Here is a 57671-nt window from a genome sequence, read left to right as displayed (position 1 = left end):
CGATCGATTTGAACGGTGCAGCGATTTACCACTGTGGACCGGTTATGGCGAAGGATGATGCTGGTGAATGGCACGTGAAAGCGGCTGGACCGACAACAAGTATCCGTGAGGAGCCTTACCAAGGTGAGATTATTAAGAAGTTCGGTATTCGCGCAGTTATCGGTAAAGGCGGGATGGGACCGAAGACGCTGGCAGCGTTGAAAGATCACGGCGGCGTGTACTTGAATGCTATTGGTGGTGCTGCACAGTACTACGCACAATGTTTCAAAAAAGTGGAAGGCGTTGACTATCTGGAATTCGGTATTCCAGAAGCGATGTGGCATTTGGAGACAGAAGGCTTTGCAGCTATTGTAACGATGGATTCTCATGGCAACAGCTTGCATGCCGACGTGGAGAAGAACTCTCTAGAGAAATTAGCAGCGTTGAAAGAGCCTGTTTTTAAATAAATTCTAATCCGCGACGCGTTCTCGACATATTTACAAAAAAAATACTGGATTAGCATGAGAAATTAGGGTTACTATTTAGAGTAGCCCTTTTTCTTTTTGTTTGGAATAAATCGGCACATCACCCTGTTGGAGGTTTACGCGTCCATGACCAAATTTCGTGCAAAGCTAACCCTGATTTTAATCTTACTCATTGGATGCTCGATGTTGGTTGCCGGCATATTCATGGCGAAGGTTCTCGAGAGTTCACATGTGAAGTCTTTACAAGAAAATATGGAGCGAGAGCTTCATGTAATTGCCTCTAGTGGTGTTTGGGATTATCAAGGGACCGACGCCGAGCTGTACTCGTATTATTCTGCGCAAGCGCATCGACTCAAAGACGCGACAACGGAACGCTTGACGTATGTACGTGCTGACGGCAAAGTGCTGGGGGACTCCGATCAACTCCCAGAGCAGATGGATAACCATTTAACAAGACCAGAAATCGCGGCGGCCGCGAAAGATGGCGTCGGTTATGTGACACGTTATAGTGATACACTGAAAGAAAACATGCTGTACGCAGCGATTCCGGTTAAAAATGAAGCCAAAGTGACAATCGGGTATCTGCGAATATCGTTAAGCTTAGCGCAAGTCGATAAATCTATCCGCAGTCTATGGTATTTCCTTATCTCAGGATTATTGATCCTCTTTGTTATTGCAGGTATTGTCAGCTATCGGATTGCCAAAGGGATTACACGCCCCATTGAGCGGATGACAAAGGTTGCGCAGCAAATTACGAATTTGAATTATGAATCTCGTGTTCCAGCGTATCGCAATGATGAGGTGGGGCAGCTCGGACAAGCGATTAATCGGATGTCTGAGAGCTTGCAGGGTCAAATGGCACGTATTCAAGAAAATGAACGCAGGCTGCAAGGTGTCATGGAAAATATGATGAGCGGTATCATGATGATTGACCGTGAAGAGCGGATTATGCTGCTCAATCCTTCTGCTGAAGCGATTCTGGGATTCACCTCGCAGGAGCTGCTAGGGAAAAAATATAATGAAGCGAAGCAGCAATATGACTTCACTAAGTTGATTCAGGAATGTATCGAGCTGCAGGAACCGATTTCGGATGAGATGATGTTCTATTATCCGGCAGAGCGTATTTTGGATATTCATTTAAGTCCAATTGCGCATGAGGACGAGGAATGGTCTGGCGTGCTTATCGTGCTCCACGATATCACGGCGGTTCGCAGATTAGAGCGTATGCGCAGTGAGTTCGTAGCGAATGTCTCCCATGAGCTGAAGACACCGATTGCGGCAGTGAAGGGCTTTGCTGAGACGCTGCTGGCAGGCGCGTTGAATGATAAGGAAACGGCGGTATCGTTTCTACAAATCATTTTCGATGAGAGCGAGCGGTTAAATCGTTTGATTGGTGATATTCTAGAGCTGTCTAAGATAGAGTCGAAACGTATTCCGATGAATTTCTCTCCTGTCTATTTGCCTGAATTTCTGGAGAGATCACTAAGTGTACTGCGCAAAGAAGCCGAGAAGAAGAATATTGAGCTCACCATGACGGTAGAGGACGATATGTATATTGAAGCGGACGAGGATCGGTTGCGCCAAATCATCATTAATTTACTGTCTAATGGCATTGCTTATACGCAAGATGGCGGAAAAGTCAGGCTTCGTGTAGAACCTTTGGAAACCAATGCAGATGGGGATTATGAACGACTGCGAATTATTGTATCGGATACAGGGATGGGGATACCGAAGAAGGATTTACCGCGTATCTTCGAACGATTCTATCGGGTAGATAAAGCGAGATCCCGAAGCTCAGGTGGGACTGGATTAGGGCTATCGATCGTTAAGCATCTGGTGGAAATGCATAAAGGAACCATTCGCGTTGAGAGTGAAGTTGGCGTTGGGACGAAATTTATCATTGAGTTGCCTGTTATTCATTAAATAGGTAGTTGTGGATTTACACCCCGATGATGAAGGGTTTACAATGTCTTTACAATTGTGTGTTACACTCAAGGTGTGCAATGTTAATAAACTGTAAATGCGGGGGATCCCATGGCACAAAAAATACTAGTAATTGAAGATGAGCCGACGTTGGCTCGGTTATTATCCTATAACCTCTCGCAGGAAGGCTATGATACGAAAGTGATTGATCATGGTGGTGACGGTCTGCAGGAGGCACTTCAGCAGTCGTATGATTTAATCATTTTGGATATTATGCTACCGGGTCTTAGTGGTTTTGAGGTATTGGCTAAGCTTAGGCAAAAAGGTAATCGCACGCCTGTCATTATTCTAACCGCGCGCAATGCCGAGGATGAGGTAGTACAGGGCTTGAAGCACGGAGCAGATGATTATATCACCAAGCCTTTCGGGGTAGCTGAATTGCTTGCGCGAGTGGCAGCTGTTCTGCGACGTACACAATCGGATGAGGCCGCATCGGATATGGCGAAATCGAATGAGAAAGTCATACAAGCGGGTGAGCTTCGTATTTATCCGGAGAAATATGAAGTTGTGCTTAACGGGGAGTCCATTCCCTTACGGCCTAAGGAATTTGAAGTACTACTTTATCTAGTTCAGCGACCAGGAGTGGTCGTTACGCGAGATGATCTCATGAATATCGTTTGGGGCTTCGACTATATCGGTGGTCAGCGAACGGTTGATGTGCATGTGAGCTCTTTGCGTAAAAAGCTGGAAATGAATCAACAATCCGTTCAGATTGATTCGATACGCGGAGTCGGGTACAAACTAATCGCCACGACGATTAAAAAGTAAAGTAGCATGGATGCTGGGGAAGCGGCAACCATGCTTTTTTCTCTTTTGGTGGACACGATTGCCGATCCGGACTAAAAGTGGAGATTTAGCTGCATAATATCCAGGTGAATCGATAATCTGCGTACCTATTGGATAACACAATTGCATACATTATTCGCAAAATCGGGAATTTTTTTCACCGAGGTATGGGGTATAATTAGGATATACATACGAGTATTGTCATTATTAAAATGTGTAGGATCATTATAGAGGAGGAACATCATGTCAACGACGTATCGGATCGCGATTATTGGGTGTGGAGGGATTGCCAATGGCAAGCACATGCCTAGCTTAAGCAAATTGGACAATGTAGAAATGGTAGCGTTCTGTGATATCATTTTAGAGAAAGCGCAAGAAGCTGCTGATAAGTATGGTAAGGGAGAAGCGCGTGTCTACGAGGACTATCGTGAGGTATTGAAGGATAGTTCCATCGACATCGTTCATGTGTGTACGCCGAATGATTCCCATGCGGAAATCACGATTGCTGCTTTGGAAGCTGGCAAACATGTTATGTCGGAGAAGCCTATGGCGAAAACAGCGGTTGACGCAAGACGTATGGTTGAAGCAGCTAAACGTACTGGCAAGAAGCTAACGGTTGGTTATAACAATCGCTTCCGCGGCGATAGCCAACATTTACATAAGCTTTGCTCCGAGGGCGAGCTTGGCGAGATTTATTTCGCAAAGGCACATGCGATTCGTCGCCGTGCAGTACCAACTTGGGGCGTGTTCCTTGATGAAGAGAAACAAGGCGGAGGCCCGTTAATCGATATCGGTACGCATGCACTGGATTTGACGTTGTGGATGATGAATAACTATGAGCCAGCGGTTGTTTTGGGTACTTCTTATCACAAGCTTTCTCAGCGTGAAAACGCGGCGAACGCTTGGGGGCCTTGGGATCCAGCTAAGTTCACGGTGGAAGATTCAGCATTTGGTATGATTACGATGAAAAACGGCGCAACGATTATTCTTGAATCGAGCTGGGCGCTGAATACGCTTGAAGTGGATGAAGCGAAATGTACACTCTCAGGAACTGAAGGCGGCGCGGATATGAAAGGCGGCCTACGCATTAACGGAGAGAAACATAGTCGTTTGTTCACGACCGAAGTGGAATTGAAAGCAGGCGGCGTTGCCTTCTACGATGGTAAAGCTGAGCAGGCTTCCGATTTAGAAATGAAGCTATGGATTCAAGCGATAGAGAATGATACAGATCCCGTTGTTACACCTGAGCAAGCGTGTGTGGTGTCTGAGATTCTAGAAGCTATTTATGAGTCAGCGAAGACAGGTAAAGCTGTATACTTTGAATAGGTAATGACAAAATCCCTTCTTCCGATAGTGTTATCGGTTGGAGGGATTTTTCGTTGTTTTGCGATGCTCGCCGGGCGTCGTGTCTGTGCGTTGTTTGAATATTTTAGAAAAATGATGCAAATCGGCAAAGCCACAGTAATCCGCAATGGATTCGTGACTGAGCTCGGTATTCGTAAGTAATTCTTTGGCGTGGTGTATGCGCATCTGCAATAAGTACTGGTGCGGGGAAGTCCCGTAACGTTGCTTGAAGAGGTAGCCGAACCGAGAGACGGATAAATTGGCACGACTAGCCATATCTTGAACGGATAGAGGATCACTTAAATGATTGGAAAAATAAGAAGTGATCCAGTTCAGGCTTGGAGCTATGGTAGGAACGTCTTGCTGATAGGGTTCTAGCATAGCGAGAATGATATCGATCATGAGCTGCTGTATTCTGAGCTGGGTAAGCGGATTAGCCACATGGACAAGCTCAATCGTTTGCAACAGCTTCTCTTTGAGAAGAACGGGATTCTGTGGCTGAATCTGTACGGGAACTCGTAGCTTGAACAGGTTTTGCAAGGTTGGCTGCAGCAGATGGTTGTAGGCGGTGAGATCAATTTGTCCTGGTCGTGTAGGAAAGCTGTCTTCTCGTACAGGATTATAGGCGACATCAAAATGAAGAAAAGGCGTGACCGTGTTCGTGAGTCCCTCTAGCGAAAGCAGGCTGCCTGGCTGCACGAGGCAGAATTGCCCAGAGTGAAACATATAAGTAACATGATCAACCGAGAAACGACAGGTACCTTCTTGAATGTATACCAATAAATAATCCAAGAGTCTGCGCTCGGGGTAGTTCCATGGTTTGCGTACGGCAAAGTCGCATTCTCGGATATAAGGGACGATCGGCGGGGAATCCAGTACATTATGCAGCATAATAGAGCCTCGTTTCATTTAAATTTCCAATGGCGTTGCCAGACAGCAGAAGCGTGTACCTTCTTCTTATTTTAGTGTAGGAGGATGGTTGAAATCCAGTTGTTTTTGACAAATCAATAACCAGGTTTGACAAAGATACTTCCCCCAGGTGGTCCTATAATAAAGCTATAAATAGACAAGTCGAGGTGCATGAGGATGAGCAGTCTGGAAGCTAACGGCGTGAATGAATTACCCTTGATGGAAGATGGTTATACGTTGTCGCAAGAACAGAAGATGAGCTATCAACAAGACGGTCATATTGCGCTGCGCGGGGTAGCCAGTGAAGCTGAGATCCATGCGTATGAACCGATTATTTCTGATCTAGTGAAAACGTTGAATAACCAAGATAAACCGCTTGATCAGCGCGATACGTATGGGAAAGCATTCATCCAGATTTCGAATTTATGGGAGAAGAGTGAAGAAATTCGCCGCTTCGCCTTTGCCAAACGATTTGCCAAAATTGCTGCTGAACTCATGGGTGTTGATGGTGTGCGGATGTATCACGATCAAGCTTTGTTCAAGGAGCCGCATGGCGGTCATACCCCTTGGCATCAGGATCAAATTTATTGGCCGCTGGATACCGATAAGACGATAACGATGTGGATGCCACTTGTCCCCATTTCAGAGGCAGTAGGCTCCATGACATTTGCTTCGAAATCTCATCTTATGGGCTACATTAATAAGATGGTGATCTCAGATGAGTCACACCGAACACTCGCGGGGTATATCGAGGGGAAAGGCTTCGAAACCATCTCTCATGGCGCTATGGCTGCCGGAGATGCTACGTTCCACGCGGGTTGGACGCTGCATAGCGCGCCTGGTAACCCGACGGATACGATGCGCAAAGTGATGACCATTATTTATTATGCGGATGGATTGACGATTGCCGAGCCGGATAGTAAAGCACGCGAGAGTGATTTGAAAAGGTGGTTTCCTGGCCAACAGCCAGGGGAGCTAGCGGCTTCTGAGCTAAATCCACTGTTGTATAGTCGAAAATAAACCAAAAGATCGCTAACCCACTGTAGTGGGGAGCGATCTTTTATTTTAGCGTGCAGGGCTACCACTTGCTCCCATGCGGGGAAGGGCAGCGGGCGCTGCTAAGTTTGGCTTTTATATCCATTAAGCAGCCGCAGTGGCGGCACGTTGTGCCGTATTGATAGTCGCTGCAACTCGTGCAGACTGCGATGCGACGCTCATATTCAACTTCCGTTGTCAGCTTAAGGTTACGTACACGCAGCGTCTCACCGAAAAGCTTGGCAATTTCTTCGGGCGTCACGTGAACAGAGGCAGAGCAGCCTTTGCAATCGGACCCAACATCTGGCGTAGTTCTAGCTAAGTTATCCATGTCGGAACACCTCTACTTTAGACAAAGCGTAACCACGGAGTGGGCTGGAAGCGTCACGAGAAGGACGTCATTTTCGATCCGATAATCGGTAAAAGCTTGTGAGTTCACACGATCTGGCTCTTCAAATGTGTTGTGCGCTAACATCGTATCTGAGCTGATCATCAAACCAGAGATTGTGCTGGCCTGGCGTCCCTTCAAGTCACACTGGACTTCCAGTGAATCGGCATGGTGCAAATTACAAAGAGAAATATGCAGTTGGTTATCTGCATTTATTGAAGCAGATGCGCTAAGTTGATCGATTTGCTTGCCATCCATTTCATAAGCGGGGCTCACGGCTTCTGTAGCAATATAACTCGCATCTTGATGTACCTTGTACATGTCGAATACATGGTAAGTCGGAGTAAGCAGCATCTCAGCACCCTCGGTAAGGATGACGGATTGCAACACATTGACGACCTGAGCAATATTAGCCATGCGGACGCGATCACTATGGTGATGGAAAAGATTTAAATTAATACCAGCGACTAGCGCGTCGCGAATGGTATTTTGTTGAAAAAGGAAGCCAGGATTCGTGCCAGGCTCTACATTGTACCAAGTGCCCCATTCATCGACGATTAAGGCGACTCTTTTGTCAGGATCATAGGTATCCATAATGGCGGAATGACGGGTAATGAGTTCGTCCATGTATAACGTTTTCTCTAGCGTGTTAAACCAATCTTGTTCATTGAAATCCGTTGCGGATCCTTTGTCCTTCCAGACGCCAGTCGGGAGTGTATAGTAATGAAGGCTGATGCCATCCATATATTTGGTTGCTTCACGCATTAAGACTTCGGTCCAGTTGTAGTCCGCGCTATTGGCGCCGCAGGCGATTTTAAAAATCTTATTATCTCCATAGTTTCTTACATAGCAAGCGTATCTACGATACAAATCGGCATAGTATTCAGGACGCATATCCCCGCCGCAGCCCCAATTCTCATTCCCCACGCCAAAATAGGTAAGCTTCCATGGCTTGTCACGGCCATTTTCTTGACGCCAGTTCGCCATAGGTGACTCACCGTCGAAGGTCATATACTCCACCCACTCCGACATTTCAGCTACGGTACCGCTTCCAACATTGCCGCTGATATAAGGCTCAGCCCCAATCAATTCACATAAACGAAGAAACTCATGCGTGCCGAAATGATTATTCTCCAGAACACCGCCCCAGTGCGTATTGATCATTCGTTTACGTTTCTCTGCTGGTCCTACACCGTCTTTCCAGTGATATTCATCTGCAAAACAGCCGCCTGGCCAGCGAAGCACAGGAATTTGCAGTTTTTTGAGAGCTTCAAGCACATCGTTGCGCATGCCTTCTGTATTAGGAATGGGCGAGTCGTGTCCAACCCAAATTCCCTCATAGATACAACGTCCAAGATGTTCAGAGAAATGACCGTAAATATTTCGATTAATCGTGTGTAGGGGGGAATCCGCATGAATAGTCAGCTTAGCCATGAAAGGTATCTACTCCTTAGTGATTCATATTAGAAACCGACTCCCGACTGATGAAAGCGGCCGAAAGTATGATTTGTTCCTTAGCGTCAGACGCTTGTGCGCGATGGTGATGAATGGCAGAAAGCAGTTCCTCGACGAGATGCTTGGCATCCAAGCTAAATGTCGTCAATCTTGGTGATATTTGAGCAGCGAGTGGAATATCATCACAGCCAATGATCGATACATCAGCCGGAATCGAGCGGCCATTCTCGCGAAGGCCCTGCATGCAACCGGCGGCCATCCAATCATTCACGGCGAATATGGCATTCGGCAGATCGGCTGTAAGCAGAAGGTCTGCTGCTCGGCGGCCGCCTTCCCAGTTCATTTTCTCCGTAATGACTTGTACAGGCGTGTCGTGCTGTTGGCAATAGGCTAGAAAGCCTTGCTTACGAAGACGAGAGGAATCGTACTTGTCTGGGCCTGCAAGCAGGGTGAACGATCGATGTCCTGCATCGTACAGTGTTTTGGCCGCTTTGCTGCCGATCCGATAATCATCGAAATAAATCTGGACAATATCCTCACGGTGGGCGTAGCGCTGAATAGAGAAAAGCTGTCCAGACGCTGATTTGAGCCGATCCAGCTGTGCATCATCCATTTGTCCGATTAGAATAAGTGGACTCGGAAGTGAAGCTGTACTGGGCTGATCAGGATGCACCATGGAGATTTTGATCGCTTGCTTAGCAGATAGATTTGTAATTTCAACAAGAAAGTTCGTGTAGTAGGGATCATTCGCTTTGATATCTGGTGAACACATGACATATAGCGTGTCTAAGAGGACAGCGGGAACGATATAGGTTCCTTTGCCTCGTAATTGAACGAGTAAGCCCTCCTGTACCAAAGTCTTGATCGCTGCCCTTACACTAACCCGGCTGGCCTCGAAGTTTTCGGACAAATCGCGTTCAGATGGGATCTTGACAAGTTGATCCTTCTGTAAAGATTGAATTTGCTCACGAAGCTGTTCGACCAGTCTTTCTTTAATAAGCGGAGACTTCTCCATGAGATTAAACCACCATTCTGGGTGATACCATTTTGAATCAATGTAATACCAATAAGATACCACACGGGATGTGGGGAGTCTAGGGATTTTTTTTCGAGCAAGTGCTACAATGGGTAAAGATCACTAAGAACCCGAAAGGACACCAATTATGTTTGAGCTTAATCAGTTAGCCAAGTATTTAAATAAGCAGGACCAACCCAAATCTCCTTACCTGTTTTCAGGTATTACAGTGAAGATACAGCAATCTGAACGTATCTCTCTTATTGGTTCATCAGGGCAAGGGAAAAGCACACTTCTGCGCACCATGGCCCTACTGAATTCACCTGATGAAGGAAGTATGCTATTTGAGGGAGTCTCTTACGAAAAGGTTGGAGTACGAAACTGGAGGAAACGAATCTGCTATGTAGCCCAGCAAGCTGTTATGTTGCCTGGGAGTATTGAGGACAATTTGCGTACAGCAAGCCGACTGCATGGCAAGTCTTATGAAAGCAAGCTAGCAGATGAATTGCTGGAGACATCGGGACTTAGCGGGTTGGATCTTCAAAAGAATGCCCGTGAATTGTCTGGTGGAGAAATGCAGAGGATTGCTCTAATTAGATCTATGCTACTGCGCCCAGCAGTGCTGCTTCTAGATGAAGTCACATCATCCTTAGATACAGTGAATACAAGGGCTGTCGAGCATTTGCTACAAAAGTGGCATAAACAAGAAGGAACTACTCTGATAGGGGTTACGCATGAGCTTGAGCAAGCCGCGCGTACGAGTGAACGCGTATGGTTTATGTCGAGCAATACAATTCTTGAAGATGCACCAACAGCGCTTTTCTTTAAAGAGCCATCGACAGAGGCAGCGAGAAAATTTATTGGGTTAATTAAAGATGAGGCTCAAATATGACGATGTTATCACTTAGTTTTACCTTACTATTTATACTGGCAACGATGTTGATATCATTTTGGCAGAAGCTTGGATTAGAAAAAGAGATCGCAATTGGCACGATACGATCGACACTGCAATTATTATTTATTGGATATGTGCTACATTACATTTTTCAAACCCAGCATGCGGTGTACTTGATCATCATTATTACTCTTATGATTTCTGTAGCATCTTGGAATGCGGCAAAACACGGCGGGGGCATGACTGGAATTATATGGAGAATTGCCTTGTCGATCCTGACGGTGGAAATTCTTATGATGGGTATGCTTCTAGGGCTGCATCTCATTGAAGCCACACCGCAATACATCATACCGCTAAGCGGCATGACCATCGGAAATGCCATGATCGTATCAGGTTTGTTTATTACTCAACTCAAAAGAGAAGTTCTTGCATCGAAAGGGGAGATTGAGGCGCTATTGTCACTTGGAGCCTCCGCAGGACAGGCACTGCAAGAAGTAAGGAAACGAGCGGTTAAATTCAGTATGATCCCGACCATCGACGGCATGAAAACAGTAGGACTAGTTCAGCTTCCAGGAATGATGACGGGTATGATCGTGGCAGGAGCTGAGCCAGTGGAAGCTGTGCGTTATCAAATTTTAATCGTATTTTCCTTTACAGGCTCCGCTGCGATTACAAGTATTCTTTTGAGTGTACTTTGCTATAAGTTAGTGTTTTCGGAGCAATTGCAGGTAAAGGTATTTCGCGAGAGCAGATAAGTGGTTATTGTTTTGGATATAAATACAACACAAGAAACCTGAGGGATCGCCCTCAGGTTTTTTTATACATTCTGGTAAATATTTAATTGACGTAACAGTATAAAGCCCCTATACTGACTGTGATTCTCATTCTCATCACTTCATTAGACTTCACATTAAAGAAGGTCTTAAAAAAATGCTGACAAAGAAACGAATGATTCGTTCTATTGCAATTCTTCTAGTCGTTTGTTCTATCTTTTTAACCTGGCAATGGTTCGATTCCAAGGAATGGCTCCGCGATGTAGGGCAGCTTTTCCATCAACCGCAGTGGCTCGTTTTCATGGTTGTCATCTACCTAGCTTCCTTTCTTCTCAAGGCGGCAGCTTGGCGAATATATACGGGACAAGAGGTTAAATTCGCGTTTTATTTTCATGCCATTAGCTACAGCTTGCTCGTAAATCACGTGCTTCCGATTAAGGTGGGAGATGGTGTTCGTACAGGCTTATTAATGAAAAATGGCGGGAAGTCTTGGGAGGATGCGCTGCATTCAGTCGCCGTTATGCGTCTGCTCGATATGCTGGTGCTTGCAGGTATTGGGGGAATAGGTATTATCCGCATGGGTTTGCCTTCTTCATGGATTTGGTTGACGTTGCTGGCCTGCGGCACAATGATTCTCGCAACAGCTCATTACTTACCTGTAATTCGTAGAATCCCATTTGTCGTCAAGCATTCAGCCCATTTTCAGATGAAAATGTTTTCGGGTAAAGGGCTTGTTATTCTCAGCTTAATCACGCTAAGTTGGGTGCTGGAAGCGGGTGTTATTTTCGCTGTTGCTCAAATCATAGGGTTGAAACTGGGGAGTATTTCTCTCATTTGGGCCAATAGCATGACGATTGCTGGACAAATCTTTCATATCACACCAGGTGGCATTGGCACTTACGAAAGCACGATGAGCGGTTCGTTGGCCCTGCTAGGTGTAGATGGGAAAGAAGCGTACAGAGCTGCGCTTCTGTCTCACACGTTCAAATTTCTATTTTCCTATGCGTTGGGCGGCTATTCCCTACTGCGGATGCCGCTGCATTGGCGAGAAATGAAAGAGTGGATGGGCCGAGTTACAGGTCGAACCAAGTCACAATTACATAGCAAAGTGCGGAAGGAAGATTAATATGAAGAAAGCATCATCTTTTGAAATTGTTGCAGCTCGCTGCTGGAACTTATTGAACGAGGGGAAACCTTTTACACCTATCTTCGTGGTTGGCGTTTTCCTGCTTTACCATATCGGCATATGGTCTGATCCTAGCTTTTGGAGTGCGGCAGGTCTAGGACTTCTAGTGACGCTCCCTCTATTTATACTCTATTATTGCTTCGATTTCCCGCTCTTCTTACGCAATTATTTATGGATGCCGCTTATTGCTGCACTTCTGATTTGGGAACGAAATGATTTCTCACTATATGTGCTGGCACTAGGGTTGTTTTTCTTCTTTACGATTTATTTCTGGGGCACGTTCTACTATCACTTAAGAATTGGTACGACATGGTGGAATTTCACACGTTTTTGGAAGCTTGTCCTCAAAAATAGTGACTCGACGAGCGGTAATGCGCAGGAGCAGATGCCTAAGTTTTTGCTGCTGTTGTTCGTATGGAGTCATTATTATCGTCAGTTTGAGGCGGGTGTTTCTGCCGATGTGGGAATGGGGCTGCTATTTGCTGGCGGCTTGTTGATTTACGCATTTATTCTTCACCGCTATTTGTTCGATTGGAAGCCGGCTGAAATTCCTACCTATACACGAGATTCAAGTCCTGTACAAGCGGGAGGAGAAGCACTCAACCAGAAGGTTATCGTAATCGTTGTCGACGGTATGCGCAAAGAGCGGTTTGAGGAAGCACATGCACCATTTATGAAGAAATTGCGAGCAGAAGGCACTGAATATGCGCAAATGGAGACGGTCTATCCGGCTCGAACTGTAGTCTGTTTCTCCTCGATGTTCACTGGAACTTATCCTCGCGAGCACGGGATTCGCTCCAATATGGTGTGGAGGCTAGGCATTCGGGTTGAGAGTATCTTCGATTCCCTGCGTAAAGTGGGGAAAAAAGGGCGTTTGCTGGGGATCGCACACTTAATCGACTCTATGGGAGACGACGTTGAGAGTGTGACGGCCGTCATGCACAACGATGTTGCGGATCGAAACATTATAGAACGAGCTAAGAAGATTATGGCGGAGCAAAATCCAGACTTACTCGTTGCCCAATTGATTGGGGTTGACCAGACGGGGCACAGTCGAGGCGTGCTCTACGATGATTACACGCAAAAGATCGCAGAAGCGGATCAACTCATTGAAGAGTTCGTCGGCTGGCTCGAAGAACGCGGAATGATGGCGAATACGACACTCATCATCTGCGCCGATCACGGGCAGGCAGACGGCATTGGCGGACATGGTCATCTCGACGAAGGCGAGCGTTATGTACCTTTCTTCCTGCACGGTCCTAGTATTGAAGCAGGACGCCGCATTGATGAGAAGCATTCACTCGTATCCATGGCGCCGACGCTGGCTTACCTACTAGGAGCACCCTTCCCGAGCCATAGCCGTGGACCTGTACTAACGGAGGCGATCAAGCATCATGACTAAGAAAAAAATCATCGTTTTCATGCCTGCACATAATGAAGAAGAGAATATCAGCGGGGTCATTGCCCGCGTTCCGAGAGATTTCCACCCGCAGTACGAGGTGGAAGTGCTCGTGATCGACGATGGGTCCAAGGACCGCACCGTCCAAGTTGCACGCGATGCAGGGGCCGACCACATTGTGTCGTTTCCGCACAATCGAGGGCTCGGCGCTGCCGTTCGTGAAGGGCTGAAGCAATGCTGCCAGCTCGGCGGCGACATTGGCATCATGATAGATGCGGATAATGAGTATCCGCCGGAGCAAATCCCTGACGTCCTTGCGCCTATTATTAGCGGGCGCGCGGACTATACCTTTGGCTCACGCTTCAAAGGTCACATTCAAGGGATGAAGCTGCATCGCCGCTTGGGCAACTATACCTTTACATTGCTGCAGGCGATCTTGCTGCGCAGATGGATTTATGACGGCCAGTCAGGGATGCGCGGATTCTCACGCGATGCCATGGAGAACGCCGCCATTATCCATGACTACAACTATGCTCAGGTGCTCACGATTAATCTGGTTCGTCAGGGCTATCGTTTAGAGGAGATTCCGATCTCGTACCAAGTTCGGACCAAGGGTCAATCGTTCATCAAGTTCAGACAGTATGTGTCTTCCGTACTTCCGGCGATTTACAAAGAAATGAGACGTCCCGTCTCCCGCAAGCGCAAGGCTAAAGTCCAGATGCATCGAGATGAACCGAGCATATGATACGCAACGCGTTTGTAATGGCGCTTTTTGCAGCTGCGGTTATTGCCAGTGTGACCTGCCTTAGTCTGCTATATGCAAGTCCTTATGTGCGCACATGGGACGAGGTGGACTTCACGCTGGCTCTGCATCGGTATGATTTACTGGCCATGCAGCCTCATTTTCCTGGATATCCCTACTTTATTCTGGGTGGTTGGTTTATTAACCAATGGATGAATGATCCCGCTATAGCTTTATCCGTCTTCAATACCTTAGCGGCATTAAGCTCCGCGATTCCTATGTTTTTATTAGCACATCGACTGACGGGCAGCGGCATTAAGAGCCTTTTGCTGCCTGCACTCGTATTAAGCAGCCCCTACATATGGCTCATGTCCTCGCGTCCCATGTCGGAATGCGCAGGGATGGCCATGCTGTGGTGGTTTCTTTGGAGTATCCGCTTTGCGATGGATCGTCCTCATTCCGTGCTACGACACGGGCTTGCGCTGTTGATGTTTAGCTTTTTAATGGGCATACGCTTATCCTTCTTTCCTTACGGTTTAGCCTTAGTTCCTCTCTGGTATTCGCTTTGGCAGCAGGGGGCAACCCGTTGGAGGGGATGGTTCCGAATAGGAGGGTCAGTTCTGACAGCAGGGCTGTTTCAATTGATCTGGGTAGCTGGCTTGGTACTTTCCGAAGGAAATGTGGCTGGCTTCTGGAAGCTGTCCCTAGCTTTTGTAGAGGGGCATTTCTCTGAGTGGGGCGGTGGTGTGATCTCAACGTCAATGCCATTGGGAGATAGAATCATCCAGTTATTCGGGCATAACTTGCTGGGGGCAGCTTTATTTGGCGGTTCCTTTCTCATTGGCTTGTCTTTTACCATTCTGCTAGTTGTCGCTTCAGTGGTGCGGAGATTCGTTGCAGTTCCTAAGCATGAGAAAGAGAACAAGCGCTATCTATTCTGGATGGTCGGCTGTGCTGTTGTGTATACCCTGTGGGCGTTAGTAGGTCAAAATATTGAAAAACCACGGCATATCGTGCCTGTCGTTGCGCCAGCCTTACTATGCTTATTTGTTTATTTGATACAAATGGCAAATGCGGTGAAGGCATCTGAACATATGACGACTCTGCAAAAGATTACACCTAAGCTCATGTATCTTCTCCTAGCAGGTCTCTTGTCTATCCAGCTATTCTACGGCTCGCAGCTATTGAAAAGGCAGGCGCTAGACGAACCGGCAGTCTATCAACTGCATGACTATCTAAGCAGCTTGAAGGAACCTCTCATCCTGTTTACTTGGGAAGAGACAAGAGTCCTTCAGTACTTGCAAGCTGACTATCAACATGAGCGCATTTATACGTATGGGTATTTTCAGTCCCTGGCGAGTGCCAATTCTGATCGTCGGGTATTCCTAACAGATCATGTCGTGAAAGGATTTGCACAGCAAGGCAAATCGGTTGATGCACATCTGAAGAAGGTTGCTGAGTTTACTTCAGATCCACTGTTTGATCCTGCCTATGGGCACGTCATTCTATTCGAGTGGATTCGCTAGTTGTCATTGCAATCCAAATGTAAAATATTTATGAAGAATATGTAAAATAACAATGATGGCTTTGTTAAATAATGGTTGACAGTTCTCTGGACAATGATTATCATTATCAATGACATTGAGAATCAAATTCATAACAGAGGTGAAGATATGAAAAGATGGCTACTAGCCGGATTAACTTTAGTTCTCGCGGCATTATTAATCCTGCCGACTTCCGCGCTGGCCTATTCTTACGGTGACGCCAATACCGAGGATGTCGCTGAAACTTTTAAACTGGTGCAAGCCAGTATAGGAGATGGAGCGAATGATTGGGGAGCTGCTGAAGGTGCTTATAAAGAAAGAAGAGCAGAACTAGTAGCGCATTTTGGTGAGGAAGTAGGTACCACATTAGATGCTAATTTTAAGTCGAAAGACAATAAATTAGTCATTTCTAATTTCAAAGCTGTCTTAGTTATGAACTTAGATCGTCGGTTTACTTATGCGCAACAAGGAATTGATGACTATGCGGGAGCAAAGCTTTTATTAGCCAAAGCTAAGGCAACCTATGATACCCTAGAGCCTTACATAGGATCGGGCAAAGTGGAAATTGATAAGTCATTTGACGCTGCGCTTGATGCATTAGGTAATCCAGGATTGTTCGGCGTTGGGAAGAAGCCAGTGCAGCCTGCTGTATTTAAGGAGAAAGTTGATTTTATCTTTGGAAAGGTAAAGCCGCTATTCCCTTATAAAGCTTACAGTGCACCAGCACCAGTTGCCACAAGTACGCCGGCACCTACCGTTAAGCCAGTAGAGACGACTAAGACAGAACCCATTGTGAAGGTTGAAGTTAGTCCTAAGCAAGAACAGCCTGCCGCAACGACAGATGCCAAACCAGCAGAGACGAAAGCGCCAGACGCAGCGGCAACAGTTGCAACAAATTCTCCTGAGCCGTCTGCATCAGCATCAGCAAGTCCGAGTCCTAGCCCATCACCAACAGCTGAAGCAGTTAAGCCTACTGCAACAGTAGAAGCACCCGCTAAAGCAACGGAAACTGCTAGCGCAGCTGTGAAGGCTGAGCCTGTGAAAGAAGCAGCCGCTCATGCGCCTATGCAGCGCTCTGACAAAACGAATCCTTGGGTCAGCGTCTCCGTGATTGGTGGAGTTATCGTTATTCTGGGTGGGGCCGTATGGTTCGCTCGCAAAAGAAAGTGGATTTAACCGTTAGGTCGACCCAAAAATTGAGATGAATAGAGGAGAAAATTATCATGCGTAAATTTTTATCTGTCATATTAAGTGCTTCAATCGCTCTATCTAGTGTTGTTACTGTTTCATCCGTTGCTTTTGCAGAAACGAAATTCCAAATCAAAGAAGATCAAACGATCTCCGCTAGCCTTAAATCATTCACAGATATTAAAGCACTTTTCACAGATAAAACCGATAAAGCCGTTCTTGCTGATATTAAGAAATTATATGTAGATAAATTTCAAACCGATGTTAAACGTCTGGATGTTAACATCAAAGCGGATGATCCTAAAATGGATGCTAACATCTTGCTTATTTTGGATGCTGCCATTAAAGGTGACTTGCCTGTTGGTCCAGCAAAAGAAGCAATTGATAAAGGTTTGCAATGGTATTACTTCTTCGCACTTCGTGATTTGATGAGCAACCAAGTACGTCCTGCTTTGACGAAAGGTGATGTTGCCGGAGCAACGGCTGCTTTTGATAAAGTGGTTCAAATTTATGAAGGAGCTCTACAACCTAATGTTGTAAAACGTGATACGAAGTATAGCTTGAACATGGTTCCACTTTTGAAAACGACAATTGAATTGATCCAAAAAGATATCAAAGACAACAACGTAAATGACTTTAACTTCCACCGTCAAATTCTTGACAAAACATTGATTAAAAACTACGCACTTGCAACATATACATACGCTGAAAATGTTGGATTAGCTGCTGCAGCTGACCAATCCAAAGCAATCACTGAAGGATATTTCCTCTTCATGCCAGTTTACACGTACCTCAAAGGTGGAAGTCCAGCTGACGCTGATTTAGTAAAGAATGCATTCGCTTCAGGCGATGCTAGCAAAATCAAACAAGCTGAAATCGGCGATGCCCTTCAACGTACGATGATCGGTAAAGTATCGGAATACCTTAACCAAATTCTAGTTAAACAAGAAGCTGGTGACCTTCAAGGTGCACGTGGATATGTTGCTGAAGGTACCATGTTCCTTGCTAGCCAAGAAGTGTTCTTGGGTAAAGAGAAATTTGCAGCTGCAAGTGTTGCTGCTACGAAGTTAACAGAAGCTGTTGATAAATCCGATGCTGCAGCTACAAACGCATCAATCTTTGAAATCGTAAAATTCCTTGTTGACAAAGATGGTTCGAGCTTAAAAGTTGGCGACAAAGGTTATAAAGTAAATGGCGCTGCTTTCACTGCAGAGAATGCTCCGTTCGTTAATCAAGAAAGTGGCCGTACTTTAGTGCCGGTTCGTGTAATTGCACAAGCGATTAATGCGCAAGTTGAATGGGTTGAAGCAACGCAAACGATCGTGATCACGAAAGATGGCAAGAAAACAGAAATCAAAGCTGGATCCGATCAAGTTGTTGAAAATGGTAAAGTGAATGAGAAGATTAAATTGGATCAACCAGTTGTTCTTCAAAACGGTAGTTCTTTCATCCCATTACGTGCAGTAGCTGAGTTGTTCAGTTATGGCGTATTCTATCAAAATGGTGAGATCATCATTCTTCGTTAATCATTTCGTTCAGAAGGGAGACACTTGTGCTGTATTAGCACAAGTGTTTTTCAATGTTCAGATACAAGGTAGAGAACAGGAGGCAGATCATGGATTTACAGGCATTTCTCATTACGTTTCGCGAAGCACTGGAAGCCATTCTCATTGTAGGTGTCATCCTTACTTATTTGACTCGTATTGATGCGATCCATTGGCATAAATGGGTATGGGTTGGTGTGTTTTTCGCCATAGTTGTCAGTTACGGCTTGGCTCTTGCCTTCCAGGTTTTATTAACTGGTTTTGCTAGTATGGGTAGTCAGAATTATTTGAAGATCGGGATTATGCTCGTCTCATCTGGTTTATTGACACATATGATTATGTTCATGGGGAAGCAAAGCAGTGAGATGCAAGGCAAGGTTCAGAGTAAGGTTGCTCATATTTTGACCATTGGCGGAGCCATTAATATGGTAGTTCATTCCTTCTTGGTTGTTGTGCGCGAAGGCGTGGAGACGGTATTCTTCTTCGCTGCGATTACGGGTGGCGACATTCAGAAAGCGCTTGAAAGCTGGGGAGCTTTATTCGGTCTAGTGCTAGCCGCAGTGGTAGGTCTTCTCTTTTTCAAAGGTACGAAGAAAATTCGTTTAAGTACTTTCTTTCGCATAACTGCCGTATTCCTGATGATGATTTCAGCTGGACTGTTTGTTCAGGCGATTGGGATTATGCAGGATTTAGGGATCATAGGCAGTCTATATCGAACAGCTGGTCACCAGATTGGTGAAATTTACAATATTACAGCCTTTATGCCAGAACATCCTATTGACGGCGTACAATATCTGCGTGATTATGGGAAAGAGCCGCTTATTAACGGTCAAGTCGGTATTTTCTTTAAAGCATTCCTTGGGTATACACAGAATCCTTCGCTGGAAGAATTTGTTGGTTACTGGGGATACTACTTCTTAGTGTTCATCCTGTTGGCTGTACAGAAGAAGCGTCAGGAAAAGGAACATACCCAGGAAGATAAGGTGGCTGCTTAACACATGGGGGAAAAACTTTTTGACTGAAGATCAACTTGAGGAGCATGGATAATGATGAAGATAGGAATTGTTGGATATGGCCATGTAGGCAAAGCGATTCATGCTTTATTTCCCAAGGCTGCTGTATATGATGGACCTCTTCAGATTGGAAGCAAAGATGAGGTGAACGCATGTGATATGGCATTCGTCTGTGTTCCGACACCTTCGCTTCCAAGCGGCAAATGCGATACGTCCATAGTGGAAGAAGTACTCTTATGGCTGACAGCTAAAGTCATCGTCATACGTTCGACCATTCCTGTGGGTTTTACGGATGAAATGAAGGAACGAACAGGGAAGAGAATCGTGTTCCAGCCGGAATATTACGGGGAAACGGTGGATCACCACTTCGCGGACCTGCGTCACCGCACATGGCTTACTTTGGGCGGTGCATCAGCAGATGCAAGCCTTGTGGTTCGTGCGTATCAACAGGTGTATAACGCTGAAGTGAGAATTCGGCTGACGGATGCCCGTACAGCAGAAATGGCGAAGTACATGGAGAACTGCTTCCTGGCGCTGAAGGTGTCGTTTTGCAACGAATTCTACGATATCGCCGGCGCTCACGGCATTGACTACAATGAACTGCGTGAAGTGTGGTTGGAGGACCCTCGCATTGGGCGAAGTCATACGTTCGTCTATGAGGATAACCGTGGCTATGGAGGCAAATGTCTGCCTAAGGATGTTCACGCACTCATCAGCATGGCGGAGGATAAGGACGTGAATGTGGATTTAATGAGATCGGTCCAACAGAAGAATAGTCGACTGAGGGATTTGACGGACTAGAAAAATAAAGGAGGCGTCTCATCTCATGAATATCCAAGCGTATCTGAATGAAACACGCAAAATTATTGGTGTGGGACCAAACTTCAAAGCTTTTCGCGCTCAAAAAGGGATCACCCATGAGGAGGATCCCTTTCTCTTTATCAAGTCTCCGCAAAGCTTAACAGTAGAATCGGATATTTATTTGCCACCGCAGCTTACGGAGTTTATCTGTGAGGTGGAGATGGCGGTTATTATCGGCCAAGAAGCCAGAAATATTGCAGAAGAGGATGTGCCGTCCATTGTTGCGGGCTATGCAATTGCCAATGACATTACGGCGAGCGCGCATTTTGATACAGGTAGATTTAAAATGTTTGATCAGATGACTCCGATTGGCCCGATGGTTTCCCTCATTGATCCGCATCAGGTGGATTTGGAAATGTGGGTAAACGGCACGTTGATACAAAAAGATAATACTGCGAATCTTTTATTCTCTGCCAATTGGTTGATTTCACATATCTCGCGTATGACTACTTTGTGTAAAGGGGATATCATTCTATCCGGAACGCCGTCCAATCCAATGACTTGTCAAATTGGCGATGTCGTTGAGATGAAGAGTCCGCAGTTAGGCAACCATAAATTTACGATTCAGAAGGAACTATGAACCCATCATAGTTCCTTTTTTTGTGGAGAAAGCGAATACTTTTACCGCCATTTGCAATTGAAAACGAATATCAGGGTCTTTCAAATCAACCCCTAATAAGTTTTGAACCTTTTCTAGTCGATAGACAATAGAGTTGTAATGGCAGAAGGAAGCTTTTGCTGTTTCCTTAATGTTTCCTCCGAATTGCAAATAGGTAATTAACGTATCAACGAGCTTGGCGTTATTCTCTTTATCGAAAGCGTATAGGGGTTGGATGTATTGAAACAATTGCTTTTTGATGGACTCTTGATCGGATAGCACATGAACAATTGGATACATACCGAGTTGGTCGTAGTAACACAGCGGTTCATTGGGTTGAATGAAGTCCCAGAGTTCAAGTGCAGTTACGGTTTCTTTATATCCTTCATGAATATCAGATAGTCCCTTCGAACTGCTAATGCCAAGGCGAATGTTGGGTTGTTTCAAGCACTTATGGAGCTCCGATTGGAGTTTCAGATAAGCATTTTTCTGATTAGCCAGAGGCTTTGGAATAAGGAAAACCCATTCATTCCCCATGGAAAGCAAAATGATGCCTTGGAGGATACAGTAACCTTTTATACTCATGAGTTCTCGTGATGAGAAAGGAGGAAGTGGTGAGGTGAGACAAACGTTGTATCCCGTTTGCAGCTGAAGTCCGCATGAGGCTGCTTGTAGCGCTATGGCCTGCGGATCGGTGATCTCACCGAGAATCCAGGTTTTGAGAAAAAGATCTTTCTGATTATCCTCTAAGCTGCGCAGTGAATTTTGTTTGCTTAGGTGAAGGGTTAGTAAGTTAACCGTATGTTGAAGTAGGAACTGAAGAGATTCCCATTCCCCGTCCGTACATCCCCAACAAACAAAGTAAGCCATCGTTTCGTTATTTTTCTCAATTGGTAAGTAAATTGTAGTTGTATCATCGTTTAGCCAATAAGAAGGAAGCGCTGTGGTAGAAGAATGCAGCGTAACAGGTCGAAGATGCAGAGCATCTGGCCATTCTTTCTTGAATGCTGCATCTGTGGTATACATGTCAGATTCATAGGTAATCAAGGCAGCTTGCAAACCGGTACTCTTGGAAAACGTCTCAAGAAAGGTTTTGCTGTTCTCCCCCATTATTAGTGTGCTGGTTAGTAATTGTATTTTATGGTGTTGTTCCATGAGCCAATTCGATTTCTGGTTGAGAATTTCTTCAAGCACTTCTGAAATGGTTTGTGAATAGCCAATTTGATAAGCCAGTTCCAAGATGGGCAGCCCATATTCATTAGAGAGGGAGACCATTTCATCTGGAACTGTTTCAAGATAACGTTTGGTCTTAATGCCAATAGCAGCTATTCCTGTCGCAGCAAGTTTGGGGATTAACTCATTCTGGGCATTCGGGTTGTCTTTAATCGAGTATGCGGTTGTAAGGAGGAGATCGCCATGTCTGACCCAGTTGAAAACATCCGGTACTTCCATTACATTCACATTGGTAATGCGGCGGTTTAAGCCGTTGGCGCCACTAATGATGGGATCCTCTCCAAATAGAAAAGGTTTATGAGCGATTAATTCATTCACACTAATACCATTCATGGCATAACCTCCTCAGTTATTATGTTAATAAACCTAACATAAAATAAAGGTCGAGGAAAGAACTAATTTAGTAGAAAACACTAATGAAATGTCTTGTATAGGAAGGAATAGTAGAATGTATCGTTGAATATTACCATGGAGAGTGCAGTTTCTTTGTGAAATGTTCACAAAAGGGCCATGGTAGATTTGTGAAACGACTCCAATGTAAAGTTGATTAACGTGATATATAATCTAACATATAAAGACAATATACATTACGGGGAGCTGGGGAAAATGAAACATGCTAAATGGATGAGTAAGGGTTTGGTTATTGCGTCACTTTTATTAGTTAGCGCTTGTGGAACCAAAGCAACGACGACAGGTACAACGGCTAAGCCTGCTGATCAGTCAGTAGCATCAACAACACCAGCAGTGGCTGCAACAAGTGCGCCTGCAACATCAGCAACGGTTCAGCAAATTAAAAAGAACGGCAAGCTCGTGATTGGAACAAGTGGAAACTTCCGTCCAATGACCTTCATGAATGAACAAAGCCAGATCACAGGACTAGATATCGACATCGGTACAATGATTGCGGAGAAGCTTGGCGTCAAGGTTGAGTTCGTGCCAGGAAATATCTCGGGCTTAATTCCGGGTCTCGTAGCAGGAAAATTCGATCTCGTAATGTCAGCCCTTTCGGAAACGGATGAGAGAAAGAAAAGTATTGATTTCTCCATTCCTTATGGAAAAGACGGCACGGTAGCGGTGACATTGAAAGATAGCACGAAAGTAGAGGATGTGACGAAGTTAAGCGGTCTGATTACGGGGGTTATTGGCGGATCGGCGACACATACCGTTATTAAGGAATTCGGAGGCTTCAAAGAGCTGAAGGAATACCCAGGGAATGCGGAAGCATTCACAGATCTAAAAGCAGGCCGAATAGATCTCTACGCAGTTGGTAACATTGCTGCGAATGATTACATCAAGAATGATAAGAGTGATAAACCACTTAAATTAGTCGGTAAAGTAGCGGCAGTGAAGAATATGGGTGTGGGTATGCGTAAAGAAGAACCGGAATTAAAAGCAATCATTAATAGTCTGATAGATGAGAAAATGAAGGACGGAACCATTGATAAGCTGGCAACCAAATGGGTAGGGGCACCACTTCCTAAGTAATCAAAAAATAAGTAGAAAATGAGTGATTGGCATGGACTGGGAAATTGTATCCAATTATATGCCCCTCTACCTTGAGGGAGCGCTGACGACTTTCAAAATCTCCATACTAGCCATCTTGTGCGCTACAATACTTGGCTACTTTATTGCTCTCATGAGACTTTCCAGTATTAGTGTGGTACGCGGCATTGCTTTCGTGTATGTATGGGTGTTCCGAGGAACACCGTTAATGCTTACGTTATTCTGGTTGTATTATGCAACACCATTCGGTCTCAAGCTTCCTGCGTTTATCGCAGGGCTTGCGGCCATGTCGATCAATTCCGCTTCCTTTAAGTCGGAAATTATTCGAGCAGGCATTATGTCTGTAGATCGAGGTCAATTAGAGGCAGCGGATTCGATCGGGATGAACCCTTTTCAGAAGATGATTCGCATCACCATCCCGCAAGCAATTAGACTGCTAACGCCGCCTTATATTAATAACTGTGTCATTATGCTGAAAGAGTCAGCTATCGTTTCAATTGTTACCGTGCCGGATTTAATGCTTGGTGCACAACGAGCTTATAACAGTACATACAGTGTCATCGAGACGCTGGGTGTGGCAGGCGTTATTTACTTAACCATGACCAGTTCGATTATGTTGCTGCAATTTTTCATCGAAAAGAAGCTACGTATTGCTAAGAGGTAGGAGGCATGAGATATGATTCATATTCGTGGACTAAATAAGCAGTTTCAGTCAAAAAAGGTATTGGACCAAATTAATCTTGAAATTCGTGAGGGTGAAGTAGTCTCGATTATTGGCCCAAGTGGTGCTGGAAAAAGTACGTTACTCCGCTGCATGAACTTGCTGGAGGTGCCAACCTCCGGGGAGATTTATGTAGATACGCGCAAAGCGGAATATAAGACGAATGCCCGCGGTCGTTTAACGCTGCAATCGTATATGAAATTGACATGGCTTCGTTCCGAAGTCAGTATGGTCTTTCAGCAATTTAATTTATGGCCCAATAAAACCGTGCTCGATAACGTAACAGAAGGCCCGCGTATAGTGAAGAAAGTGCCTCGTAAAGAAGCAGAAGCCAAAGCGATTAAGCTCCTTGAAAAGGTCGGCTTGCAAGAGAAAATTAATGAGTATCCGGCCAATTTATCGGGTGGTCAACAACAGCGAGTAGCGATAGCAAGAGCTTTGGCCATGGAACCGAAGGTTATTTTGTTCGACGAACCGACATCTGCACTAGACCCTGAATTGGTCCACGAGGTGCTCGATATTATGGTCAAACTGGCCAAAGAAGGCATGACGATGGTTGTTGTGACACATGAGATGAACTTTGCTCGTAACGTATCTGATCGTGTTCTTTTTATGGAGGATGGTCAAATTACGATGAGCGGGAAACCAGATGAGGTCTTCCATATGAAAAATGCACGGATGAATCAATTCATGCGTAAGATCACCCATGAGGTCGAACTGAGAGGAGTTAACTAAGATGAAGATTGCCAGCAGCCAGTTTCGGGCCAAAAAATTAAGATCAATGAAAGACTTTGAGGATCATGTTCGTTGGCACGTTGAATCAGCCGTAGCAGAAGGGGCAGAGCTGCTCCTATTGCCTGAGTTTTTCGCGATTGAGCTGCTCACCTTGCACCATTTTGATATTAAAAGTACGGAAGATGTTACGAAAGTTTTCGAGTGGTTTGGCAAGGAGTATACAGCAGCGATCAAACAATTATGTGCCAATTTGGCCAAAGAGTATCAAATTACACTTGCTGCTGGGACGCATTTTGCGTATCAGCCAGATCGTAAATGCTATTACAACACAGCTTATGTCTTTACGGCTAGTGGTGCTGTATTCGAACAGAACAAGATCCATCCCTCCTATGAAATGGTGTATAACAAAGAATTGACCACGCCTGGCGATAAGCTGGATGTTTTCGAAATAAATGGTGTGACCTATGGCATTTCCATCTGCTATGATAATTCTTTTCCTGAAGTAGCACGTATCCTTAGTCAAATGGGTGCAGATATTATCCTGGCGCCAACCTGTTGTCTCGATGAGTGGGGGCAAAGTCGTAATATCCTGTTCGCGCAAGCAAGAGCTTCTGAGAATCAGGTATACGTTGTGAATAGTCACATGATCGGATCGATTCCGTTTCCAACGCATATTCCTTACGGATTTACATTCACGGGCAAAAGTGGCATTTATTCACCGATTCAACCGATGATTGGTACTCCAAATGCGATTGTCAGACAAGGAGAAGCAAATGTAGAAATGGTCGTAGTCGGTGATATTAATTTAGACTACCTGAAGTACATTAGAAAAAACGGACATAATCGGAACCGTACGGATATGCGACCTTCTTTCTATCAGCAATACGCCTTTCAAACAACCTGAATGAGAAAGTAGTTGGCGAATGTGGACATTCTAGCAACCATGCTTATAATGGGGATGATCTTAGGCTTTGCTGGGACGGGGGGCTCTGGTTTTATTATTGGGATTCTCCTAGCCGTGTTCCATGTCCCTGTTCATACGGCACTTGGGACTTCAATTGCGGCGATGGTATTTACAACTTTATCCGGTTCGATCAGTCATTTCCGAGAAGGGAATGCTAGGCTTCGATCAGGACTCATTATCGGGGCGTTCGGGGCTGGTGGCGCGTATGCAGGGACATTCGTGGCTCGCACGATTGCAGCCGATCAGCTGATTTGGCTGACTAGCGGTATGTTGTTCGTTTCAGGGCTCCTTATTTGGCTTCGGACTAGCAAGGTGTTCTCTTCGAAAGAGCGGGTACTTGTAGAGGAAGCTGTTGAGTTAAAGAGAGTAAGATTCTGGATTTTAGCCGCGCTGACAGGACTCATTACGGGTTCACTATCTGGTATATTCGGGATTGGTTCTACCCCATTTATTCAACTGGCGCTGCTCATTCTATTCGGTTTCCCACTCCGTCAGGCGGTGGGAACGACAATGGTCGTTATTCTACCAATCGCTTTGTTCGGGTCTATTGGGTTTTTCCAAGCTGGTTTTCTGGACTTTGTATTACTCTCTCAAGTCGTTGCAGGGACGATGATTGGCTCTTATATTGGGGCTAAATTTACGAAGAGAGCTCCGAAGCTGCTTCTACGCTCTGCGATGATCATGACACCGATAGCAGGATCGTTATTGATGCTAGTGAAAACATAAGTGCGAGATTTGGAAACTGCCATGTTGGCTAGGAGGATCTGAAATTGATCATAGGGGATTTCCGCAAGTGGCCGGAGGAAAAATGGGTATACTCGGAACGGCTTGCGCAGCATTTGGATTATCTCTATTCATGTTCGTTTGATGAAATTGAGGATGGGGTATATCCGGTGGGAGAAGACGGTACTTATCTAGTTGTGAAAACGAAGGCAACGATTCCATTCTCAGAAGCATTGCCAGAGCGGCATCAACGATACATGGATATTCACTATATACTTGGTGGATCGGAGACCATAGGGTTTGCTCGAGATTGTGAGAAGAATCAACCGGTCGAGGTGAGTCCGGCCATTGATGATCATACCTTTTTCCACGGGGTAGAACATGAGATGGAACTGACTCTTTATCCAGGGCAATTTGCGATCTTTACACCTTTGGATGTGCATAGACCTTGGTGCAAGGGGATTGGGACGGAATTTGTAAGAAAGGCTTTGTTGAAGGTGTCAGTCGGGCCCTAAGAGAAAAAAGTTTGAGGACGAAAAGTTATTGTACTATAATAGTTTATATGGTAATATATGGATTGCGATTAAGGGGCATTCCCATATTAATTAAAAATAGGAGTTACTATCCAAGATGAAACACAATAAACTATTATATAGTACATTTTTGTTGCTCACTGCGGGAGCTATCACTGTAGGTTTTGTTGCCGTAAATAAAGAAAAAGTAAGTGTAAATATAGTCGTACAGCCTAAGCAGATCACTCCGTCGTATATTGATAAGGTGGCTCTTACTTTGGGAAGCCCACCTGCTGAGGAACCTACTTTTACAGCAATCAAGGGTGCTACAATACCTAATGATACAGCCTTACAAGGTGCTATGTTAAACCAGATTATGAATTGTAATGGTCAAGGTTCCGCTTCGTTAACATATAAAGCAAATACTGATGGTAATAAGGAGAAAGTCCGGTTTTATGTTCATAATATAGGAGAGAAAAAGTTCTATTTCAGACTCAAATCCCCTGAAGGAAACAATTGGATAAAAACTGCAGTTGAAGCAGATACAGTCTTTGTAGGCGAGATGCAGTGGGGAATAGCGCAAGAAGGTTTGTGGAACTTTGATTTAAGCAATGATGATGGGTCAGTTATTTCTGTTAAGATAATATCTGAGAAAGTTTAAGCTAAAAGAGCGCTATAGTTGAATGACGAAGCTGCCGACACGATCGGTAGCTTTATTACGTTAAGTGGCAGAATTGCGAATTACAAAGTAATTAATTCCATTCCAGGTTAATATCGATTTGTGAATATAATATAATATGAAAAATACTGACAGTGAAAATAGGAGGAAATAGGATGAGTCATCAAAATCGAATGGAGAAATATCGCACCTTTCAGCAGTTACATAGTCAACCTTTTACTTTTGTATTACCAAATGCATGGGATGCTAGTAGTGCTAAAGTCTTTGAGGGCAGCGGATTTAAAGCCATAGGTACAACTAGTGCAGGAATAGCTATGTCTTTAGGTTATATAGACGGGGAAAACATTTCATTTGAGCAGATGTTAGAAGTTATAAGAATAATTGTTCAATCTGTAAATATCCCTGTGAGTGCTGATATTGAAGCAGGATATGGAAAGACTGTCGAAGAAGTGGTAGAAAATGTGAGAAAACTTATTTATGCAGGAGTTGTTGGAATTAATCTTGAAGATGCGACAGGAAATCCAAATGATCCTATTTTAGATACTGCTCTACATGCTGAAAAAATAGCTGCAATTAGACAACTATCACAGTCAATAGATATGCCTTTATTTATCAATGCACGTACTGATCTGTATTGGTTAAACATCGGTGATTCAAAGGATAGACTTCAAACTGCAATTGCTCGCGCAAAGGCTTATCAAAAGGCAGGTGCAGACTGTATCTTTATTCCTGGTGTTCAAAATATAGAAACGATTAAAATGCTTAGACAAGAAATTTTTAGTCCCATTAACTTGTTAGTAAGCCCAGCAATGCCTACTTTGGACGAATTATCTGAAATGGGAATTGAGAGAGTGAGTACTGGATCTGCACCTTTTAGAGCTACAATCACATTGCTGAGAAAAATGAGTGAAGATGTAATCTATCATGGTAATTTTCAGAGAATGTCCGACGACGTAATCAGCTATGCTGAAATTACTGAATTATTAAAATCAAACTAATTTGGAAGAGAATATCAGAAACAGTGAAAATTTATTATAATGCTTTCAATTCAGACTGTAAAAATTCAACCAAATCACGGTTTGATATATAATAGTCAACTGAATTTCTATATTCATTTGTATTTAACCGGTTCATGTTATCGTCTCTCTGAATCATAAAAACGGTGCTTGCTCCGTACTGCCATGCCCCAATTCGTTTTCCAGATTTTAAATCGATATGAACACCTACATCAAGCGTGGTTCCTAGCGCACTATCATTGTCACCCTTAAATGTAGATTCATTAAAAAAGCGGCAATATGTTTCAAAGTTTTGCCTTTCTATTTCTTTCATTTTCGAACCATTGTTTATTGTTATTCTCGAAACATCGCTTGCTGTTATCTTTGTGTGATAGGCATTTGCTTTCCCAAACAAAAACCACCATGAAAAGTAGCCAGCAATCAAAATAGCAATGGTAAATAAGAGGATTTTCTTCATTTTAATCTCCTACATAATTGTTCTTTGTATAGTGAAACACGCAGGGAGTAGCCCGTGGTTAAAAGTGAAACTATAGAAGAGCAACAATATCTTTTGCAATTTGGATTCTTCCTTGAGGAGTCCAACTCATTAGTAACCAGTTGTCAATCAGTCGAATATTTCCATTGAGAACAGCAGGCATGCCACTCCAAAATTTCATTGAACGCATTCTGGAGAACGTTTGTTCCACTTCCAGTTTATCACTGTACAACCTTGTTTATTGGTTTATACGAACCCCAGAAAATCGGGAAATGGTCGTGAATACGCTCCTCTCAGGAGGCGTAGCGTTAGGAGTCAATCGCATTATAGGTGCGATTTATCATCGGGATCGTCCGTTCGTGGCACATCATGTCATCCAATTATTTCAACACGAGGCCTCAGCTTCTTTTCCCAGTAATCATGCAGCTGCAGCTTTTGCGGTAGCGACCTCCATTTGGCTTTGGCGTCGAAAAGAAGGACGGGGTTGGTTAGTTCTTGCTACGCTTATCGGATTCTCCCGGATATGGTCTGGGGTACACTATCCATTAGATATTATTGGAGGCGCAATTTTTGGAACTGTTATCGGAATCGTTATTTATAAGACTATGCGTCTGCAAGTGCTGAAAAAGGTTTCTGAGTCCGTAATCCGTTTTTATGAATCTATTGAACATAAGGTTTGGAAGCCTTAACAACGTAGATAAGCTAGGACAGAGAATGCTTAGTCCTGGCTTTACGGTTTTAATTAGATCCTAGTGAGAATTATCTAGGTATCTATACCAATTTATGGTAATGCGAGTAGTATCTTCCGAAATAAGTTCATCACCTAGCAAGACTTCCATCAACTCAAGATTTGTGACAGCCTTGATTCCATGTTTAATTCCTGCTGGAATCTTTAAAGCTTCGCCTGCCACAAGCCTATACAGTTTGTCCTCCATAAGGATTTCCGCGCTGCCTGTCAAAATCGTCAGGATTTCTTGGCGTTTGAGATGCAGGTGATAGCTAGTAGAGGTTCCTTTAGTTAGACACAATTTCTTGATCATCGTTTCAATACCATTATCATTTTTCCAATAATTCAGTACGTGATAGGAACCCCATCTCTTCTCTCCAACCATCGGAAACTGTGGCACTTGGGCGAGTATTTCTTTGATTTGATTAGCTTTATCTTTATTAGCAATTAAAATTCCGTCAGAACTTGCAGCTACAATGATATTGGGAACGCTAATAATCTCAATGGGATAGGGAAGTTCGTTGATGAGATGGGAACTAACAGAATCATCTGATATCCGTCCCGATCCGATAATTCTATTTTCAAAATGACTGCTGAGTGAGGTCCAACTTCCCAAATCAGACCAGTGACCTTCATAGCCCATGACAACAACAGGCTTTGTGTGCTCAACGACTTCTCGATCAAAGCTTAGATTTGCATATTTTTCATAATTTGCTATCCAAGACTCAACTGTGACAGGATGTCCATTGTCTTTCAAATACGTCAACATGAATGCCAAGTTAAATGCAAATACACCGCAGTTCCACATAGCATGTTCCTCAATTAATTGCTTGGCATCAAGTACATTGGGTTTTTCAATGAACTTGTTTACAAAAGCATAATCTTCATTCTCCTTTGGCAGAACTGGAACAATATATCCGAATTGATCAGAGGGATGATTTGGCTTCGTACCAAGGAGAGCAAGAACTGCTTTAGAATGTGAAAGGACTATAGGAAAGGAGTGGAGTAGCCGGAAAAAATCGGTATTTACATAAGTATCTACGGGAAGAATACAGATCGTTTCATTCGGATTCACTTGCAAGATCTCATGCATATAACATACTGCTAAAGCGATAGCCGTAAATGTTCCTCTTTTATATGGTTCCTCTATGATTTGAATGTGTTCACCGACATAGTTACGAGTAATTTCAACTTGACTTTGATGAGTGACAATACATGTGGATTGTAGTAGGCCTACCTCATCCAATTGTCTGCATATACGCTCAATCATGGATTCGCTGGTACCATCTTCGGATTTCAAAAGCTTATGAAACACCTTGGAGCGAATCTCGTTGGATAAAGGCCATAACCTTTTTCCCGACCCCCCGCACAATAGTACTATACGCAAGCCAATTTCTCCTTTCTTGGGGAACATCACCTTCAATTTTATTTCTTAGATCGCAGTACTTTTCAACTGCACGCTTCATTAATTTTTCCGCTCGATCTCAAGATAATTGAAACATATCTCTTCTGCATTGGAGTACTTTTACTTTGCAAAGTCCGGGATTCTCAACGCAATAGGGGTTCATTTAGACATCAACTTATTAGATTTACGATAGCCTTTACGTTTGTGAAAGAAAGGGACCGATATATAATTTTCAGTGAAGATCCTTCTCAATTGCTGGGATTAAAACATCAATTTGGGTAGTCATTCGCTCATCTCCATATATCAAATATTTTGTATTATGATATTTCGGGAGAATGAAATGGGAAGGATTAATTAGTATTAATTTGTACTCATAAATTAAGTGGTTTGGAGGAAGCAAATTAATTGAGTACATCGCTAATTAGGAACCTTTCTGGCAGTAGAATTATCCTTTGGAAAGACGAAAAAAAGGAGGCAAAGCCACCTTTTTTTCGTCTAGATAAACACCCAATCATATTAGTCCATATTCTCATAAATTATAGTGTGCATAATTGCATAATTCAGCCTTTTTTCGAACGACTTTCCCATAGAAGGTCGTTTTTTTATTTCGAAGAAACATCCTTCATCAATCATGGCGTATATACTGTTTTTAAATGCTGTAAATTCCAAATTACTTTATCTCCACTTGCATTTATCAGCTCTATTGAACCATTATCCACTTTGTGAAGCAGGCCTATTTTTTTCGTGTTATCTCCAAGATCAAAAACAACTAGATTACCTTCCAGTTTTTTACACTGTCCTTCAAAAGTTCTTGATAAGGTAATATTGAAAGGACTCAAAGGAAGTGATTGACTATTAAGACAATAAGGTGTGAGATTAGCGTTATAAGGAATTAACCATTTCAGGTGATTCAAAGACACAAACATGGCTTTATAGACCGGCGAGTAGAAGACGAAATAATCATTCATAATACTGGTTAAATAGCCATGGATTGTTTTATTGCCAGTTACATAAATCTCTACAAATCGCCCTTTTGCATTATTTAATATCTTTCTAAATGAGAGGCTGTCCTCCTGATAATCGATGGGCGTTTCATTAGACAAATGCTCGGGTTCTGTACTAGACTCTGAATTCAATCTTACATTCTGGACGTTGACTAAGGGGATGTAATAGAATTGTTGTTTATTAACCATGACCATAATATCCAACCCTAAATCAATTATTTTACCTGTACAAATATTATTTCCTGAAATTTCAACGATCACTTGTTGACCAACATATTGTTGAAGCACACGCATACGAATAACCTCCAATATATCTGAAGAATTAAAAAATCCAGGATACCCAAAATGATAGAATGACTAACGTGAAAATAACAGTGATTGGGATGACCGTAACAGTTACCTTCAAGTATTGGCCCCAGCTTAATTTTACTTTTCCTTTTTTGATAATGTGCATCCACATGATGGTTGCAAGCGTTCCTATTGGTAAAATAAGGGAACCGATATCACTACCGATTACACTCGCCAAATAAGAAATTTTTAAGGTAAGCGGGTCAAGACCCATGTTTGTCAAAGTTAACGTTCCTACCATTAGTGCAGGATGATTGTTGAATAAATTAGACAAAATAGTAAGCAGAATTCCCATCATTACACTTGCATGAACTAAACTGCCAGAAACCAGAGGTTGCATAAGATGGATGAGCATTTGGGTTAATCCGATATTATGCAATCCATATATAATTACATACATACTGAAGGCAAAGACGAGTATATACCAAGGCGTTTTTCTAATCATGTCTGTAGGTGCAATTTTCAAATAATACCATCGCCACCCCAGTAGGAATGTAGAACCGATAACAGCCATTAATGGAACTGGAAAATGAATGTAAGAGGCAACAAATAGGCTTATACGAACGCTGAATACAAAAATTAAGATATTTCGCATGAACTTGGTTTGGTTCTCTTTTGGAATCGGTGACGAAATTTCTTTCAGCGGATGTGTTTGATTTAAGGGTATCACTCTAATTGCTGGTAGTTTTCGTGGTAATATGCGATAAAAACTAATATATAAAAGGAGTGTAAGGAGTACAAGACCAAGTGAGGCAGGGACAAACATCATCGCAGAGTGCATATATAGGTCCATATGCACAATTTTTAAAGCAATTAAATTTACAATATTGCTTACACCAATAGGTGCGCTAGATGCTGTTGCAATTAAAGCACCGGAGAGTAGATAAGGAATTTTTTGGTGGTTTTTAAGTCCCAATTGATGAAGCAGCATAAGTAAGATCGGCGTTGTAATTAATATACTACCGTCGTTGTTAACAAAAAGTGTCATTAGAAAACAAAATAAGTTTGTGTACCAGAAAAGGCGTATCCCAGATCCTCTTGCTCGTTCTAGAAGTTTCTCAGCAGACCAATTAAAAAATCCAAAACTTTCCAATACAATAGCCATTACAATCGTTGCCATAATAGTTACGGCTGCTCCACCTATGGTTTCAGTTATTTTACCTAAATCAGATAATGTAACACTACCGCTAAGGAGGACAAATACGGCGCCAACTGTTGCTGGAATAGATTCATTTACATTAGGACGAAAGATAATGAAAGCAATGGTGCATAGAAACGACATTATGGTGATAGGAATCATAAATTCTTGCAGCATCTTAATTCAACCTCTTTTCGATAAAGTAAAGATCTTTATTAAGATCTTAATTATCATGTCTACTATCTCTCTAATTCACTGAACAAACCACTTGTTGTGTTACGATTTTCTAGTTATTTCTCCTCCCATGATAGTTGTCTTATAGTCTCATTAGTATAATATGTACAAATTAAAATGAGGGGACTAGTTGTTTATACTATTTCTTCACTTTTCCACTAATAATACTGTTAAATTAATCTATCCTTGTAATAAACTAAGGGTTGTTTGAATAGTTGAGAAGTATCAATTGAAGAAGTCACGGAGAGATAAAGATGGGCATTGAGTTAAGTATGCTAGACTTTAAATTCTCTTCAAAGCCGCTGTTAATTGATGGAAAAGCGTTGGCGTATTACGGACTTAGAAAATCAGGTGCAAATATCAGAATTTCATGAAATGGGCATCGGCTGACTAAATGCGTGCTCTTCAATTAAATTGCATATAAACAGATAGAAATAAACGAGAGACCATGTCTTTCGTTTATTTTTGCTTCATTTTCGTTATTAATTCAATGGAAAATGGTGATACGCACCAATTTGTTCAAAGGAGGGTCGTTCCCTGGGGAAGTCTTGATGAGTTATTCAGGTCTACTTATCTTTCAGGGGAAGCTAAATTGGATCGTTGCCATCACTACAGCATTTGCTGGTGTATCAACCGGGGGGACCCTATCCTATTGGATTGGGCTTCGATTAGGTACACCTTTTTTCAATAAATATGGTGCTCGCATGCTCGCATTCATTTAGGTCCTGACAGAATCCTAAAAATATCCTTTTGGTTTCAAAAGTATGGCAATAAATTGTTGATCGTAGCTTGTTTTGTTCCTGGCGTTCGACATTTTACCGGATACTTCGCGGGCGTAACTCGAATCCCTTATCGCACTTATGCCTGGTATACGTACATAGGAGCTTTCATTTGGGTAATGGTTTTTATCTCACTAGGGAAGGTTTTAGGTCCACAATGGGAGCGATATCATCATACGATGAATCGTTATCTGATTTACGTTGGGATTATTTTTAATTGTATGGAAAGGCAAAGATTGCATACTTGAATTGATGTGTTTTGCCTTTGTTATTATAGGGGGGGGAAGTGCTGGATGAGGAATTGCATGTGCTATTCCATCGCGTTGGACCTGCCTATGTCAATCATGAATTTGATAGTTCGGATCGCAGCGACCTTGTTAGTTATAACACTATGTCTGCTAGTTGGGATCAGTCGTGTCTTCTTCTATGTTCAATTGCCAAGTGATGTCCTTGCTGGTTACGTATTTGGGGGCACTTGGATTAGCCTGAATGTGATCCTATTAGAGATTCTTCGCATGCTGCAAAGAAATGAAATGCGACAAGTATGAAGTGATGTTAGAAATGTTTAATCTATCAAACTAGCCCTCGCAACTACGAATCATAAGAATATTATATATTAACTCAATTGAAAGGAGTTGATATATATGACAATTTTGGTCAACCAGTTTTATGGGATAGTTTATAGAAACGCCAATGGAACAACAACTGTTTTTAATGCTCGAGTTGTAGCAAGAGGGTTAACTAGAATAAGAATTAAATTCATGAACGCAAGAGGTATTATCGTATTTAGATTTCTTTTCATTCGCCAAATTCTCAGATTTATCTTAATCTAACAACTAAAAACTCCAATCCCATGTTTAAGAGGGATTGGAGTTTTTAGTTTACTTACGTTTTATCCGTAAAAACCGGCCGTTTGCTCTCGCTTAATGAAGAACTTTGAATAACGTTGTTTTATCTTTTAATTGGTTGAAAATAAAGGGGGCTGGTGCTGTATTTACTTCTAGTACCCATGGCTTCAATTTTTTATCGATTCCGATATCAACACCAATCTCTTTGAATCCCGGATAACTTTTCTGGTATTGTGTTGCAATTCGATACCCTAAATTTCGCAAGCTATTGATATAATCCTTTTTCTTCTGTCCATGTACATAGGAACCGAGTAACAACTCTAAACTCATGCCTTACAAGCTGTATAAGAATATGTCTAACCTTTTTGGGTCACTTAATAATTTGGGATGTTGTTTCTTTAGTGTATTCAGCACGGATCGCTAAACGGTGACCGTTTATGAGTATTATCGCAACAGAGATCAGCAATAAGCCTGCGCATACACCATACATAAAAGAATAGGACATATGATCGGCAATCGTACCCATCACGATGTTGCCAAGTACAGAGCCAAGATCGGATACGGCAATGAACACTCCGATTAACGTATTGCGGGAGGACATTGGCAGTACAAGGGTCAAATACGTCACTAGATGGGGGTAGAGCAGCGCCATGCCTAACCCAATCAATATGGAACCCGCATACATGAATGATGCTCCGCCATATACGGCAAGTGTCAATAGGCTCAATCCAACAGCCATACTTAGCAGTAAACCAACAATAAAACGGGGATGCCATTGGCCGTCTGAAGGAACTTTTTTGCGTAAGGCAAATCTGCAAAAAACCATCACGCCAGCTTGGAGCATCAAGTAAATGCCGGCATGGCCGACACCGCTTTGTTTCGTATAGAGCGCAATAAATGTTGTTACAGCGCCAAAGGAGACAGAAGCAATAAGCATGGCAGTACTACATACAAGAAATCCACGATGCGTCCACATTTGGCGCAACTGAGAAGACATGGAGCTTGCTTGCTGTTGGTTATTTTGGATTTCTTCGGATTTTGAAGTCAGTGGAGCCGTGAAGCCTATGATACCCGTGGCAAGCGCAATAATGATCATAGATGCCGTGAATGCGCTCATTCCGCCCCAGTCCCATAGGGTTAATGCCAGAATAGGACCGATTACTGTAGGCAGCATGCCCGCTAACAAATAAAGAGATATGCCCTGAGAACGATCATTGTGAGCCAGCTTATCAACAATCCCTAATTGCAGCGCTAAGGAGAAAAATGCCGTCGTTACGCCCTGCATAGCACGAAGAGCGAAGTACCACTCCAGGCTTGATATTGTATACAGAATAAGAATAAGGCCATTTGCTAGTAATAAAATGCGTAAAACAGGCAGCGGTCCGAAGCGATGGACGATACTGCCCGCCCACGGACGGAAGAGCATGCTCGTTACCATATAAGCGCCCATCATGACGCCGATTTCTGTATTACTTGCACCTTGAGCTTCACTGCGAAGAGGCACAATGATATTTAAGATCGGATTCGCGCTGAAAAATAGAAAAGTAATTGCATATAGCTTAATAAAAGGTAAAGATAAGGGGCCGCTTTTGTTCATAGTGACTGACATTCCGCTTTATTGGATTTGATTTTCCGGTCTCGAGGATGCTCAGCAAGAGCGGCTTGTAATAAAAGCTTCACAGTAGGATGTGATGACGTGAAAATGGATTCCTTATTTTCAAACTGCTCCACGAGCTCTCCTTGCTCCATGACGGCTAACCGATCCGAAAGGGCGTAAGCAGCTTTGATATCATGGGTGATGAGCAGATAAGAGAGCCCAAATGATTGTTTCAAGTCATGTAATAACGCTAAAATTTGGCTTTGATTAACCATATCAAGACTACTAATCGGCTCATCAAGCACGATGAGCTTCGGGTTCAGTGCAATCGCTCTTGCAATGTTAATTCTTTGCAGTTGGCCGCCACTGAATTGATGGGGGTATTTCACCATGTCTGCTGCCTTTAGACCGACCATTTCCAGCAATTCACCGATCGCGCGCTTGTGTTCAAGCGGTGACATTGACGTGTAGTTGCTGAGCGGCTCTCCAATAATCTGTTCGGCACGCATGCGTGGATTAACAGCCGCATAACAGTTTTGAGAGACAACTTGCAGATCTCGACGAATTTTCCTACGTGTTGTTGCATTCATGCTGTACATGTCGTGCCCCATAAAAATGATTTTACCTTGCTGTGGTTTCTCCAAACCAAGAATGACTTTGCCGAGTGTACTTTTCCCTGCTCCGCTGCTTCCCAATAAACCCAGACAATCGCCTTCGTCGATGGAGAGAGAAATATTGGAAAGTGTTGGTGGCTGTTGGCGTGTTGAGCCAAATAAACTATTTTTACCGTAGGTATGACTGACTTCCTGTACTTGCAACAAGCTCATCGTTGTTACCCCATTTTTAAAAGTGTAGAGCATTCTCGATCGTCTGCTTGTTCGAAGGATCGGGTAGCTGTAACCTCGCGTTTAGTAATTTTTTTGTATAGACATTTGCAGGGTGATCGAATAGTTGGAAGACATCGGCGTGTTCAACAATTTTCCCATGCTGCATAACCATAACTTCATCAGCCATCTCGGCAATGACACTTAAGTCATGAGAAATCAATAAAATGGTTGTGCCACATTCGGACCGCAGTCGTTCCAGCTGTGTTAACACTTGCAATTGATTAACCATATCTAATGCAGTCGTTGGTTCATCAGCGATAACGACGGCGGGTTTCAGGCACATACACATAGCAATCATCACTCGTTGCAGCATACCTCCGCTTAGTTGAAAAGGGTACATCTTAAGAATCTCATACGGCTTGGGTAAATTCACGTTTTCTAGAGAAACTGCCGCCAGTTCATAAGCTTCTTTTTTCCTCAGCTTGCTGTGCGCAAGAATGGTTTCGATGAATTGATTCCCAATTGAATATACTGGCGTAAAGGCATTCATCGGATTTTGCATAATAAAGCCCATTTCCTTGCCCCGAATGCGACGCATCTCCTTTGAAGCCAAACCGTTAAGCTCACGGCCATCCAGAAGAATGCTGCCTTCAACAATCGTATGTTGATCTATTAACTGAAAGAGAGAATGGCACGTAACACTTTTACCGCAGCCGCTTTCACCGACTAGTCCGAGAATTTTACCCTCCTCTAAATCGAAATGAATATCATGAAGAAGCTGAAGTTGGCCTTGATCCGTAGTCACTTTGACGTTCAGTCCACTTACCTGCAATACTTTGCGAGATGTGTCCACCACTAAGGGCCTCATTTCTTGTTTAATAGCGTTTTTTTACCCCGAATTTATTAGATAGTGCTTCACCGAGCAGATTGAAATTAATAACCACAAGTAAAATAAAAAATCCTGGGTACATCATTAGTTCAGGATGACTTCGAATGTAGCTCTTGCCCTCAAGAATCATTGCACCCCACTCGGGGGTAGGCGGTTGAATGCCTAAGCCAAGGAAAGACAGTGCAGAAATATCCATAATCGCCCAACCGATCTCAAGTGTACCGATTACGACAATAGGAGGTAGGACGTTAGGGATCATGTGTTTCCTCATAATGGTCCAAGGTGAGGACCCGCTTATAATTGCAGACGTAATAAACTGGCGTTCTCTTAAACTAACAACAAGACCGCGAAACATGCGAGCATAGGTTACCCACTGTACAAGAAGCAGGGCAAATACGATCTGCATGATACCGGGACCTAGCATAGCTACAATTCCGAGGACAAGGACAAGGTTTGGAAAAGCCATTACACCATCACAGAAGCGCATGAGTAAGGTATCGATCCATCCGCCTTTGTATCCCGCAACCGTTCCAACAATCAGCCCTATGGTTAATGATAAAATAAACACAAGGAAAACTAAGCCTACAGATATGCGAGCCCCGTATAACAGTCGGGATAATATATCGCGTCCTAAATGATCTGTCCCTAATAAATAGTCGAATGAAGGAGGTTGCAGCTTCAAGGCAAGATTGACTTTGATCGGATCATGTGGTGCAAGCCAAGGTGCCAGAATCGTGATTAAGAAACAAAGCAGCAGGAAGCAAGAACACGTGATTATGGTTTTCCTACCTGAGAAAAGATTCTTTATAGGTTTAATCACCGAGTGGTTCTTCCTTTCAAAGAAATTCGGGGGTCCACATACATTTGAACTAAATCAACGACTAGATTGCATAGAAGGAATGCACATGCAGCGAGAAGTACATAGCATTGAACGACCGGAATATCTCGATTAAAGATAGCTTCAATGAAGTATCTGCCAATTCCAGGCCATGAAAACACTTGCTCTACAATGATCGTACCCGTGAGCAGCTTGCCAAAATTCATACCTAAGCCAGTAATGACGGGAGAGATGGCAATTTTCATCACATGTTTAAGCATAATTACTTTTTCTTGAATACCGCGTGTTCTGGCGTATAATACATAAACTTCTTGCAATTGCTCCATAATGCTTGCCCGCAAAAGTCGACTATAGATAGCGATAAGTGCAAATGACAAGGTTAGTGAAGGCAGGACAAAATGCTTCCAGCTTCCCATACCATTAACGGGTAACCAATCCAATTGGACAGCGAAGAAAAAGATCAATATATAACCGAGCCAGAATTGCGGAATGGATGCGCCAAAATAGGAAAGTACTTTGCTGAAATAATCAATCCAGCTATGGGAGTAAACAGCTGACAAATACCCCAGTCCGATGCTGACAATAATCGTTAGGATGATGCTGCTGAAAGAAAGCTTCAAGGTTGCGGGTAGTCGCAATGTCACCTCGTCCCAGACAGGTTTATTGGACAGATAGGATGTTCCGAAATCAAGTTGGGCGATTTGGCTTAAAGTTTGCCAGTACTGCACATAAAGGGGTTGATTCAGCCCCAGTTCTTGTCTCTTCTCAGCAAGTAGTTCCTCCGTCGGTTGAATATGCGAAGCGGAGAAATAAGCTTCCGCCGGGTCCACCGGCGAAAGCTGAATTAAGATAAATGTGAGCAGTGTGGCGAAAATGATCAAAGGAATAATGGCGAGCAGTCGCTTCCCGATATAACTACTTAATGCCATTGAAAGGGTGATCCCAACGGCTTGCTGGGAAGCTAACATTGGATAAGGATTTATTGTACACAACGGTTTGTTTAATATAAGAAATCGGTACGATAACGGACTGCTCGTGCAAAGTTGTCAAAATTTCTGTATAGAGTTTCTTGCGTTCAACTTCATTTGTAGAGGCAAGAACAGTCTGTATCTTCTTGTCCAATTCCTGCTTCATAGGAATGCGTGAATGGGCTTCAGCTACACCAAAGCTTGGTTCTTTCACAGCATTAACAAGTGTATGAGGGTCATAAGGAACACCAGAATTAAACCAGAAACGAACGTCAAACTTTCCTTCTCGGAGCAGCTTCGTTGCAGTAGTTAATTCTACACCAGCGATGTTTAGCTTAACGCCAATCTCCGCCCATGCTGCCTGTACAGCTTCTCCCATTACTTTTTGAATGGGGTCGGTGTTATCGTAATCTAATTGCAACTCTAATTTTTTGCCATCTTTTTCTCGAATCGTTTGCCCTGGAGCCAGTTTCCAACCGGCTTCATCTAAATATGCCATTGCTTTGGCTTTGCTGTAATCAATGGGGTTAACTTTGAAATCCACATACGGATAATTGTTCGATAAAAGAGCATCAGCTTTTTGTTCGACACCGCCTGTAATACCATTTACGATGCTCTGTTTATCCAAGCCATGCTGAAGAGCAAGACGGACACGTTGATCCGCAAGTTTATCGTTGGAGGAGTTCAACAAAATATTTCTAGTACCGACCGGATCCGAGAGAGCTGTTCCGTACTTGCCTGTACCTTGCAGTTGTTTATAGGCATCTAGGCTGATCGCCCCTTCGCCAAATAGCATATCCAATTCACCTTTTTCAAAAGCTAGTACACGCGTTTCACTGTCAGGAATGATTTTAACCGTTACCTTATCAATCTTAGGCTGTTCACCCCAATAATTAGGGTTTCTAGTGAATACAGTGTATTGATCTTGTTTGTACTCCGTAATCATCCACGGTCCTGTACCTATCGGTGCTTTTAGACCTTTTAGGGTATCATCGCCTTCTGGGAAACCAGCTTCACCAAGGAAGCGGAAAGGTCGTACTGTCGCCAAATCCTGTAATGCTGGATAATACGGCTCAGAGAGAGTTAATTTAATCGTTTGCTCATCAACAATTTCTGTTTTTTCCAGCATCTTTGCTATGCCAAGCCAACTGTGCGTGCTTTTGTTTTTCATGATAGCATCAAAATTTCTTTTCACGATAGTAGCGTTAAATGGCGTACCATCCGAGAACTTAATATTTTTGCGAAGTTTGAAGGTGTATTCTTTTCCATCGGTTGAAATGTTCCATGACTCGGCAAGATAAGGCTTAAGCTCCCCACCTTCGTTATAACTGACAAGTGGCTCATAAATCATGGACTGTGAAAATAATTGATTAGGGTAGTAGGCATGAGGATTCGACGGGCCCAAATCTCTCATCCACGAAACGGTGATCTCCTTTGGTTTTTGTGGCAGAGCTGTGTTATTGTTGGTCTCTGGCTCTGACTTTGAACAACCTAATACAGTAATAAGCAATGCTAATAGCACAGCAATTTTTGGTATGAAGCGTGTTAATTTATTGCGGATCATCTGAGTAATTCCCCTTTTCATTGATAATGATTATCATACTCGATAATAATATTTATTTTTGCTACAATTAACAATGGAGAAATACCTGTTTTTTTATTGGACAAAATAGAGCTTGGATATCCCTACATACTAGCAGGCATGGACGGAGAAGGAGGGGACCTTGCCATGTATATATACGATATATTAGAGGTTAAAGTCATAGACTTGGTGTCCACTAGGTTGATTATTCCCACGGATAGCACTGGTCATCGGATTATTTGCTTTGCTCGAGTGGGAGGCAATCTTCGTTTGGCTGGGCATACCCTGTATGCAGATCAAGGATCTTGTATGTTACTGGCCCCAGGGGACAAGGCTGAAATAGAGATTAGTGGCGGAAGTGATCTACTTGGAGCTGTGTATATGGTTCGCTTCCATGCCTATGGAATAGGGGAAAAAGATCCTTCGATTGATATTGGGCCGTGTATCCCATATGAGACGAAGATCGATGTGATGCCATTATCGCGGCTTGTCGATTTGCTTGAACAGGTTGCTTATAGAGCTAGCGATACGTTGAGTCATGAGTTCGTAGAACGTTGTAAGCAGCAGATTCATTTGCAAGAGCTTCTTGTCCTTCTTATGGAAAATGTTTTAACGATGCACTCATCCACCGATGCCACATCAGCAGTTCAACAAACGATTGACTATCTCAATCACAACTATCGGGATGAAATTACAGTTGAGATGCTTTCGAGGATGTCAGGTGTTGGCCGATGGAAATACAGTGATTTGTTTCAGTCGTTGATTGGCAAAAAACCACTTGAATATTTGACCGAGGTACGCATTAACAGGGCCAAGGAGCTTCTTCTCCAAATGGATGACCCTTTACGCGAAATTGCCCGTCGAGTTGGCTTTAAGGACGAATATTATTTTTCCCGCAAGTTTCGGCATGAGACGGGGATGACGCCTAAACAATATGTTCGTACTAAAAGCAGCAAACTGATAACAAATGAGCGAAGCTCAATCCCTTTCACAAGAGTTGTGGCTGTGGGTGCTGTACTTGGTGATTTATTGGCTCTCGGCATCAAACCGATTGGTGCGGATATGACAGTAGTTGGCAAAAAGGTAGTCTATCGCGAGGAATTGAACAACATAGCAGATGTCGGGCTTTTAGGTGAACCTGGTAAGGTAAAAGCGCTGAATCCCGATCTCATTGTATATAGTGGTTTCCGAATGGATTGGATAGATAAGCTGTCCAATATTTCTCCAATCGTAGCTGTTGATCGCTTTGAGCATACATATGATCGGCTTTTAAAGGTAGCTGATCTATTCGGTAGGACCAACCAAGCTCGAAATTGGGTGGAGGGCCATCATCAAAGATCCAATGAGATATGGAAGCAGTTGTTTACCAATCCAATGGATAAACGGAAGCAAGCTAGCATTTTCGTCGTGAATGATGGTGTCGTCTATGTCATGGGAATGAGAGGTATAGCAATAACGCTATATCATCCTTTAGCTTTCGAGCCTTCAGACCCAGTGAAAGATTTGATTGCTAGGAGTATTCCATTTTTTGCAATTGAACCCGAGAAAATTCAGGCCTATGAAGCCGACCATCTGTTTCTGCTAGTGGATGAGCATGAACGTTCCAAGCTTAAGGCACAGAGCGTAACAAATCATCCCTATTGGAAATCGTTAGGGGAAGATTTTGTTCATATATTAGAGGGAAAATGGAATTTTGATGATCCGATTACGATGGATCGTCTTCTCCCTTTATTACCACGGATTATCAGGCCAATGTAATTTATTGATGTTGCGAAAATGAGGTGAATATTTTTGGAAGAGTTACTTTCACAAATTAAGCATAAACACGGAAGAATAATTGAAGGAAGACGACATGTATGGGATGTAGAAAAACTGTGGGAGTTATCAAAGAGCTTACCAGTTCATAAAATCAAGATTGATTCAATAAAGGAACTTGATCTGGATTGTTGGTTTGCAGGTAGTAGGAATACTCCAATTCCAACTATACGCAATGTTGCGCTTCATTGTCAGCGGATTATCAATGCAAATATGGAATATCCAATATTAGTATGTTCAGATGGACAATTAATAGATGGGGGACATCGAATTGCCAAAGCATTCATTGATGAAAAGAGTGAAATCGATGCTGTCTATATTACATTGCCGACGGCGGATGTTATTCTATAAAGTACTATTATTCATGTAGAGTAACCTGTTTAAAAACTGAATTTAGCTTTTGTTAAGTCTTATGTGCAAATGAAATGATTAAACCCGAGTAATTGTTACACGTTTGAAATCTTATTTTCATAGATTCACATTAAAAGGCATCTTAGGAAAATTACTGCACAAAAAAACACGAGCCGATCTGGCATCGTGTTTTTTTGTGCGGTAATTTTATTTTTGTAAAAACCAAAATCAACATAAAACCAATGTTATTCAATTTAATATACATTTATTGCATAAAAAATGTATATCGCAAATGGAGGTTATTCTCAATAATTATGAAAAACGAGCATTATAGTGAACTTTAATATAATTTATTTCTTAATAATTATGAAAATCTCCCTTGATAAATCAACGATTTTGGTATATTTTTTCTCAATAAATATGACACCACACATTTTCTTATAAAAGTGTTGGTCATTGCGATAATGCAGAAAGATAGTAGATGAGGCTATGTGTTGCTACTCTGTAATGGTGATGGCTCGAAATAAGTCGATTTTTGACACGAGGGATTTGTGTACAAAAATAGAATAAATTGTATAGAGAGATTTGCGAAGGAGGGGGACGGTTTGGCAGGCTGCAGCATTCAACTATTAGGCGGTTTTAAAATCACCTTTGACAATGAAGATTTTACGACGACTACATCCGGTGCAAAGGCCCGGCTGCTGGCATACGTGGTTCTAGCTTTTGACATGCCGCAAACCAGGAAACAAATTGCCTTTGATTTCTGGCCGGACTCCACAGAGAAACAAGCCCTATCCAATTTACGGAAACTCCTTCACGATCTGCGGGAATGTCTTCCACAAACCGATCGTTATCTCAAAATTACTCCAGCATACATACAGTGGAATCTTGAATTACCCGTTTATTTGGATGTGCGTGAGTTTGAACAGGCGGCAGATGGAAGAACCCTATACGAGCTTCGCAAGGCGGAAGAATTGTACAGAGGAGATCTTCTACCCGGGCTTCAAGAGGAATGGCTTGGTGCGAAGCGGGAGCAGTTGGCGCAAACGTATTCGTCTGTACTCGACAAGCTCATTTCTATTATGGAAAATCAACGGGAGTACACGTCGGCCCTACTTTTCGCGAATAAGATCCTTGTACTGAATCAATTAAGGGAGGAAACTTACCGTACGCTGATGCGGCTTCATGCCTTGAATAATGACATGGCAGGCGTAGTTCTAATTTATCAGCAATTGCGCAACATACTGCAAGACGAGCTAGGGATAGGTCCAGCGGAGGAAACCTTACAGCTTGTAGAAAGGCTCACGAAAATTGGCAACGAACAATTGATCTCTGAACAAAGCAAAACTCCGCTGGTCGGCAGAATCGGCGAATGGGAAAACATGGTTAGCAACTGGAAGCAGGCAACGATTGGGAGAAATTCCCTCCTGCTATTGAAGGGTGAGGCGGGAATCGGCAAAACTAGATTGACCTTGGAATTTAAAGCATGGGTAGAGAGACAAGGGTATCAAACGGCCTTTGCCGGATGCTACCCGTCAGTAAGATCGTTGTCCTACACACCGATCACTACTTGGCTCAGGAGTGTTCCTTTACCGCAGATCGGTCCAGTCTGGCTGTCGGAATTGACTCGTTTACTGCCAGAGTTATTTGAAAGATACCCGGAATTGCCGAAGCCGGATCCCATTCAGGACAACTGGCAATTGAACCAATGGTATGAAGCGATAGAGCGGATGCTGCTGGGTCAGCAACCGCTATTCCTCCTCCTTGACGATATTCAATGGAGCGATGAAGAGACACTGCAATTCCTCTCTTATCTACTCCGCAAAGATACCAAGTCAAAGCTGTTAGTTGTCGCGACAATGAGAACGGAGGAGTCTCCGGGCGATGCCGTCGGACATTTTGTCTCCGGACTTCAAATTGAACGGAAGCTGACGGAAATCGAGCTAGCACCGTTCAGTGAGGAAGAAACGAAACGGCTGATGGCCGCTACTGTTGGGGATGAGTTGGCTGACTGTCACTCGTCCCGTTTATACGCGGAAATCGGCGGGAATCCATTGTATATAGTAGAAACGTTGAAAGAGTGGCAAACGGGTAGCGATAGAATGGAATTTCGATTTTCGCCTTTGGTGAAATCCATCATTTTAAATCGATTGATGAAGCTTTCGCCGGATAATCGACATCTTGTATCCATCTTCGCCGCTGTCGGCAGACCTGTATCATTATCGCTTATGGCGATGTTGACAGGCTCGTGTGAGGAAGAGATGCTTGAAAAAATGGAGTACTTAGTACAATCGAAAGTCATGCAAGAGACAGAGGACGAGAAGTACGACTTTACTCATGATATCTTAAGGGAATCTGCGTATACACTGAAAAATGAGAGCTTGCGCCGCCAATACCATCGAAAAATCGCAATTGGATTGATTGCTATTCATCAAGAGCGGCTTGAAGCCGTTGCTGCGGAAATCGCTTTTCATTACGAACTTGCGGTTATGAAAAAAGAGGCCATTCTCTATTACGAAATGGCTGCATCTGTTGCCGAGAAAATATATGCCAATGAAACCAGGATAAAGTGTTATCGGAAGCTCATTTCCTTGCTGCCTCCCGAACAGATACTGCCAATACTAATGAAACTCGGCGATGCTTTGATCATTACGGGAAATTGGAACGAAGCGGAGAAGACTTACAGACAATGGCTTGAACAAGAAGGGAATTCAACTGAGCTGCAGGAACGATCTTTCTGCGACGTTGCGCTGGGCAATTGCCTGCGATTGCAGGGAAAATATGAGGAAGCAAGCTTTCATTTGGAACGGGCTCGACGCCATTTTGAGCTGATTGACGACCATTCCGGTCTTGGCTTTGTCTATGGAACGCTTGGTATGTTGCATTACTACAGGGGAAATAACGACAAGGCACTTCACTATTTGACAGTAAGAATGGAATTGCCTCCTTCAGGAGATCGAACGAGGGAGGATTGCCGTTTCTACGGCGTTATGGGGGGGCTGTTCTATCATCAATGTGAATTCGACCAAGCGATTCATGCATACAAGATGCAGCTCAAGCTAGCAACGGAAAATCGTGATAAGAACGCTGTTGCGAAAGCCTTGGGCGGATTGGCGCTTGTCTATCTCGACACCGATCAAACGAATCTGGCTTTTGACTGTATCGTTGATAAGATTGAAATCAGCCAAGTGATCGGTGACCGGATGGGTCTGACTATTGCAATGGGAATGCTCGGCAAATATTATGGATTTCTGGGATCACACACGATAGCGGCTGGGTGCATTGCCTTTTGTCTCGAAGAAGCAATAGCTGTCAAGGATTGGCGCTTTACTGCCAACTTGCTCGGATGGGAAGCCCATAACTTATTGCTGCAGTTTCGAGTTGAGGAAGCGATTCCGTTCATTGATCGCGCGCTTCGACTGAGCCGACAGCTTCGCTCTCCTTTTTTTGAATGTAATGCGCTCTATCTCATGAGTGTGAAGAGTTATCACCAGAATCAATACGATTATGCAGTGGAAATTGCGGAAGAAGCACTGAAGATCGCTAATAAGCTTAATCGTCGAGATATGCAACTCAAGCTTTTATTGCATTTGAATGCGGGGTTAAGACGAACAAACCCGATTGAGGCCTTGGAGCAACTTCATAAATTGCTAAAGCAGTATGTCGATCAGCAGGAACAGGCAGCCATTTACTATGCGATGTGGAAGTTGAATTCCGAATCCTCAGAATATCGGATCAATGCGCTATCTTTGAATGAAGAGCTTTACCGAAAGTCAGGTAAAGAAGAATATCGTGTACGTTGCAGCGAAATGAACGGTTTATGCGATGTCGCCGCTGTGGTGCGTCCAATGCCGCAGTTTGCTGCCGAAGTCACACAACACAAAAGCATCACCGAAACCATTTTGAAGGAAATAGATTGTTATTTGAAGTTAAAGTCATAATCGCGAAAGTTAACCAAGAAGCGCTTTTGAAGCGCTTCTTTCTTTATGATGTAACTAGGATATCTTCTATCCCATCTGCCTTGGCAAATGCCGAGAGTCTATTTATTATGCAGGAGGAAAAATGATAAAAACAGTTATCTATACCGTTAATTTATTACTAGTGGCACTTGTGGTCGGGACTATGTTCGGGGTTTGGTTTGGTATAAATCCTAAGCAAATGCCATATCCCGCTTATCTGGAACATCATCAGAAGTTAATTCGATCTTTAAATGTTAAATTGCCGTTATTGGCAGCAGTGGGTATTGTACTCACTGTCATTTCAGCTGTTCTTTCCCGAGATGATCGTTATAGGATGTTGATGATGATTGCTTCGGCGATTTTTCTAATCATTGCCGGCATCATTACACGTTTCCTGAATCAACCTATTAATGCAAAGATATTGTCTTGGTTGCTTGATAATCCTCCCGCAGATTGGATGAGATTGCGTGATGACTGGTGGAAGTGGCATATTGTACGGTTGATTGCTGGACTGATCGGGCTAAGCCTACTTATTATTGCACTGTTAATTCATTGATCTTTCAAATATTCCCTATAAAAAGAGGTGCAATTGTGAAACGGCAAACAGTTGCTTTAGGACTAATCATAATGACTCTAGGAACCTTGATCACAGGCTGTGGAGGCAATGTTATCCAATCTGTATCGGAAGCTGTGGCGAGCCAAGTGCCAAAAACCGCAAACATTAGTTCATCTCATTCAAGTGAGGCCGGTAGATTAGACGACGCGGTACTTGGCGCGAAATTGAGCTATTTCGATTCCAAGTTTGGCACCGTTGTCAAAAAAGAGAACGAATCGACCATCGGTTATATGGATGGCAAGCTTCGGGTTCTTGAGAATTTTGGAATCGCTTATACGATTTACAATGCATACGTGGATCGCAAAGAAAAGGTGAGCGTAGAAGATGCGCTCACGTTTATCAAGCAATTCCTGCCCAAAGATGCCAAATTCATCAAAGACGAAGAAGACGCTACTACAAAGATGCATAAATACACCTATAAAAGCGAAGCTCTGAAAGCCCAAACGCAGTTGTCCGGACAATTAATAATCAACATCATTAAGGATCCGAATGACGAAGCCAACTGCAAGCAAGCGCAGATCAGCATTGATATTACGGCTATGTGAAATCGGTTGAGGGAGGAGAAACAATGGGTTCAGTAAAAAAGTCTCTTGCACTGGCCTTAGTCTATATGTTGTCTATGTGCACGATAGGACCGATTCCGCATACGTTTGCAACAGCCAATATTTACCAGCTTACTATCAATAACTCGAGCTCCTATTTAATCGCAGGCCAACCGCATTATGTTTCCTTCACTACCGATAGAGCTATTTCGACAGACATGGACGTTCAAACAGACTATTCCACCGATAACGGTTTTACATGGCATTTCCTAAAAAGCAGTAATTATAATTTATATGAAATTACTTTTCCAATCGATCCACAGTTGACTTCGGCGATTTTCCGCGTAGGTGCTTCCTTCTCGCCGGTTATCGGTTCCGACAGCTATTCTGAGGTGAAGATCGGCCCATATCAAATTTTGCAGCCTGGTTCAATCACGGATTTAACTTCAATGGCGAATACGGATGGTACAATCTTACTGGATTGGACCGATAATACGAATATGGAATCATATTACCAGATTACAAGGGATGGGCCTGATGGTTCAAAAATATTTTACGTAAAAGATACAATGGATCATAGGGGGCCTCTCAGATTTGTCGATAAAGATACAAGTAAGTATACAAGTACAATCTACGCTTACTCAGTGCTACCGGTCATTGATCAATTCAATATACTGGACAGCAATAGACCGGGAGTTGTCAGTGTGCTAGCAAAAACGATTGCGCAAAAAAAGCCTCTGGATACAATCGACGCCATAACCAATTTCCCTAGAATTACTGAACCTGACAATAATAAAGTGAAAATTGAGCTTGATTTTACGAAAAAATGGCGTATGTATATCTTGGATATCGATAAAGTGGCCGTCAGTAGCATCACGTTAAATAAAAAAGCAATCCATCTGAAGCAGGGGGAGAGTGAAGCGCTAATCGCGGCTATTATACCTTCGAATGCAGCCAATAAGAAGATGACGTGGAGCAGCGAAAATGAGGGAGTAGCTACTGTCGATAACGCTGGTAAAGTGACGGGCATATCACCCGGTTCAGCAAAAATTACAGTGAAGGCAGAAAGTGGGGAATTTACTGCTGTTTGCATCGTAACTGTAGCGGATATTCAGAATCCGACCACGGCTACACCTACGATCCAATTTAATGACATTGATAAACATTGGGCGAGTTCGGATATCATGATCGCAGTGAAGCTAGGAGCCGTGAGCGGTTATCCGGACGGTACTTTCCGGCCGGATGCGAGTGTGACACGTGCGGAGTTCACGAGTATGCTAATGAGAGGTCTAAAGCCAATGGGAGAAGGTACACGAATTTCCTTCAAGGATAATAGTGATATTGAAGCTTGGGCGGTTCCATCGGTGGAACTAGCAGTGAAACTCGGAATCATCAGCGGTTATGCGGACGGTACATTCCAACCGAACGCGAATATTACCCATGCCGAAATGATCTCGATGGTCGTTCGCGCCTCAGGTCTCCCCACTGATAATGCACAGATAACCGGCTACGCTGACGATGCCATTATCCCGGAGTGGGCAAAAGCCTCCGTTTCTACGGCCGAGAAGAACGGCATCATTATCGTGAGTGGTATTACAGGCAATAAATTTGCGCCGCAAGTACTGTCCAACCGCGGGGAAGCCGCTTCGGCGATCGTTCGTATGCTAAAAGTTAAGAAGTAGAAGCGGTTGAGGAGAGATATTATGAGTGGATACCCTGAAAACCTGGCTTCTTTGGATTTATAAAAGAAATGCCTCTATTCTCCGATACATCCCCGAATTCCCTCCCTCCGCGCTGGGTGCCGCTTTCCGTAAACGGTCCATCATCGGTGGCTTCAGCATGAAACAGAAAGAGTTTCGTTTCATAATTATATGTTGAACAAAGAGAGACAATTAATCTGATGAATATGAATCAGTTTTATTGTGTCTCTTTTATTTTTTGAGGTAATTTTGTAAATATTTATTTTGAACAGCTTTTATTTTTGTTTAAGAAGGATGCTTTCGGAAATCACGTGGTGTTACACCCGTAAGCTTTTTGAACATGCGATTGAAATGGCTAATATGATTGTAGCCCACTCGTGAAGCAATCTCGGTTACATTCAGATCAGAGTCTCTTAAGAGTTCCATAGCTACTTGCATACGGATAGCAGATAAGAGCTCAATATAGGACTTCCCTTTTACAACCCGCAACATGCTGCTGAAATATGAGGGAGACATATAGGCGATATTTGCAACATCTTCAAGATTAAGGTCCTCATGATATTGCGATTCCATATAGGCAATCGCCTTATGAAAAGCCTCACGATGAAACAAAACCTCTCTCTGTTCTTGTTGACCCTGAGTTTCTGAATAACGAGCATATTGTCGTCCAGTAATCACAAGTAGCTTTAAAAGTTCAGCTTTGATGGCCAGTTGGTATCCGTCTTCCATTTCATTCCACTCGTTCCTCATTACTTGGAGAACATTCTCAACCGATGATTGAATGTTCGGGGGAAGAGCCATTTTAGGAATAAGATCTTCCTGTGAGATTAGCGGTCTGATATAGGCGAAATCTACGAAGGTTTGCATACGGGTGAGATCTCGCAGACCTTCATTAATAGCATGGGGCATAAAATCAATCTGAAATAAGACAAAATCCATCGATTCGCGTAGTTCCAGACGATGTTCCTGATAAGGAGGTATGGAAAATATATCGCCTTTAGTCAAGACGTAGGACCGGTCATTCGTGACGTGTAAACAGCTGCCCGACATCATATAGCAAAGCTGCAAATGTTCATGAGCATGCTTGGTTTTATTCATATAAGCAGGTGTTCGTACTTCAACTTTGAACGGAAACTCTTCATCCAGCATTTCTTTGTACGCATAGACGGGGAAGTCTGACATTATATGCACCACACATTCATATTTCATCCTACTTGTCATGTTACATGGGGTCGTGGAAATGTGCAATAAATCCGTGGAAAAGGGAAAGTTTCTTCGCTATTGTGGGGCTACAATGGAAGTAATCAAAGTTGAAGGACACGTACAGGAGGAATGAAGCTTGAGAAACCTAGCCTATAGTACTCTGCCTTGTGAAGGTTGGAGCTTGGCAAAAATGATTGCGTTTGCAAAGGAATGCGGATTTTCAGCGATGGAATTACGGGAGGGTAAAGCGTGGATGGTATCCACCGAGATGACCTCAAATGAGCGCTTAGAGGCACTTCATTTATTTGAAGAAGCTGACATAAAGGTCACGGATATTGGTTCGAATGTTTGCTTCAATGGAACGGATCGTGATCAGGCTATGTCGGAACATTTTGAAAAGGTTGCACAACTGGCACATGACTTGAAAGCACAAGGTATTCGAGTTTTCTTAGGATACTTCAACGGTCGCAGAGACAAGGAAGTACCTGTTATCCCATATGAAAATGTTGTCGCTCGTGTGAGGCAAGCCTGTGATTATGCCGCATCCTTGCAAGTGCAGGTATGGCTCGAAACGCATAATGAATTTTCGACGGGTAAAGTGCTTCGTAAGCTGCTGGATGATGTTGATCGGACGAATTGTGCTGTAATCTATGATATTATTCATCCGCTTGAAGAAGGTGAATCTCCAGCTGATACCATTGCACTTTTGGGAGCACAATGCGCTCATGTCCATATGAAAGACGGTTTGCCCTTTGAAGATGAAATGGAAATAAATTGGAAGTATACGAAGCTTGGTGAAGGTATCATTCCTATTACCGAGATTGTCAGCTTGCTGAAACAAGCAGGTTACCAGGGTTACTATTCCTTAGAATGGGAAACGAAATGGCGCAAGGAGCTGCAGATACCCGGTATGGAACCGGAACTGATTTTTCCCGCTTATGTAAGCTATATGGATCATTTGACTCAAACCATTAACGAAATGAGGACAATCTAGTGAAAACATTAGTTACGATTAGGAATCCTGAACTTCGAGAGTTACTTTGGCAGGAAGCGACACTTCACAAGCTTTTAAGCTTTACCGATGTTGATTTTATTGCATTAAATGAGAAATTTACAAGTGAGGACTTGGCTGAAAAAATCAGTGAGTATGATGCATGCATCACATCCTGGGGATCGCCAGTGTTTACCCCAGAGGTGCTGGCTCGAGCGACTAAATTGAAGTTTATTGGTCATGGTGCTGGGAGTGTTGCAGCTATTGTGAATGAAGATGTGTTCGAAACGAATATTGCCGTTGTTACCGCAAATAAAGTGCTGGCGCACTCGACTGCCGAATGTGCGTTCTCTATGATTTTCGCGGGTGCCTGGAATTTCTCCTCACTTAGTGCTGGCCTAAAACAAGGTAAATGGAGCAACAACAACCGTGATACAGTTCTCGGCGTAACCAGAAGAGTCATTGGTTTGGTGGGATATGGAGAAATATCCAAGCAAGTGATACGGATGCTGAAACCATTTCATGTAAAAATCTTGTTGTGTTCCAGTTATTGCTCGCAAGAGGAAGCGAACGCTCAGGGCGTCCAGCTTTGTGAACTGAACGACCTTTTCGAACAGAGCGATATTGTATCGGTTCACAATACACTGACGGATCAGACGCGTGGAATGATTGGGAGCGAACAGCTGAAAAGATTACGTGATGGAGCATTATTTGTGAATACGGCACGAGGACCTATCGTACAGGAGCAAGCGCTGCTTGAAGAGTTACGTACCGATCGTATAAAAGTAATGCTGGATGTATACGATTATGAGCCGCTTCCCATTGACCATGAACTCCTGAAACTGCCAAACGTCGTCTGTCTGCCGCATATTGGCGGATTCCACGGAATTCTCAAGCGGGAGCTTTGCGATTTTATTGTCGATGAATTAAAGCGTTTCTCTGAAGGAGAAGCTCTTCAAGGAAAAGTAACGATTGATCAATACCGCAGATTAACGCGTAAATAAACATGATTAAAGGGAGTACAACATGAACAATTTATCAATTATCGTTTCATTTATTACTGACAAAACGAGACGTAACGCTGCGAAATACGGAGATCTTCTACCTGCGCATACGAAAGATGGGGTATATGAGTTTTCTGAAAATGGGTTTTGGACAGGTGGCTTTTGGACAGGGTTGAATTGGTTGTCTTATGAATTGACTGGGGATGAAAGTTTTATTCGCACTGCTCGCGACTCGTATCCGCGTCTCTTGAAACGCTTATATGACACACCAGAAACATTGGATCACGATATTGGTTTTCTTTATTCGCTGTCTTTCGTGGCAGATTACAAAATTACAGGGAATCCTGAAGCGCTCAAGGTGGCATTGGATGCAGCAGATCGTTTGGCTGAACGATTTAACGAAAAAGGTCAATTCATCCAAGCATGGAATGTGTGGAAACAAGGAGATCCCTTTAGCGAAGAAAACAGAGGCCGTATTATTATTGATTGCATGTATAATTTACCGCTCCTATTCTGGGCTTCAGAGATAACAGGAAACCAAACATATCGTCAAATTGCAGAGGCGCATGCGAATACGTGCATGAATACGATTATTAGATCAGATTTTACTGCGTACCATACATTTGTAATTGATCCTGTTGCAGGTGAGCCAAAGTTCGGTCAAACGCACCAAGGATATGCGGATGAATCCGTCTGGTCTCGCGGACAAACGTGGGCAATCGGTGGCTATACGCACGCTTATCGCTACACAGGCAATGAAGAGTATCTGAATGTTGCTCGTAATTGCGCGAAAGTATTTCTCGACTCTGTTGAAGCTGATCTGATTCCGATATGGGACTTCTCTGTTCCTGACCCAGAGACGGCTAAGCGTGATAGCTCTGCAGCTGCCATTGCTGCTGCAAGCTTATTGGAACTCGCTAAGTTTGTGGATGGCTCGGAACGAGCTGCTTACGAAACGTATGCCAATCAGGTTGTCCAGAATCTCTTTGAGATGTATTCGACAAATCATGATGAAACACATGAGGGGTTGCTTATTCATGGCTGTGGGCATCATCCCGCAGGCAAGAACATAGATTGCTCACTCATTTACGGAGATTATTATTTTGTGGAAGCTGTAGCCAGGTTACTTGGCAAGACGAAAGTATACTGGTAAGCATTAATAGGATAACTCAACAAATAGAACCTGGCCGTCGGCTGGGTTCTATTTTTTTGATATCAGACAACTCGCATCTAAAAGTAAAGAATTTTACACAATTTTGAAGATTATCGAGCTAGTTTCATCTATCCTTGTCAACTACAATTCAAGTAAACATGAAAAGGAGGGCAGTTATGATCTATAATTTATTTATTGAAAGCGCTTAAATGATTTCTAATTCTTTGCATAACACATTTGACGTGTATGTTTGTTAGAAAAATCTCCACCCATCTAAGGAGGATTGATTATTTTGAAGAAAGCTGGGTTTTTAGGTTTATTATTCCTATTTATTGCATGTTTGGCCGGACAGGGTAGAGCTGAAGCTATTGTAACCACTGTTTCGTCAATTAGCGCATTACAGACGGCAGTGACGAATGCCTCGGCTGGCGAAGAGATCGTTCTGGCTAACGGAATCTATGATAATGATGGAAGCAACGCCATGATCATACTAAGCAATAACCAAGGAACTTCCACCCAACCTATCATTATTCGGGCCGCTACGCCGGGACAAAGTGTATTTACCGGCACAACTGCCATTAGATTGTCAGGTGCCTGGATGGAATTTAGAGATTTTAAATTTGATGTACAGTATGTGGCAGGCAATAGCAATCGGAATGTTATTTCGCTGATTGGAGCGAAAAATATGAAGGTGAAAAACAATTATTTTCTTAACAGTGGTGATACAACCGCTCCAGCCACCCATATTATTAAATTGTTAAACAGCTCCCACGACAATGTGATTGAGTCAAATACATTCGATGGCAACCGCTCAAGTGGTGTCGGTATTCAAATTGGAACGTCCACGCAAACGAATCACGATAATATAATCAGCACGAATTACTTCAGGAATATTCGTTATGTCGGGGATTTGTTTCCTGGCCAAACCAATGGTATGGAGCCTATCCAAATCGGGCAAGCCACCAATAATGATATAACTGGAACGATCGTTGAGCATAACCTGATGGAAAACGTGACTGCTGATGGAGGCGAGATCATCAGTGTCAAATCGAGCGGGAATACCGTCCGCTACAACACATTTCGCGATTCGCCATCTGGGGTCACCCTTCGGTTTGGCAACAGCAATACAGTGAATGGCAACTTTTTTATCCGCACCAAAGAAGGCATACGTGTTTATGGAAGCTCGCATTCCATATTCAATAATTACTTTAAAGATATTACCAATAACGCAATCAATCTGGATGGCGGCGATAATATAGCGAACGGGCATTATGCAGCCGACCAGGTGACAGTGAGTAACAATACGATCGTTAATGCAGGAACTGGAATCAATATTAACAATAGCATGTATCCGATCACGCCAACGGGAATTACCATCCAGAACAATCTGATTCAAACGGATAGAGGCAAAGCTTTTAATGAATATGGTTCTAAGTTAAATAATCTTGCTATTCCGACGTATGCAAAAAA

At 43.2% G+C, this 57671-nt stretch carries 55 protein-coding genes (2 of these 55 cut by a window edge); 38 read left to right on the top strand and 17 right to left on the bottom strand.

Annotated elements, in window-relative coordinates; genetic code table 11:
- From AC58QM_RS28650 to AC58QM_RS28635, 4 genes are all read left to right on the top strand, one after another.
- Positions 1-446: the final stretch of a fumarate hydratase gene (locus AC58QM_RS28650; RefSeq protein WP_497288203.1), read on the top strand. Its footprint begins 1105 nt before the window's first position; 446 of the gene's 1551 nt are visible here — the last part of the coding sequence; its start codon lies beyond the left edge, outside the window; it ends in the stop codon at positions 444-446.
- Positions 447-590: 144 nt separating this feature from the next.
- A complete protein-coding gene (gene pnpS, locus AC58QM_RS28645; RefSeq protein WP_497288202.1) occupies positions 591-2387 on the top strand; it encodes a two-component system histidine kinase PnpS in 1797 nt (598 codons plus the stop codon).
- A gap of 111 nt (positions 2388-2498) precedes the next feature.
- On the top strand, positions 2499-3215 hold the full coding sequence (locus tag AC58QM_RS28640) for a response regulator transcription factor (RefSeq protein ID WP_497288201.1): 717 nt from the start codon (positions 2499-2501) through the stop codon (positions 3213-3215).
- A gap of 261 nt (positions 3216-3476) precedes the next feature.
- The gene (locus AC58QM_RS28635) at positions 3477-4559 is read left to right on the top strand and encodes a Gfo/Idh/MocA family protein (RefSeq protein ID WP_497288200.1); all 1083 of its coding nucleotides are present in this window, start codon (positions 3477-3479) and stop codon (positions 4557-4559) included.
- Between the two features lie 30 nt (positions 4560-4589).
- On the opposite strand, the gene AC58QM_RS28630 is transcribed toward AC58QM_RS28635, so the two are convergent.
- The gene (locus AC58QM_RS28630; RefSeq protein ID WP_497288199.1) at positions 4590-5468 is read right to left on the bottom strand and encodes a helix-turn-helix domain-containing protein; all 879 of its coding nucleotides are present in this window, start codon (positions 5466-5468) and stop codon (positions 4590-4592) included.
- 195 nt (positions 5469-5663) lie between these two features.
- On the opposite strand from AC58QM_RS28630, the gene AC58QM_RS28625 reads away from it, so the two are divergent.
- Positions 5664-6506 (top strand): phytanoyl-CoA dioxygenase family protein, encoded by an 843-nt coding sequence (locus AC58QM_RS28625; RefSeq protein WP_497288198.1) that lies wholly within the window; start codon positions 5664-5666, stop codon positions 6504-6506.
- 58 nt (positions 6507-6564) lie between these two features.
- Here the strand turns inward: AC58QM_RS28625 and AC58QM_RS28620 are convergent, their stop codons facing one another.
- From AC58QM_RS28620 to AC58QM_RS28610, 3 genes are read right to left on the bottom strand one after another with little or no spacing between them, the layout of a single operon-like run.
- Positions 6565-6852 carry a DUF6171 family protein gene (locus AC58QM_RS28620; protein ID WP_497288197.1) on the bottom strand — a complete coding sequence of 96 codons (288 nt, stop codon included), beginning with the start codon at positions 6850-6852 and terminating at the stop codon, positions 6565-6567.
- A gap of 12 nt (positions 6853-6864) precedes the next feature.
- Positions 6865-8343, bottom strand: coding sequence for an alpha-N-arabinofuranosidase (locus AC58QM_RS28615; protein WP_497288196.1), 1479 nt, complete (start codon positions 8341-8343; stop codon positions 6865-6867).
- Between the two features lie 16 nt (positions 8344-8359).
- Complete coding sequence (locus AC58QM_RS28610) at positions 8360-9379, bottom strand: GntR family transcriptional regulator (protein WP_497288195.1); 1020 nt, start codon at positions 9377-9379, stop codon at positions 8360-8362.
- A 148-nt stretch (positions 9380-9527) separates the two neighbouring features.
- Here AC58QM_RS28610 and AC58QM_RS28605 point away from each other — a divergent pair, with 148 nt between their 5' ends.
- From AC58QM_RS28605 to AC58QM_RS28555, 11 genes are all read left to right on the top strand, one after another.
- Complete coding sequence (locus AC58QM_RS28605) at positions 9528-10271, top strand: ABC transporter ATP-binding protein (RefSeq protein WP_497288194.1); 744 nt, start codon at positions 9528-9530, stop codon at positions 10269-10271.
- The gene (locus AC58QM_RS28600; RefSeq protein WP_497288193.1) at positions 10268-11029 is read left to right on the top strand and encodes an ABC transporter permease; all 762 of its coding nucleotides are present in this window, start codon (positions 10268-10270) and stop codon (positions 11027-11029) included. Before AC58QM_RS28605 ends, AC58QM_RS28600 begins: the two co-directional genes overlap by 4 nt.
- 175 nt (positions 11030-11204) lie before the next feature.
- On the top strand, positions 11205-12173 hold the full coding sequence (locus tag AC58QM_RS28595) for a lysylphosphatidylglycerol synthase transmembrane domain-containing protein (protein WP_497288192.1): 969 nt from the start codon (positions 11205-11207) through the stop codon (positions 12171-12173).
- A 1-nt stretch (position 12174) separates the two neighbouring features.
- On the top strand, positions 12175-13635 hold the full coding sequence (locus AC58QM_RS28590) for an alkaline phosphatase family protein (RefSeq protein WP_497288191.1): 1461 nt from the start codon (positions 12175-12177) through the stop codon (positions 13633-13635).
- On the top strand, positions 13628-14377 hold the full coding sequence (locus AC58QM_RS28585) for a glycosyltransferase family 2 protein (RefSeq protein WP_497288190.1): 750 nt from the start codon (positions 13628-13630) through the stop codon (positions 14375-14377). Before AC58QM_RS28590 ends, AC58QM_RS28585 begins: the two co-directional genes overlap by 8 nt.
- A complete protein-coding gene (locus AC58QM_RS28580) occupies positions 14374-15900 on the top strand; it encodes a nucleoporin-interacting protein (protein ID WP_497288189.1) in 1527 nt (508 codons plus the stop codon). Before AC58QM_RS28585 ends, AC58QM_RS28580 begins: the two co-directional genes overlap by 4 nt.
- A 147-nt stretch (positions 15901-16047) precedes the next feature.
- Complete coding sequence (locus tag AC58QM_RS28575) at positions 16048-17094, top strand: hypothetical protein (protein WP_497288188.1); 1047 nt, start codon at positions 16048-16050, stop codon at positions 17092-17094.
- 47 nt (positions 17095-17141) lie between these two features.
- The gene (locus AC58QM_RS28570; RefSeq protein WP_497288187.1) at positions 17142-18632 is read left to right on the top strand and encodes a copper amine oxidase N-terminal domain-containing protein; all 1491 of its coding nucleotides are present in this window, start codon (positions 17142-17144) and stop codon (positions 18630-18632) included.
- Between the two features lie 89 nt (positions 18633-18721).
- Positions 18722-19645, top strand: coding sequence for an FTR1 family iron permease (locus tag AC58QM_RS28565; protein ID WP_497288186.1), 924 nt, complete (start codon positions 18722-18724; stop codon positions 19643-19645).
- 51 nt (positions 19646-19696) lie between these two features.
- Entirely contained in the window at positions 19697-20464 is a 768-nt protein-coding gene (locus tag AC58QM_RS28560) for a Rossmann-fold NAD(P)-binding domain-containing protein (protein ID WP_497288185.1), read from the top strand.
- A 25-nt stretch (positions 20465-20489) separates the two neighbouring features.
- Positions 20490-21104, top strand: a complete 615-nt coding sequence (locus AC58QM_RS28555) for a fumarylacetoacetate hydrolase family protein (protein ID WP_497288184.1) — start codon at positions 20490-20492, stop codon at positions 21102-21104.
- On the opposite strand, the gene AC58QM_RS28550 is transcribed toward AC58QM_RS28555, so the two are convergent.
- A complete protein-coding gene (locus AC58QM_RS28550) occupies positions 21099-22688 on the bottom strand; it encodes a PucR family transcriptional regulator (protein ID WP_497288183.1) in 1590 nt (529 codons plus the stop codon). The genes AC58QM_RS28555 and AC58QM_RS28550 overlap by 6 nt on opposite strands.
- Positions 22689-22961: 273 nt before the next feature.
- Between AC58QM_RS28550 and AC58QM_RS28545 the strand changes: the two genes are divergently transcribed.
- The 8 genes from AC58QM_RS28545 (at position 22962) to AC58QM_RS28510 (ending at position 29190) form a co-directional block, all read left to right on the top strand.
- Positions 22962-23840: a substrate-binding periplasmic protein gene (locus AC58QM_RS28545; protein ID WP_497288182.1), complete on the top strand. Its 879-nt coding sequence runs from the start codon at positions 22962-22964 to the stop codon at positions 23838-23840.
- 31 nt (positions 23841-23871) lie between these two features.
- Positions 23872-24522 (top strand): amino acid ABC transporter permease, encoded by a 651-nt coding sequence (locus AC58QM_RS28540; RefSeq protein ID WP_436234094.1) that lies wholly within the window; start codon positions 23872-23874, stop codon positions 24520-24522.
- Positions 24523-24534: 12 nt separating this feature from the next.
- A complete protein-coding gene (locus AC58QM_RS28535; RefSeq protein ID WP_436234095.1) occupies positions 24535-25314 on the top strand; it encodes an amino acid ABC transporter ATP-binding protein in 780 nt (259 codons plus the stop codon).
- 1 nt (position 25315) lies between these two features.
- Positions 25316-26218: a nitrilase-related carbon-nitrogen hydrolase gene (locus tag AC58QM_RS28530; RefSeq protein ID WP_497288181.1), complete on the top strand. Its 903-nt coding sequence runs from the start codon at positions 25316-25318 to the stop codon at positions 26216-26218.
- A 12-nt stretch (positions 26219-26230) separates the two neighbouring features.
- Positions 26231-27004: a sulfite exporter TauE/SafE family protein gene (locus AC58QM_RS28525; RefSeq protein WP_497288180.1), complete on the top strand. Its 774-nt coding sequence runs from the start codon at positions 26231-26233 to the stop codon at positions 27002-27004.
- A 44-nt stretch (positions 27005-27048) separates the two neighbouring features.
- Entirely contained in the window at positions 27049-27516 is a 468-nt protein-coding gene (locus tag AC58QM_RS28520; RefSeq protein ID WP_497288179.1) for a NanQ anomerase/TabA/YiaL family protein, read from the top strand.
- 115 nt (positions 27517-27631) lie between these two features.
- Positions 27632-28174, top strand: a complete 543-nt coding sequence (locus AC58QM_RS28515) for a hypothetical protein (protein WP_497288178.1) — start codon at positions 27632-27634, stop codon at positions 28172-28174.
- Positions 28175-28347: 173 nt separating this feature from the next.
- On the top strand, positions 28348-29190 hold the full coding sequence (locus AC58QM_RS28510; protein WP_497288177.1) for an isocitrate lyase/PEP mutase family protein: 843 nt from the start codon (positions 28348-28350) through the stop codon (positions 29188-29190).
- A gap of 34 nt (positions 29191-29224) precedes the next feature.
- Here the strand turns inward: AC58QM_RS28510 and AC58QM_RS28505 are convergent, their stop codons facing one another.
- Positions 29225-29665 carry a hypothetical protein gene (locus tag AC58QM_RS28505; RefSeq protein WP_497288176.1) on the bottom strand — a complete coding sequence of 147 codons (441 nt, stop codon included), beginning with the start codon at positions 29663-29665 and terminating at the stop codon, positions 29225-29227.
- Positions 29666-29844: 179 nt separating this feature from the next.
- Between AC58QM_RS28505 and AC58QM_RS28500 the strand changes: the two genes are divergently transcribed.
- Positions 29845-30372: an undecaprenyl-diphosphatase gene (locus tag AC58QM_RS28500; protein WP_497288175.1), complete on the top strand. Its 528-nt coding sequence runs from the start codon at positions 29845-29847 to the stop codon at positions 30370-30372.
- Positions 30373-30432: 60 nt separating this feature from the next.
- Here the strand turns inward: AC58QM_RS28500 and AC58QM_RS28495 are convergent, their stop codons facing one another.
- The 3 genes from AC58QM_RS28495 to AC58QM_RS28485 form a co-directional block, all read right to left on the bottom strand.
- Positions 30433-31824, bottom strand: a complete 1392-nt coding sequence (locus AC58QM_RS28495) for a sugar phosphate nucleotidyltransferase (RefSeq protein WP_497288239.1) — start codon at positions 31822-31824, stop codon at positions 30433-30435.
- Positions 31825-32444: 620 nt separating this feature from the next.
- Positions 32445-33113 carry a YwrJ family protein gene (locus AC58QM_RS28490; protein ID WP_497288174.1) on the bottom strand — a complete coding sequence of 223 codons (669 nt, stop codon included), beginning with the start codon at positions 33111-33113 and terminating at the stop codon, positions 32445-32447.
- A 28-nt stretch (positions 33114-33141) separates the two neighbouring features.
- Positions 33142-34482 (bottom strand): arsenic transporter, encoded by a 1341-nt coding sequence (locus tag AC58QM_RS28485; RefSeq protein WP_497288173.1) that lies wholly within the window; start codon positions 34480-34482, stop codon positions 33142-33144.
- A gap of 608 nt (positions 34483-35090) precedes the next feature.
- On the opposite strand from AC58QM_RS28485, the gene AC58QM_RS28480 reads away from it, so the two are divergent.
- Genes AC58QM_RS28480 through AC58QM_RS28470 form a run of 3 tightly spaced genes read left to right on the top strand, consistent with a single transcriptional unit; the run spans position 35091 to position 35866 of the window.
- Positions 35091-35261, top strand: a complete 171-nt coding sequence (locus AC58QM_RS28480) for a hypothetical protein (protein WP_497288172.1) — start codon at positions 35091-35093, stop codon at positions 35259-35261.
- 53 nt (positions 35262-35314) lie between these two features.
- Positions 35315-35566 (top strand): DedA family protein, encoded by a 252-nt coding sequence (locus tag AC58QM_RS28475; RefSeq protein WP_497288171.1) that lies wholly within the window; start codon positions 35315-35317, stop codon positions 35564-35566.
- 45 nt (positions 35567-35611) lie between these two features.
- Positions 35612-35866, top strand: coding sequence for a phosphatase PAP2 family protein (locus AC58QM_RS28470; RefSeq protein ID WP_497288170.1), 255 nt, complete (start codon positions 35612-35614; stop codon positions 35864-35866).
- 375 nt (positions 35867-36241) lie between these two features.
- Here the strand turns inward: AC58QM_RS28470 and AC58QM_RS28465 are convergent, their stop codons facing one another.
- From AC58QM_RS28465 to nikA, 7 genes are read right to left on the bottom strand one after another with little or no spacing between them, the layout of a single operon-like run.
- Positions 36242-36496: a YheC/YheD family protein gene (locus AC58QM_RS28465; protein WP_497288169.1), complete on the bottom strand. Its 255-nt coding sequence runs from the start codon at positions 36494-36496 to the stop codon at positions 36242-36244.
- A gap of 40 nt (positions 36497-36536) precedes the next feature.
- The gene (cntE, locus tag AC58QM_RS28460; protein ID WP_497288168.1) at positions 36537-37763 is read right to left on the bottom strand and encodes a staphylopine family metallophore export MFS transporter CntE; all 1227 of its coding nucleotides are present in this window, start codon (positions 37761-37763) and stop codon (positions 36537-36539) included.
- The gene (gene nikE, locus AC58QM_RS28455; RefSeq protein ID WP_497288167.1) at positions 37760-38590 is read right to left on the bottom strand and encodes a nickel import ATP-binding protein NikE; all 831 of its coding nucleotides are present in this window, start codon (positions 38588-38590) and stop codon (positions 37760-37762) included. Before nikE ends, cntE begins: the two co-directional genes overlap by 4 nt.
- Positions 38591-38606: 16 nt before the next feature.
- Entirely contained in the window at positions 38607-39458 is an 852-nt protein-coding gene (locus AC58QM_RS28450; RefSeq protein WP_497288166.1) for an ABC transporter ATP-binding protein, read from the bottom strand.
- A gap of 7 nt (positions 39459-39465) precedes the next feature.
- Positions 39466-40299, bottom strand: a complete 834-nt coding sequence (gene nikC / locus AC58QM_RS28445; protein ID WP_497288165.1) for a nickel ABC transporter permease subunit NikC — start codon at positions 40297-40299, stop codon at positions 39466-39468.
- A complete protein-coding gene (gene nikB / locus AC58QM_RS28440) occupies positions 40296-41246 on the bottom strand; it encodes a nickel ABC transporter permease subunit NikB (RefSeq protein WP_497288164.1) in 951 nt (316 codons plus the stop codon). Before nikB ends, nikC begins: the two co-directional genes overlap by 4 nt.
- Positions 41233-42849 (bottom strand): nickel ABC transporter substrate-binding protein, encoded by a 1617-nt coding sequence (nikA, locus tag AC58QM_RS28435; RefSeq protein ID WP_497288163.1) that lies wholly within the window; start codon positions 42847-42849, stop codon positions 41233-41235. The genes nikB and nikA overlap by 14 nt, the downstream gene beginning before the upstream one ends.
- 165 nt (positions 42850-43014) lie before the next feature.
- On the opposite strand from nikA, the gene AC58QM_RS28430 reads away from it, so the two are divergent.
- The 6 genes from AC58QM_RS28430 to AC58QM_RS28405 all read left to right on the top strand — a co-directional run bounded on the left by AC58QM_RS28430 (position 43015) and on the right by AC58QM_RS28405 (position 51832).
- Positions 43015-44625, top strand: coding sequence for a helix-turn-helix domain-containing protein (locus tag AC58QM_RS28430; protein ID WP_497288162.1), 1611 nt, complete (start codon positions 43015-43017; stop codon positions 44623-44625).
- Between the two features lie 33 nt (positions 44626-44658).
- Positions 44659-45033, top strand: coding sequence for a hypothetical protein (locus AC58QM_RS28425; protein WP_497288161.1), 375 nt, complete (start codon positions 44659-44661; stop codon positions 45031-45033).
- A 605-nt stretch (positions 45034-45638) separates the two neighbouring features.
- Positions 45639-48974, top strand: coding sequence for an ATP-binding protein (locus tag AC58QM_RS28420; RefSeq protein WP_497288160.1), 3336 nt, complete (start codon positions 45639-45641; stop codon positions 48972-48974).
- A gap of 121 nt (positions 48975-49095) precedes the next feature.
- Complete coding sequence (locus AC58QM_RS28415; RefSeq protein WP_497288159.1) at positions 49096-49548, top strand: anthrone oxygenase family protein; 453 nt, start codon at positions 49096-49098, stop codon at positions 49546-49548.
- 35 nt (positions 49549-49583) lie between these two features.
- Positions 49584-50153, top strand: a complete 570-nt coding sequence (locus tag AC58QM_RS28410; RefSeq protein WP_497288158.1) for a hypothetical protein — start codon at positions 49584-49586, stop codon at positions 50151-50153.
- Between the two features lie 23 nt (positions 50154-50176).
- Positions 50177-51832, top strand: coding sequence for an S-layer homology domain-containing protein (locus AC58QM_RS28405; RefSeq protein ID WP_497288157.1), 1656 nt, complete (start codon positions 50177-50179; stop codon positions 51830-51832).
- A gap of 303 nt (positions 51833-52135) precedes the next feature.
- On the opposite strand, the gene AC58QM_RS28400 is transcribed toward AC58QM_RS28405, so the two are convergent.
- Entirely contained in the window at positions 52136-53044 is a 909-nt protein-coding gene (locus AC58QM_RS28400) for an AraC family transcriptional regulator (RefSeq protein WP_497288156.1), read from the bottom strand.
- A 145-nt stretch (positions 53045-53189) separates the two neighbouring features.
- On the opposite strand from AC58QM_RS28400, the gene AC58QM_RS28395 reads away from it, so the two are divergent.
- The 4 genes from AC58QM_RS28395 to AC58QM_RS28380 all read left to right on the top strand — a co-directional run.
- Entirely contained in the window at positions 53190-54047 is an 858-nt protein-coding gene (locus AC58QM_RS28395) for a sugar phosphate isomerase/epimerase family protein (RefSeq protein WP_497288155.1), read from the top strand.
- Complete coding sequence (locus AC58QM_RS28390; protein ID WP_497288154.1) at positions 54047-55048, top strand: hydroxyacid dehydrogenase; 1002 nt, start codon at positions 54047-54049, stop codon at positions 55046-55048. Before AC58QM_RS28395 ends, AC58QM_RS28390 begins: the two co-directional genes overlap by 1 nt.
- Positions 55049-55070: 22 nt before the next feature.
- On the top strand, positions 55071-56201 hold the full coding sequence (locus tag AC58QM_RS28385; RefSeq protein ID WP_497288153.1) for a glycoside hydrolase family 88 protein: 1131 nt from the start codon (positions 55071-55073) through the stop codon (positions 56199-56201).
- 292 nt (positions 56202-56493) lie between these two features.
- On the top strand, positions 56494-57671 hold the 5' portion of the coding sequence (locus AC58QM_RS28380) for a fibronectin type III domain-containing protein (RefSeq protein ID WP_497288152.1). It continues 1864 nt past the right edge of the window; only the first 1178 of its 3042 coding nucleotides appear in the window; the start codon lies at positions 56494-56496; its stop codon lies beyond the right edge, outside the window.

The sequence above is a fragment of the Paenibacillus sp. J22P165 genome (genome assembly GCF_059692015.1).
Note: the sequence above shows the minus strand (reverse complement) of the source record. Positions and strands in the feature narration are given on the sequence as shown.

Bases quoted from the DNA above. Each gene is read 5' to 3' on its own strand.
- AC58QM_RS28575 (WP_497288188.1), top strand. From the start codon at position 16,048: ATGAAAAGATGGCTACTAGCCGGATTAACTTTAGTTCTCGCGGCATTA.
- AC58QM_RS28585 (WP_497288190.1), top strand. From the start codon at position 13,628: ATGACTAAGAAAAAAATCATCGTTTTCATGCCTGCACATAATGAAGAA.
- AC58QM_RS28405 (WP_497288157.1), top strand. From the start codon at position 50,177: ATGGGTTCAGTAAAAAAGTCTCTTGCACTGGCCTTAGTCTATATGTTG.
- AC58QM_RS28505 (WP_497288176.1), bottom strand. From the start codon at position 29,665: ATGAAGAAAATCCTCTTATTTACCATTGCTATTTTGATTGCTGGCTAC.
- AC58QM_RS28580 (WP_497288189.1), top strand. From the start codon at position 14,374: ATGATACGCAACGCGTTTGTAATGGCGCTTTTTGCAGCTGCGGTTATT.
- AC58QM_RS28450 (WP_497288166.1), bottom strand. From the start codon at position 39,458: ATGAGGCCCTTAGTGGTGGACACATCTCGCAAAGTATTGCAGGTAAGT.
- AC58QM_RS28570 (WP_497288187.1), top strand. From the start codon at position 17,142: ATGCGTAAATTTTTATCTGTCATATTAAGTGCTTCAATCGCTCTATCT.
- AC58QM_RS28605 (WP_497288194.1), top strand. From the start codon at position 9,528: ATGTTTGAGCTTAATCAGTTAGCCAAGTATTTAAATAAGCAGGACCAA.
- nikE (WP_497288167.1), bottom strand. From the start codon at position 38,590: ATGAGCTTGTTGCAAGTACAGGAAGTCAGTCATACCTACGGTAAAAAT.
- AC58QM_RS28470 (WP_497288170.1), top strand. From the start codon at position 35,612: ATGAGGAATTGCATGTGCTATTCCATCGCGTTGGACCTGCCTATGTCA.
- cntE (WP_497288168.1), bottom strand. From the start codon at position 37,763: ATGAACAAAAGCGGCCCCTTATCTTTACCTTTTATTAAGCTATATGCA.
- AC58QM_RS28480 (WP_497288172.1), top strand. From the start codon at position 35,091: ATGAGTTATTCAGGTCTACTTATCTTTCAGGGGAAGCTAAATTGGATC.
- AC58QM_RS28640 (WP_497288201.1), top strand. From the start codon at position 2,499: ATGGCACAAAAAATACTAGTAATTGAAGATGAGCCGACGTTGGCTCGG.
- AC58QM_RS28485 (WP_497288173.1), bottom strand. From the start codon at position 34,482: ATGCTGCAAGAATTTATGATTCCTATCACCATAATGTCGTTTCTATGC.
- nikB (WP_497288164.1), bottom strand. From the start codon at position 41,246: ATGGCATTAAGTAGTTATATCGGGAAGCGACTGCTCGCCATTATTCCT.
- AC58QM_RS28510 (WP_497288177.1), top strand. From the start codon at position 28,348: ATGAGTCATCAAAATCGAATGGAGAAATATCGCACCTTTCAGCAGTTA.
- AC58QM_RS28565 (WP_497288186.1), top strand. From the start codon at position 18,722: ATGGATTTACAGGCATTTCTCATTACGTTTCGCGAAGCACTGGAAGCC.
- AC58QM_RS28615 (WP_497288196.1), bottom strand. From the start codon at position 8,343: ATGGCTAAGCTGACTATTCATGCGGATTCCCCCCTACACACGATTAAT.
- AC58QM_RS28545 (WP_497288182.1), top strand. From the start codon at position 22,962: ATGAAACATGCTAAATGGATGAGTAAGGGTTTGGTTATTGCGTCACTT.
- AC58QM_RS28590 (WP_497288191.1), top strand. From the start codon at position 12,175: ATGAAGAAAGCATCATCTTTTGAAATTGTTGCAGCTCGCTGCTGGAAC.
- AC58QM_RS28495 (WP_497288239.1), bottom strand. From the start codon at position 31,824: ATGTTCCCCAAGAAAGGAGAAATTGGCTTGCGTATAGTACTATTGTGC.
- AC58QM_RS28535 (WP_436234095.1), top strand. From the start codon at position 24,535: ATGATTCATATTCGTGGACTAAATAAGCAGTTTCAGTCAAAAAAGGTA.
- AC58QM_RS28540 (WP_436234094.1), top strand. From the start codon at position 23,872: ATGGACTGGGAAATTGTATCCAATTATATGCCCCTCTACCTTGAGGGA.
- pnpS (WP_497288202.1), top strand. From the start codon at position 591: ATGACCAAATTTCGTGCAAAGCTAACCCTGATTTTAATCTTACTCATT.
- AC58QM_RS28430 (WP_497288162.1), top strand. From the start codon at position 43,015: ATGTATATATACGATATATTAGAGGTTAAAGTCATAGACTTGGTGTCC.
- AC58QM_RS28630 (WP_497288199.1), bottom strand. From the start codon at position 5,468: ATGCTGCATAATGTACTGGATTCCCCGCCGATCGTCCCTTATATCCGA.
- AC58QM_RS28600 (WP_497288193.1), top strand. From the start codon at position 10,268: ATGACGATGTTATCACTTAGTTTTACCTTACTATTTATACTGGCAACG.
- AC58QM_RS28385 (WP_497288153.1), top strand. From the start codon at position 55,071: ATGAACAATTTATCAATTATCGTTTCATTTATTACTGACAAAACGAGA.
- AC58QM_RS28595 (WP_497288192.1), top strand. From the start codon at position 11,205: ATGCTGACAAAGAAACGAATGATTCGTTCTATTGCAATTCTTCTAGTC.
- AC58QM_RS28610 (WP_497288195.1), bottom strand. From the start codon at position 9,379: ATGGAGAAGTCTCCGCTTATTAAAGAAAGACTGGTCGAACAGCTTCGT.
- nikA (WP_497288163.1), bottom strand. From the start codon at position 42,849: ATGATCCGCAATAAATTAACACGCTTCATACCAAAAATTGCTGTGCTA.
- AC58QM_RS28465 (WP_497288169.1), bottom strand. From the start codon at position 36,496: ATGAGTTTAGAGTTGTTACTCGGTTCCTATGTACATGGACAGAAGAAA.
- AC58QM_RS28555 (WP_497288184.1), top strand. From the start codon at position 20,490: ATGAATATCCAAGCGTATCTGAATGAAACACGCAAAATTATTGGTGTG.
- AC58QM_RS28635 (WP_497288200.1), top strand. From the start codon at position 3,477: ATGTCAACGACGTATCGGATCGCGATTATTGGGTGTGGAGGGATTGCC.
- AC58QM_RS28415 (WP_497288159.1), top strand. From the start codon at position 49,096: ATGATAAAAACAGTTATCTATACCGTTAATTTATTACTAGTGGCACTT.
- AC58QM_RS28550 (WP_497288183.1), bottom strand. From the start codon at position 22,688: ATGAATGGTATTAGTGTGAATGAATTAATCGCTCATAAACCTTTTCTA.
- AC58QM_RS28490 (WP_497288174.1), bottom strand. From the start codon at position 33,113: ATGCGTGTGCTTCAACAATATGTTGGTCAACAAGTGATCGTTGAAATT.
- AC58QM_RS28500 (WP_497288175.1), top strand. From the start codon at position 29,845: ATGCCACTCCAAAATTTCATTGAACGCATTCTGGAGAACGTTTGTTCC.
- AC58QM_RS28515 (WP_497288178.1), top strand. From the start codon at position 27,632: ATGAAACACAATAAACTATTATATAGTACATTTTTGTTGCTCACTGCG.
- AC58QM_RS28625 (WP_497288198.1), top strand. From the start codon at position 5,664: ATGAGCAGTCTGGAAGCTAACGGCGTGAATGAATTACCCTTGATGGAA.
- AC58QM_RS28560 (WP_497288185.1), top strand. From the start codon at position 19,697: ATGATGAAGATAGGAATTGTTGGATATGGCCATGTAGGCAAAGCGATT.
- AC58QM_RS28530 (WP_497288181.1), top strand. From the start codon at position 25,316: ATGAAGATTGCCAGCAGCCAGTTTCGGGCCAAAAAATTAAGATCAATG.
- AC58QM_RS28620 (WP_497288197.1), bottom strand. From the start codon at position 6,852: ATGGATAACTTAGCTAGAACTACGCCAGATGTTGGGTCCGATTGCAAA.